Annotated in this window: 46 protein-coding genes and 2 pseudogenes (2 of these 48 only partly in view); 27 read left to right on the forward strand and 21 right to left on the reverse strand. The window is 74.7% G+C overall.

The window, feature by feature from the left end:
* Positions 1-269, reverse strand: the 5' portion of a protein-coding gene (locus ACIRVF_RS32360; RefSeq protein WP_402825794.1) for a nuclear transport factor 2 family protein. Its footprint begins 181 nt before the window's first position; only the first 269 of its 450 coding nucleotides appear in the window; its start codon is at positions 267-269; its stop codon lies beyond the left edge, outside the window.
* 26 nt (positions 270-295) lie between these two features.
* Entirely contained in the window at positions 296-1,336 is a 1,041-nt protein-coding gene (locus ACIRVF_RS32365; RefSeq protein WP_402825796.1) for a methyltransferase, read from the reverse strand.
* A gap of 242 nt (positions 1,337-1,578) precedes the next feature.
* Here ACIRVF_RS32365 and ACIRVF_RS32370 point away from each other — a divergent pair, with 242 nt between their 5' ends.
* Entirely contained in the window at positions 1,579-2,991 is a 1,413-nt protein-coding gene (locus tag ACIRVF_RS32370) for a multicopper oxidase family protein (protein ID WP_402825799.1), read from the forward strand.
* A 36-nt stretch (positions 2,992-3,027) separates the two neighbouring features.
* Here ACIRVF_RS32370 and ACIRVF_RS32375 read toward each other — a convergent pair whose 3' ends face one another.
* From ACIRVF_RS32375 to ACIRVF_RS32395, 5 genes are all read right to left on the reverse strand, one after another.
* Positions 3,028-3,807 (reverse strand): cyclase family protein, encoded by a 780-nt coding sequence (locus ACIRVF_RS32375; RefSeq protein WP_402825802.1) that lies wholly within the window; start codon positions 3,805-3,807, stop codon positions 3,028-3,030.
* Positions 3,808-3,812: 5 nt separating this feature from the next.
* Positions 3,813-5,066 (reverse strand): FAD-dependent monooxygenase, encoded by a 1,254-nt coding sequence (locus ACIRVF_RS32380; protein WP_402825805.1) that lies wholly within the window; start codon positions 5,064-5,066, stop codon positions 3,813-3,815.
* Positions 5,067-5,108: 42 nt separating this feature from the next.
* Positions 5,109-6,356, reverse strand: coding sequence for a beta-ketoacyl synthase N-terminal-like domain-containing protein (locus ACIRVF_RS32385; protein WP_402825808.1), 1,248 nt, complete (start codon positions 6,354-6,356; stop codon positions 5,109-5,111).
* Entirely contained in the window at positions 6,353-7,618 is a 1,266-nt protein-coding gene (locus ACIRVF_RS32390) for a beta-ketoacyl-[acyl-carrier-protein] synthase family protein (RefSeq protein WP_402825810.1), read from the reverse strand. The genes ACIRVF_RS32385 and ACIRVF_RS32390 overlap by 4 nt, the downstream gene beginning before the upstream one ends.
* Positions 7,619-7,852: 234 nt before the next feature.
* Positions 7,853-8,656, reverse strand: a complete 804-nt coding sequence (locus ACIRVF_RS32395; RefSeq protein WP_402825813.1) for a BTAD domain-containing putative transcriptional regulator — start codon at positions 8,654-8,656, stop codon at positions 7,853-7,855.
* A gap of 425 nt (positions 8,657-9,081) precedes the next feature.
* On the opposite strand from ACIRVF_RS32395, the gene fabG reads away from it, so the two are divergent.
* The 8 genes and pseudogenes from fabG to ACIRVF_RS32435 form a co-directional block, all read left to right on the forward strand.
* A complete protein-coding gene (gene fabG, locus ACIRVF_RS32400) occupies positions 9,082-9,867 on the forward strand; it encodes a 3-oxoacyl-ACP reductase FabG (protein ID WP_402825816.1) in 786 nt (261 codons plus the stop codon).
* An 81-nt stretch (positions 9,868-9,948) separates the two neighbouring features.
* Positions 9,949-10,866, forward strand: a complete 918-nt coding sequence (locus tag ACIRVF_RS32405) for an aromatase/cyclase (RefSeq protein WP_402825818.1) — start codon at positions 9,949-9,951, stop codon at positions 10,864-10,866.
* The gene (locus tag ACIRVF_RS32410; RefSeq protein WP_402825821.1) at positions 10,859-12,769 is read left to right on the forward strand and encodes an AMP-binding protein; all 1,911 of its coding nucleotides are present in this window, start codon (positions 10,859-10,861) and stop codon (positions 12,767-12,769) included. The genes ACIRVF_RS32405 and ACIRVF_RS32410 overlap by 8 nt, the downstream gene beginning before the upstream one ends.
* On the forward strand, positions 12,766-13,533 hold the full coding sequence (locus tag ACIRVF_RS32415) for an SDR family oxidoreductase (protein WP_402825824.1): 768 nt from the start codon (positions 12,766-12,768) through the stop codon (positions 13,531-13,533). Before ACIRVF_RS32410 ends, ACIRVF_RS32415 begins: the two co-directional genes overlap by 4 nt.
* A gap of 41 nt (positions 13,534-13,574) precedes the next feature.
* Positions 13,575-14,609 (forward strand): Gfo/Idh/MocA family protein, encoded by a 1,035-nt coding sequence (locus ACIRVF_RS32420; protein ID WP_402825827.1) that lies wholly within the window; start codon positions 13,575-13,577, stop codon positions 14,607-14,609.
* A gap of 45 nt (positions 14,610-14,654) precedes the next feature.
* Complete coding sequence (locus ACIRVF_RS32425; RefSeq protein WP_402825830.1) at positions 14,655-15,869, forward strand: nucleotide disphospho-sugar-binding domain-containing protein; 1,215 nt, start codon at positions 14,655-14,657, stop codon at positions 15,867-15,869.
* Positions 15,862-16,365: a PH domain-containing protein gene (locus tag ACIRVF_RS32430; protein WP_402825833.1), complete on the forward strand. Its 504-nt coding sequence runs from the start codon at positions 15,862-15,864 to the stop codon at positions 16,363-16,365. The genes ACIRVF_RS32425 and ACIRVF_RS32430 overlap by 8 nt, the downstream gene beginning before the upstream one ends.
* 53 nt (positions 16,366-16,418) lie before the next feature.
* Positions 16,419-17,708 (forward strand): annotated as a pseudogene (locus ACIRVF_RS32435) (PH domain-containing protein); the annotation flags it as partial.
* Between the two features lie 26 nt (positions 17,709-17,734).
* Here ACIRVF_RS32435 and ACIRVF_RS32440 read toward each other — a convergent pair.
* On the reverse strand, positions 17,735-19,024 hold the full coding sequence (locus ACIRVF_RS32440; RefSeq protein ID WP_402825836.1) for a nucleotide disphospho-sugar-binding domain-containing protein: 1,290 nt from the start codon (positions 19,022-19,024) through the stop codon (positions 17,735-17,737).
* A complete protein-coding gene (locus ACIRVF_RS32445) occupies positions 19,021-20,211 on the reverse strand; it encodes a nucleotide disphospho-sugar-binding domain-containing protein (RefSeq protein WP_402825839.1) in 1,191 nt (396 codons plus the stop codon). The genes ACIRVF_RS32440 and ACIRVF_RS32445 overlap by 4 nt, the downstream gene beginning before the upstream one ends.
* 140 nt (positions 20,212-20,351) lie before the next feature.
* Between ACIRVF_RS32445 and ACIRVF_RS32450 the strand changes: the two genes are divergently transcribed.
* Positions 20,352-21,476, forward strand: a complete 1,125-nt coding sequence (locus tag ACIRVF_RS32450) for a polysaccharide pyruvyl transferase family protein (RefSeq protein WP_402825841.1) — start codon at positions 20,352-20,354, stop codon at positions 21,474-21,476.
* Positions 21,477-21,504: 28 nt separating this feature from the next.
* Here the strand turns inward: ACIRVF_RS32450 and ACIRVF_RS32455 are convergent, their stop codons facing one another.
* Genes ACIRVF_RS32455 through ACIRVF_RS32470 form a run of 4 tightly spaced genes read right to left on the reverse strand, consistent with a single transcriptional unit; the run spans position 21,505 to position 26,322 of the window.
* Positions 21,505-22,734, reverse strand: coding sequence for a nucleotide disphospho-sugar-binding domain-containing protein (locus ACIRVF_RS32455; protein ID WP_402825842.1), 1,230 nt, complete (start codon positions 22,732-22,734; stop codon positions 21,505-21,507).
* Positions 22,735-22,786: 52 nt separating this feature from the next.
* Positions 22,787-23,605 carry an ABC transporter permease gene (locus tag ACIRVF_RS32460; RefSeq protein WP_402825844.1) on the reverse strand — a complete coding sequence of 273 codons (819 nt, stop codon included), beginning with the start codon at positions 23,603-23,605 and terminating at the stop codon, positions 22,787-22,789.
* Complete coding sequence (locus ACIRVF_RS32465) at positions 23,602-24,606, reverse strand: ATP-binding cassette domain-containing protein (protein ID WP_402825847.1); 1,005 nt, start codon at positions 24,604-24,606, stop codon at positions 23,602-23,604. The genes ACIRVF_RS32460 and ACIRVF_RS32465 overlap by 4 nt, the downstream gene beginning before the upstream one ends.
* 39 nt (positions 24,607-24,645) lie before the next feature.
* Entirely contained in the window at positions 24,646-26,322 is a 1,677-nt protein-coding gene (locus tag ACIRVF_RS32470; protein WP_402825850.1) for an FAD-dependent oxidoreductase, read from the reverse strand.
* A 116-nt stretch (positions 26,323-26,438) separates the two neighbouring features.
* On the opposite strand from ACIRVF_RS32470, the gene ACIRVF_RS32475 reads away from it, so the two are divergent.
* The 3 genes from ACIRVF_RS32475 to ACIRVF_RS32485 are packed head-to-tail and all read left to right on the forward strand — an operon-like array spanning position 26,439 to position 29,689.
* Positions 26,439-27,470 (forward strand): methyltransferase, encoded by a 1,032-nt coding sequence (locus ACIRVF_RS32475; RefSeq protein WP_402825852.1) that lies wholly within the window; start codon positions 26,439-26,441, stop codon positions 27,468-27,470.
* A 19-nt stretch (positions 27,471-27,489) separates the two neighbouring features.
* Positions 27,490-28,662 carry an acyl-CoA dehydrogenase family protein gene (locus ACIRVF_RS32480; protein WP_402825855.1) on the forward strand — a complete coding sequence of 391 codons (1,173 nt, stop codon included), beginning with the start codon at positions 27,490-27,492 and terminating at the stop codon, positions 28,660-28,662.
* A complete protein-coding gene (locus ACIRVF_RS32485; RefSeq protein ID WP_402825858.1) occupies positions 28,655-29,689 on the forward strand; it encodes a methyltransferase in 1,035 nt (344 codons plus the stop codon). Before ACIRVF_RS32480 ends, ACIRVF_RS32485 begins: the two co-directional genes overlap by 8 nt.
* Before the next feature lie 51 nt (positions 29,690-29,740).
* On the opposite strand, the gene ACIRVF_RS32490 is transcribed toward ACIRVF_RS32485, so the two are convergent.
* Positions 29,741-32,989, reverse strand: coding sequence for a BTAD domain-containing putative transcriptional regulator (locus ACIRVF_RS32490; protein ID WP_402825861.1), 3,249 nt, complete (start codon positions 32,987-32,989; stop codon positions 29,741-29,743).
* A 135-nt stretch (positions 32,990-33,124) separates the two neighbouring features.
* On the opposite strand from ACIRVF_RS32490, the gene ACIRVF_RS32495 reads away from it, so the two are divergent.
* Positions 33,125-34,501, forward strand: a complete 1,377-nt coding sequence (locus ACIRVF_RS32495) for an NDP-hexose 2,3-dehydratase family protein (protein WP_402825864.1) — start codon at positions 33,125-33,127, stop codon at positions 34,499-34,501.
* 70 nt (positions 34,502-34,571) lie between these two features.
* On the opposite strand, the gene ACIRVF_RS32500 is transcribed toward ACIRVF_RS32495, so the two are convergent.
* On the reverse strand, positions 34,572-37,727 hold the full coding sequence (locus tag ACIRVF_RS32500) for an amino acid adenylation domain-containing protein (protein WP_402825867.1): 3,156 nt from the start codon (positions 37,725-37,727) through the stop codon (positions 34,572-34,574).
* Between the two features lie 169 nt (positions 37,728-37,896).
* On the opposite strand from ACIRVF_RS32500, the gene ACIRVF_RS32505 reads away from it, so the two are divergent.
* From ACIRVF_RS32505 to rfbH, 5 genes are read left to right on the forward strand one after another with little or no spacing between them, the layout of a single operon-like run.
* Complete coding sequence (locus ACIRVF_RS32505) at positions 37,897-38,655, forward strand: SDR family NAD(P)-dependent oxidoreductase (RefSeq protein WP_402825870.1); 759 nt, start codon at positions 37,897-37,899, stop codon at positions 38,653-38,655.
* A gap of 8 nt (positions 38,656-38,663) precedes the next feature.
* Positions 38,664-39,737, forward strand: a complete 1,074-nt coding sequence (locus ACIRVF_RS32510; protein ID WP_402825873.1) for a ketoacyl-ACP synthase III family protein — start codon at positions 38,664-38,666, stop codon at positions 39,735-39,737.
* 18 nt (positions 39,738-39,755) lie between these two features.
* Complete coding sequence (locus ACIRVF_RS32515) at positions 39,756-41,006, forward strand: nucleotide disphospho-sugar-binding domain-containing protein (RefSeq protein WP_402825876.1); 1,251 nt, start codon at positions 39,756-39,758, stop codon at positions 41,004-41,006.
* Entirely contained in the window at positions 40,985-42,322 is a 1,338-nt protein-coding gene (locus ACIRVF_RS32520; protein WP_402825879.1) for an NDP-hexose 2,3-dehydratase family protein, read from the forward strand. The genes ACIRVF_RS32515 and ACIRVF_RS32520 overlap by 22 nt, the downstream gene beginning before the upstream one ends.
* 18 nt (positions 42,323-42,340) lie before the next feature.
* Complete coding sequence (rfbH, locus tag ACIRVF_RS32525; protein ID WP_402825882.1) at positions 42,341-43,639, forward strand: lipopolysaccharide biosynthesis protein RfbH; 1,299 nt, start codon at positions 42,341-42,343, stop codon at positions 43,637-43,639.
* An 84-nt stretch (positions 43,640-43,723) separates the two neighbouring features.
* Here the strand turns inward: rfbH and ACIRVF_RS32530 are convergent, their stop codons facing one another.
* Together ACIRVF_RS32530 and ACIRVF_RS32535 are read right to left on the reverse strand one after the other, a co-directional pair.
* Positions 43,724-44,968 (reverse strand): nucleotide disphospho-sugar-binding domain-containing protein, encoded by a 1,245-nt coding sequence (locus ACIRVF_RS32530; RefSeq protein ID WP_402825885.1) that lies wholly within the window; start codon positions 44,966-44,968, stop codon positions 43,724-43,726.
* An 11-nt stretch (positions 44,969-44,979) separates the two neighbouring features.
* Positions 44,980-46,245 carry a nucleotide disphospho-sugar-binding domain-containing protein gene (locus ACIRVF_RS32535; RefSeq protein WP_402825888.1) on the reverse strand — a complete coding sequence of 422 codons (1,266 nt, stop codon included), beginning with the start codon at positions 46,243-46,245 and terminating at the stop codon, positions 44,980-44,982.
* A 196-nt stretch (positions 46,246-46,441) separates the two neighbouring features.
* Here ACIRVF_RS32535 and ACIRVF_RS32540 point away from each other — a divergent pair, with 196 nt between their 5' ends.
* Genes ACIRVF_RS32540 through ACIRVF_RS32560 form a run of 5 tightly spaced genes read left to right on the forward strand, consistent with a single transcriptional unit; the run spans position 46,442 to position 51,613 of the window.
* On the forward strand, positions 46,442-47,101 hold the full coding sequence (locus tag ACIRVF_RS32540) for an SDR family NAD(P)-dependent oxidoreductase (RefSeq protein ID WP_402825891.1): 660 nt from the start codon (positions 46,442-46,444) through the stop codon (positions 47,099-47,101).
* Between the two features lie 21 nt (positions 47,102-47,122).
* Positions 47,123-48,373 carry a nucleotide disphospho-sugar-binding domain-containing protein gene (locus tag ACIRVF_RS32545; protein ID WP_402825894.1) on the forward strand — a complete coding sequence of 417 codons (1,251 nt, stop codon included), beginning with the start codon at positions 47,123-47,125 and terminating at the stop codon, positions 48,371-48,373.
* 43 nt (positions 48,374-48,416) lie between these two features.
* The gene (locus tag ACIRVF_RS32550) at positions 48,417-49,091 is read left to right on the forward strand and encodes a TylF/MycF/NovP-related O-methyltransferase (RefSeq protein WP_402826021.1); all 675 of its coding nucleotides are present in this window, start codon (positions 48,417-48,419) and stop codon (positions 49,089-49,091) included.
* Entirely contained in the window at positions 49,092-49,859 is a 768-nt protein-coding gene (locus tag ACIRVF_RS32555; RefSeq protein WP_402825897.1) for an NAD-dependent epimerase/dehydratase family protein, read from the forward strand. It abuts the gene before it with no gap.
* 20 nt (positions 49,860-49,879) lie between these two features.
* Positions 49,880-51,613, forward strand: a complete 1,734-nt coding sequence (locus ACIRVF_RS32560) for an FAD-dependent monooxygenase (protein ID WP_402825900.1) — start codon at positions 49,880-49,882, stop codon at positions 51,611-51,613.
* Between the two features lie 6 nt (positions 51,614-51,619).
* Here ACIRVF_RS32560 and ACIRVF_RS32565 read toward each other — a convergent pair whose 3' ends face one another.
* Positions 51,620-52,066, reverse strand: a complete 447-nt coding sequence (locus ACIRVF_RS32565) for a tautomerase family protein (RefSeq protein WP_402825903.1) — start codon at positions 52,064-52,066, stop codon at positions 51,620-51,622.
* Positions 52,067-52,243: 177 nt separating this feature from the next.
* Here ACIRVF_RS32565 and ACIRVF_RS32570 point away from each other — a divergent pair, with 177 nt between their 5' ends.
* Positions 52,244-53,341: a chemotaxis protein gene (locus ACIRVF_RS32570; RefSeq protein WP_402825906.1), complete on the forward strand. Its 1,098-nt coding sequence runs from the start codon at positions 52,244-52,246 to the stop codon at positions 53,339-53,341.
* Between the two features lie 59 nt (positions 53,342-53,400).
* Here ACIRVF_RS32570 and ACIRVF_RS32575 read toward each other — a convergent pair.
* Positions 53,401-53,547: pseudogene (locus ACIRVF_RS32575) on the reverse strand (antibiotic acetyltransferase); the annotation flags it as partial.
* A 789-nt stretch (positions 53,548-54,336) separates the two neighbouring features.
* Here ACIRVF_RS32575 and infA point away from each other — a divergent pair.
* Complete coding sequence (gene infA / locus ACIRVF_RS32580) at positions 54,337-54,561, forward strand: translation initiation factor IF-1 (protein ID WP_396538442.1); 225 nt, start codon at positions 54,337-54,339, stop codon at positions 54,559-54,561.
* Between the two features lie 183 nt (positions 54,562-54,744).
* Here the strand turns inward: infA and ACIRVF_RS32585 are convergent, their stop codons facing one another.
* Both ACIRVF_RS32585 and ACIRVF_RS32590 read right to left on the reverse strand, forming a co-directional pair.
* The gene (locus tag ACIRVF_RS32585) at positions 54,745-55,773 is read right to left on the reverse strand and encodes an AraC family transcriptional regulator (RefSeq protein ID WP_402825909.1); all 1,029 of its coding nucleotides are present in this window, start codon (positions 55,771-55,773) and stop codon (positions 54,745-54,747) included.
* Positions 55,774-55,878: 105 nt separating this feature from the next.
* Complete coding sequence (locus ACIRVF_RS32590) at positions 55,879-56,040, reverse strand: hypothetical protein (RefSeq protein ID WP_402825912.1); 162 nt, start codon at positions 56,038-56,040, stop codon at positions 55,879-55,881.
* A 228-nt stretch (positions 56,041-56,268) separates the two neighbouring features.
* Between ACIRVF_RS32590 and ACIRVF_RS32595 the strand changes: the two genes are divergently transcribed.
* Positions 56,269-57,012, forward strand: the 5' portion of a protein-coding gene (locus ACIRVF_RS32595; RefSeq protein ID WP_402825915.1) for an SAM-dependent methyltransferase. 102 nt of this gene lie beyond the right edge of the window; 744 of the gene's 846 nt are visible here — the first part of the coding sequence; its start codon is at positions 56,269-56,271; its stop codon lies off the right edge, out of view.

The following is a 57,012-nucleotide window of genomic DNA, read 5'->3' on the forward strand; positions in this document are numbered from 1 at the left end:
GTCAGCATCCCGAGCCAGTGCCGGTGCACCAGCCCGTCCGCGGCCAGCCGCTCGCCCGCGGCCCGGGCGGCCGCGGCGATCGCCTCCCGGCCCCGGACCGGCGCGGGCAGGCCGTTGGCGGCGAACACCCCGTCCGGGGTGAAGGTGGCGGCCCACTCCTCGCACGCGCGGCGGTCGAGGAGCTGCATCTGGTGGGCGTAGAACTGCTGGACCTCGGCGTGGATCCCGGTGTCGGTGGATGCGGCCTGCACGGCCGGTGAGCCGGTCACGGTTGACCTACCTTTCGATCGGGGGCTCAGGAGAGAACGGCCTCGACGACGTTGTCGTTCGGCAGATAGGGGACCTTGGTCACCCCGGTGACCCGCAGCCCGGCCTCGGCGCACAGCCGGGTGTACTCGGCCAGGGTGCGCTCGCCGTTGCTCGCCGACATCAGCTGCAGGTCGCTGAGCGCGGCGTAGGTGAAGGCCGAGGGGTCGTCGGCCGCTCCCGGCTCGGGCAGCAGGGTGGCGACGATCAGGACCTTCCCGTCCTCGGCCATCGCCTCGCGGCAGTTGCGCAGGATGCGCACGCAGTCGGCGTCGCCCCACTCGTGCAGGACGTTCTTCAGCAGGTAGGCGTCGCCCCCGGCCGGGACGGCGGTCAGGAAGTCGCCGGCCTCACCGGTGCACCGGTCGGCGACACCCGCGCGCCGCGCACAGGCCGCAAGGCCCTCCAGCGCCTCGGCGCTGTCGAAGACCACGCCCTCGGCCTGCGGGGCGGCGCCCAGCAGGACGGTCAGCAGGGAGCCGTCGCCACCGCCGACGTCGACGATCCGGCGGCTCGCGGCCCAGTCGTAGCCCATCTGCAGCAGCGGGGCCATCATGGCGGTGCCCCAGTGCATGCCGCGGTGGTAACTGCGGGCGAAGGAAGGGTCCTTGACGAAGTGGTCGAAGAAGCCCTCGCCGGTCACCTCGGTGAAGGCCGGCGCGCCGGTGCGGATCGAGGCCTCCAGCGCCCCGAAGGTCCGCCACATCAGCGGCTCGCCGAAGAAGGCCACCAGGCCCCGGGCCCCGGACTCGTCGCTCTCGCGCAGCTCGGCGCCGGCCGCGGTGAGGGCGAAGCGCCCGTCCTCGGTGTAGCGCAGCACGTCCAGCGCGACCAGGGCGCGCAGCAGGCGGTGCAGGTTGGTCTCGTCGGCGTCGAGCGCGGCCGCGAGCTCGGCGGCGGTGCGGGGCTCGTCGCCCACGGCGTCCGGCACGCCCAGACGCACCGCGGTGGTGTACGCCTGGAACGTGAGAACCCCGAAGATGAGCGGTGCGAACGCGATCGCCGCCCCGCCTGAGGGGGATTCGGGCATGCTTCCTCCGAAGGTCTGCGGGCTGGACGGGCCGGCCCTCACGCCGTTGCTGCCCGGCCCGCGCAGCGACCACCCTGGACGGCCCGCTTCGCACGACGCTCAAGGACGGATCGGGGCCCGCGGCCCGGCCCGTCCGGCGTTCGAGCCAAAGACCAACGCCGCCCCGGACACTGACGGGCCCGAACCGAACCGCCGGGGCCCGCGCGGAGCGCCGGCGCCCGGCCGCAACGCGAGGAGTGCCCATGCTGTCCCGGCGAGTCCTGCTGAAGGCGGGTGCGGCCGCAGGCGTGGCGGGCGCACTGTCCGCCGCCCCACCGGTGCGCGCCGCCGCCCCCGCGCCCGACCCCTTCGTGGTCCGGCTGCCGGTCCCGCCGGTGATCGAGCCGGTGCTGCGCACGGACGGCTTCGACCTCTACCGGATGACGCTGCGGGAGGCGGACACCCGGATCCTGCCGGGGGTCACGACCAGGGTGCGGACCTTCGACGGGCACTTCCCCGGCCCCACCGTGCGCGCCGTGCGCGGCCGGCCCGTCCTGATCCAGCAGGTGAACCGGCTCGACCACCCGGTGGCCGTCCACCTGCACGGCGGCCACGTGCCCCAGCCCAGCGACGGGCACCCGATGGACCTGATCGAACCGGGCGCCGCCCGCACGTACTACTACCCCAACGACCAGCCGGGGGCCACGCTCTGGTACCACGACCACGCCCACATGCTGGAGGCGGAGAACCTCTACCGGGGGCTGTCCGGCACCTACCTGCTCACCGACGAGGAGGAGGAGCGCCTGCCGCTGCCCAGGGGCCGCTACGACATCCCGCTGATGTTCCGCGACGCGGCCCTGGCGGCCGACGGCTCACTGGTCTACGACGTCCACGCGATGGCCGCGCGCGCAACCCTGATGGTCAACGGGGTGGCCAGGCCGTACCTGCCGGTCGCGGCGCGCAGGTACCGCCTGCGGCTGGTGAACTCCTCGAACGACCGGGTGCTCGCGCTGCGGCTGGCGGACGGCGCCGAGTTCACCCAGATCGCCTCCGACGGAGGGCTGCTGCCCGCCCCCGTGCGGACCACGGCGGTGGCGCTGTGGCCGGCGGAACGGGCCGAGATCGTGGTGGACTTCGGGACGCGCCGGCCCGGGCAGCAGGTCGTGCTGGAGAACCTGGCCCCGTACCCGGGCGAGAGCGCGGAGGTCATGCGGTTCGACGTGACGCACCGGGCAGCCGACCCCAGCCGGGTCCCCGAGCGCCTGCGGCCGCTGCCCGAGCCGGGCCGCCCGCAGGTGGAGCGCACCTTCACGATGACCTCGGACCTGCTCCACGACCGGTACCTGATCAACGGCAAGGAGTTCGACATGGACCGGATCGACATCACCCCCCGGCTCGGGGTGGAGGAGGTCTGGACCGTGACGGTCCCCGCGGACGCCTACGCGATGGCCCACACCTTCCACACCCACCTGGCGCAGTTCCGGGTGCTGGACCGCAACGGGCAGCCGCCGGCGCCCGAGGAGGCGGGCCTGAAGGACACCGTCGGGATGATGCCGGGGGACACGGTGCGCCTCCAGGTCCGCTTCACCGACTACCCCGGGCGCTACGTCTACCACTGCCACATGATGGGGCACTCCTCGCTGGGCATGATGGGCCAGATGGAGATCAGCCGGTAGGCCGGACCGGGCCGGGCGTGCGGCGCCGGGCCGGGGTCAATCGTCGAGCAGGGCGACGGCCCTGGCCCAGCCGGCACCCGAGCGGGCCAGTTTGACGGGCAGGCAGGACAGCCGGAAGCCGTGCGCCGCGGGCAGGGCGTCGAGGTTGTGCAGCCGCTCGATCTGGCAGTACTCGCGCCGGCGCCCGGCGAAGTGGGCGGGCCACAGCACGCCGGGGTCGGCGCTCTCCTGGTAGCGGCGGATCATGTCCCCGAAGGGCGCGTCGAGGCTGAAGGCGTCGGTGCCGATGACCTTCACGCCCAGGTCGAGCAGGAAGTCCACGGCCTCCCCGGTCAGTCCGGTGAAGTCGGTGAAGTAGCGCTGGGTGCCGGCGTGGCGCCAGGCCCCGGTGTGCAGGACCACGATGTCCAGCGGCCGCGGGCGGTGGCCGGCCCGGGCGATCGCCTTCTCCAGGACCGGCACGCCGACGGCCCCGGTGGGCTGGTCCCGCAGGTCGAGGACGACGGCGGGGCGCAGGAACCAGTCCAGGGGCAGTTCGTCGACGGTGCGCGGCTCGCCGTACTCGGTCACGGCCGCCGACCCGTAGTGGGCCGGGGCGTCCACGTGGGTGCCGGTGTGGCTGGTCAGGGTGAAGGTGTCCAGGGACAGCAGCTCGCCGCCCGGCAGCGCGGCCGGGTCGAAGTCGACGCCGAAGTGCTTCCTCATCTCGTCGGCCATGTGCCGGGCGCCCTCGGCGGGGGTGAGGATCCGGTGGACGACCGGGTCGGGCTCCCAGGCCTGCGCGTCGACAGGGCAGGAGAGATCGATGATGCGCATCGTGGTCAGGTCCCCGTTCTGGTGGGCTGGGCGTGGGTGAAGAGCTCGGTGCGCACCCGCACCGGGGTGCGGCCGTGGGCGATCCGCCGGGTGAGGAACCCGCCCAGCGGCGTGCGGGAGACCAGCCGGGCGAGCACCGGGCGCACGGTGTCCGCCACCGGGTTCGGCCGGCCGAGCATGGCCTTGGACTGGGCGACCTGGAAGCGGAACACCGCTCCGACGTCGGCGGAGCGCAGCTCGGTGAAGCGGTCGAGCGCGCGGTCGTCCGGGACGGGGTCGCTCAGCGCGTCGAGCAGGACCGGGTGCAGCACGGCGGCGTCCTGCAGGGCCAGGTTGATGCCCTGGGCGCCGAGCGGGCTGTGGGTGTGCGCGGCGTCGCCGAGGAGGACCAGCCCCTCGCGCACCCAGCTGGTGGCGCGGCCGGCGAAGACGTCCAGCAGCGACAGGTCGGACAGCGCGGTGAGCTGCTCCTCGACGAGGTCGGCGAACCGGGGCAGGGCGCGGGCCAGTTCGCGCTTGACCGGCTCGATGCCGCGGGCGGTGACGGCCTTCCAGCCGCCGTGCGGCACGGTCCAGCCGATCTGCACCTGGTCGGGGTGGGAGCCGTACGACAGGAGGGCCTGCCCGTGGTGGCGGTGGACCCGCACCCGGTCGACGGCCACGCCCGGTGCCCGCAGCCTGAACCAGGCCACGTCCTGGTCGAAGACGTCCATCCGGCCGCCGTCGATGCCGGCGAGCCGTCTGGTCTTGGAGTACCGCCCGTCGGCGCCGACCACGACCCTGGCCCGTACGGTGCGGCGCCCGCCGGTGCCGTCGACCCCGGTCACGCCGGCGAACCGGCCGTCCTCGCGCAGGAGTTCGGTGACCCGGTGGCCCCCGAAGTACTCGAAGGACGGCAGGCTGCGGCAGGCGGCCAGCAGTTCCTCCAGGACGTGCGGCTGGGGGATCGCGAGCAGGTGGTCGAACGGCGGGTCCAGCCGGCGGTAGTCGATGTCCAGCAGGGTGCGGGTGCCGTCCAGGAGCTGGAAGCCGTCGTGGGGGCGGCAGCCGCGCGCGCGGGCCCCGGACAGCACGCCCAGCGCGTCGAGCACCGCCATGCCGCCGGGCTGCAGGATCTCGCCGCGGTACTCGCGGTGCAGTGCGGAGGAGCGTTCGAACAGGGCGACCCGCAGGCCGGAGCGCAGCAGCATCAGCGACAGCGCGAGGCCGGCCGGGCCCGCGCCGACCACGCACACGTCGGCAAGGCGGTGTTCCGTCATGGCGGCTCCAGAGGAGGGAGGGGCGGCGGGCGAGGGCGGCGCTCAGCCGGCGGAACTCACCACGCAGGCGGAGTGGAAGCCGCCGCGGCCGCGGGCGAGGACCAGGACGTGGCGCAGCGCGGCCGGCCTGGGCGCGCCGACCACCAGGTCGAGGGTGTGCTCGGGCGCCGCCGTGGTGTGCACCGTGGGCGGCACCAGCTGGTCGCGCAGGGCCAGCAGGGCGCCCGCCAGGTCCAGGGCGCCGCTGCCGGCGGCGAGCCGGCCGGTCATGGTCTTGGGGGCGGTCACCGGGACGCCGTGGGGCCCGAACAGCTGCCGCAGGGCGGTGGCCTCCGCGCGGTCGGCCCCGGGCAGGGCGGCGGCGTCCGCGAAGACCGCGCCCACCTGCTCGGGGCCGATCCCCGCGTCGGCCAGGGCGTTCCCGGCGGCGCGCCGCAGCGCGTCCGCGCCGCCGGCCGGGTCGAAGGCGGCCGCGCAGCCGGTCACCGCACCGTAGACGCGCGCGCCGCGGGCCCGGGCCGCCCGGGCGTCCTCCAGGACCAGCAGGGCTCCGCCCTCGCCGGCCACCTGCCCGCCGGGCCGCGCGGCGAACGGCCGGTAGGCGGCGTCGGGGCGGTCGTCGGCGCTCAGGTCGCCGCCGGCCAGCTGGGCCGTCCACCCCCACGGGCACAGGGCGGAGTCGACGCCGCCGCTGACCATCAGCCGGGTGCCCTTGCGCACGTGCCGGCGGGCCTGGGCGACCGCGTCCAGGCCGCCGGCGTCGCCGCTGACGACCACGCCGCTGGGGCCGCGGAACTGGTGGCGGATGGAGATCTGGCCGCTGTTCACGGCGTAGAACCAGGCGAAGGACTGGTAGACGCTGACGTGGCTGCTGCCCTTGCTCCACAGCGCCTGCAACTCGCGCTGCCCGAACTCGAACCCGCCCGCCGAGCTGGCGGTGACGACGCCGGCCGCGTAGTCGGGCAGGGAGGCGGCGTCGATCCGGGCGTCGGCGAGCGCCTCGGCCGCCGCGAACAGGGCCAGCCTGGTCATCCGGTCGGTCTGCGGGAGCAGCCGGCTGGGCACGTTCGCCTCGTCGTCGAAGCCGGTCACCTCGCCGGCCAGCCGGGCGGGGTAGCCGCTCGCGTCGAAGCGGGTGATCGGGCCGATGCCGTTCTCGCCGCGCCGTACGGCCTGCCACCAGGCCTCGGTGCCCAGGCCGTTGGGGGCGACGACCCCGATCCCGGTGACCACGGGGGCGGTGGTCGCGGTCGGGGCGGTGGCCGACTCGGGGGCGGTGCGGGCGCTCATCCGAGGGCCTTGCCGGGGGCGGCGAGCACCATCGCGCTCTGGAAGCCGCCGAACCCGCTGCCGACCGTGAGCACGGTGTCGACCCGCGCGCCGCGCGCCACCAGGGGGGTGTAGTCGAGGTCGCACTCGGGGTCGGGTTCGTGGAGGTTGGCGGTCGGGGGGATGAGGTTGTTCTCGATGGCGAGCGCGCAGGCGGCGATCTCCAGCGAGCCGATCGCGCCGAGCGAGTGGCCGATCATCGACTTGATGGAGCTCACCGGGGCGCGGTAGGCGTGCTCGCCCAGGGCGAGTTTGAAGGCGGCGGTCTCGTGGCGGTCGTTCTGCTTGGTGCCGGAGCCGTGCGCGTTGACGTAGTCGACGTCGCCCGGCTCGGCCCCGGCCTCGCGCATGGCCGTGCGGATCGCCTCGGCCATCTCCCTGCCGTCCGGCCGCAGGCCGGTCATGTGGAAGGCGTTGGCGCGGCTGGCGAAGCCGGTGATCTCCGCGTGGACGTGGGCGCCGCGCCGCAGGGCGTGGTCGAGTTCCTCCAGGACGAGGACGGCGGCGCCCTCGCCGAGGACGAAGCCGTTGCGGGTGCGGTCGAAGGGGCGCGAGGCGGTCGCGGCCTCGTCGTTGCGCGGCGAGGTGGCGCGGATCGCGTCGAAGCAGGCGACCGTGATGGGGGAGATCGGCGCCTCGGTCGCGCCGGTGACCATGACGTCCGCCGAGCCCTCGCGGATCAGTTCCACGGCGTGGCCCACCGCGTCGAGCCCCGAGGTGCACCCGGTGGAGATCAGCGACACCGGGCCCCGGGCCCCGACCCGCCGGGCCAGCGTCGCGGCCATCGAGCTGGGCACGAAGTAGTCGTGCAGCCACGGCACCGCCTTGGTGTGGTCGACCTCCCAGCGGCTGCCCCGCCCGCTGACCTCGGCGTACTCGCGGTCCAGGCCGGTGGTGCAGCCGACGGCGCTGCCGAGCGACACCCCCGTGCGCAGGGGGTCGAGCTCGGGGTCGAGCCCGCTGGCGCCGAGCGCCTCCTCGGCGGCGACCAGCGCGAACTGGGCGGCGCGGTCCAGCTGTCGGGCCTCCTCGGCGGTGAACCCGTGGGCCGCGGGGTCGAAGTCGCACTCGGCCGCGATGCGGGTGCGGAAGGCGGAGGCGTCGAACAGCGAGATGGGGCGGGTGGCGGTGCGTCCGTCGCTGAGCAGCGACCAGAACTCCTTGACGCCGATCCCCCCGGGCGCGATGACCCCCAGCCCGGTGATGACGACCCGCCGGCTCATGATGTGGTCTCCAAACTGATCTCTCCTGTGTTCGGGTCGCGCGGCCCGCTCTCCCGGCGGTGGGGGGCTGGGGGCCTTCGCCGGGAGGGCGCGCGGCGCCGCCCGCCCGGCGGGGGCCGGGCGGGGGGCGGGCGAGGGCGGCGACTTCCGTATGCCTGACGCCATCGTGGGCGTCACCGGTCGAGCGCCGTTCGAACGCCCGTACCGGCGGGCTACCGGCGGGCTACCGGCGGGCTACCGGCGGGTCCCCAGGGACAGGACCTCGTGCTGCAGCTGCTGCAGCTCGGGGGAGGGGGCCAACCCGAGCTCCTGGTCCAGGATGTGACGTACCGTCTGGTACGCCTGCAGCGACTCGCTGCGCCGGCCGGAACGGCTCAGCGCCAGGATGAGCTTGCCGTGGAACCACTCGTTGAGCGGGTACTGCGCGACCAGCGACCGCAGTTCGGCGATGAGTTCGCGGTGGCTCCCCAACTGCAGGTCCGCCTCGATCCGCAGCTGGATCGCGTGGACGCGCTCCTCCTCCAGGTGGGCGACGCTGCCCTCCAGGAGCCGCCCCGGCGAGACATTCGCGAGAGCCGGGCCGCGCCACAGCTGGAGCGCCGACTGCAATGCCTGCGCGGCCTCGGCGGGCCGGTTCTCGCAGAGCAGCTGCCGGCCTTTCCTGGTGAGACGGACGAAGTCGTCCAGGTCGGTTTGGCCGGGCCGGATCTGCAGGGCGTAGCCGGGCGGGCGGGTGATGAAGAGTTCGTCCGCGTGCCGGCCGATCTCGCGATTGAAGAGGCGGCGCAGATGATAGATGTACGTCTGCGCGGTGGTGATGGCGCTGCGCGGGGGGTGTTCTCCCCAGAGTTCCTCGATGATGGAAGTCGTGTCGACCACGTGGTTCGCGCGCATAATCAGGAGCGCGAGGACGCTGCGCACCTTCGGCGCACTCGGGGTGCAGCTGGAGTCGTGGTGGCTGACCTCCAGGGGGCCGAGCACTCTGAACTTGAGGTCATGCAGTGGGTGGACGGCGTTCGCGGACTCTTTCAGAAGCATGCTCTTCCCCCGGGAAATCATTCTCTGAGTCTCTCGATCCAACTGGTGACGGACAGCTGGAAAGTTCGCGAAAACTACTCCTTTGATAGTTCTTTACTTGTGGTTGAGATGCCCTTTGAATCGACGGGCCCGGGCATCCTGCGCGGTGGGGCGCGCGGTCGAGCCGGCCACTCCGAACTCGATCCCTCCCGCCCAGTACGGGAGTTGACTCATGTACTTCAACAGTACACGAGTTCCAGTAGAAGTCAGCAGGAACGCTAACGATCCTATAGCGGCTCTCGAACGGCGATACGTTCCGCCAAAAAAACGGAGCAGCGGTTTCAGTCCGGCATTGGCGGGGGAAAGGGATTCCTTTCGCCGGGGCGTCCAGCCGCACTCGGCCGCGCATCGATCCTTGCTCGAAGCCCGATTGCCAGGCTCCCGGCATGACTAATGAACAGCGCCGGGTGGCCCTGGTCACCGGGGCGACCCGCGGCATCGGCCTGGCCGTGACCCGCGCACTGGCCGGCGCCGGTGCCCGGGTCTTCATCTGCGCCCGCGACGGTGGCGCCGTGGCCGAGACGGTGGACCAACTGGCCTCTGAGGGGCTGGAGGTGGACGGCGCCGCCTGCGACGTGCGCTCGCGCGAGGAGGTGGCGGCCCTGGTCCGCTCCGCCGTCGAGCGGTTCGGCCCCGTCGACATCCTCGTCAACAACGCCGGCCGCAACGGCGGCGGCGTCACCGCCGACCTGACGGACGAGGTCTGGTACGACGTCATCGAGACCAACCTCAACAGCGTCTTCCTGGTCACCCGGGAGGTGCTGAACGCGGGCGGGCTGCGGGACAGGTCCTGGGGCCGGATCATCAACATCGCCTCCACCGGCGGCAAGCAGGGTGTGGTCCTGGGCGCCCCCTACTCGGCATCCAAGCACGGCGTCATCGGCTTCACCAAGGCGCTCGGCAACGAGCTGGCCAAGACCGGCATCACCGTCAACGCCGTGTGCCCGGGCTACGTCGAGACCCCGATGGCGCAGCGGGTGCGGGCCGGCTACGCGGACCACTGGGGGGTCACCGAGGACGAGGTGCTCAGCCGCTTCGAGGCGAAGATCCCCCTCGGCCGCTACAGCACCCCCGAGGAAGTCGCGGCCCTGGTCGCCTACCTGACCGCGGAGACCGCCGCGCCGATCACCGCACAGGCGCTCAACGTCTGCGGCGGGCTGGGCAACTACTGACCGGACGAGCCCTGGGTCCGGCGAACACGAGGGAAAAGAGGAACGGTGTCACAGCCGAAGACGCACTTCGCGGAACACACGGTGTCGGTCGCAGCGCCGGCCGACGTCACGTACGACCTGCTCGCCGATGTCACGGGCTGGCCACGGCTGTTCGGGCCCACCGTGCACGCCGAGCGCGAACCGGCCGGCGAGGACCGGGAGCGGATCCGGCTCTGGGCGCTGGCCAACGGCGAGGTGAGGACCTGGACCTCGCGCCGCGAACTCGACCGGGCGCAGCGCCGGATCGCCTTCCGCCAGGAGGTCTCCCAGCCCCCGGTGGCCACGATGGGCGGCACCTGGCAGGTCACCCCCGGCCCCGACGGAACCTGCACCGTGGTCCTCACCCACGACTTCGCGGCCGTGGACGACGACCCGGACGGGCTGGACTGGATCGAGACGGCCGTCGACCGCAACAGCCTCGCGGAACTCGCCGCCCTGAAGGCCGCCGCCGAGGCGCACCGCGAGGCGGGCGAACTGCTCCTCACCTTCGAGGACGCCGTCACCGTCGACGGCCCCGCCGACGAGGTCTACTCCTTCATCGCGCGCTGCGACCTGTGGCCCGAACGGCTGCCGCACGTCTCCCGGCTGGGCCTGACCGAGACCGTGCCGGGCCTGCAGCTGATGTCCATGGACACCCGCGCCCCGGACGGCACCGTGCACACCACGGAATCGGTGCGGGTCTGCTTCGAGCCCGGTCGCATCGTCTACAAGCAGACCAGGGTGCCGCCCATCATGACGGCCCACACCGGCGAGTGGACCTTCCACCGCACCGAGGACGGGCTGGTGCGCGCCACCTCCCGGCACACGGTGGCCATCAACCCCCGCACCGTGCCGGACCTGCTGGGCCCCCGGGCGAGCGTCGCGGACGCGCGCGCGGCCGTGCGCAAGGCGCTGGGGACCAACAGCCTGGCCACCCTCAACCTCGCCAAGGCCCACGTCGAGGGGGGCACCCGTGCCTGAGCCGGGCGCGGCCCGCGCCACGGCGCCCGGCGGGCCGCCGCACCGCCTGGACGGTCTGCTCACCCGAGCCGCCCGCCGCCACGGGGACCGCACGGCCGTGCGCGGCGACCACACGGAACTCACCTTCCGCGAACTCGACGAGGCCGCCACCCGCTGCGCGGCCGCCGTGCGCTCCGCGCTGGGCGCGGCGGGCGCCCCGGTCGCCCTGGCCTCGCCGCTGGACCCGGCCTTCGCCGTCGCCTTCCACGGGATCGTGCGCAGCGGCAACGTCGTCGTCCCGCTGAACCCGCTGCTGCGCGCGGGCGAACTGCGGCACCTGCTGGGCGTCTCCCGGGCCCGGCTGGCCGTCGTCACCCCGGCGATCCTCGCCGAGCTGGAGTCGGTGCGCGACGAACTGCCCGACCTGGTCGCCACCCTCGTGGTGGGCGACGAGTGGCCGGACGCACCGGGGACCGAGGCAGAGGGGACCGAGGCAGAGGGGAGCGACGGGCAGGGGCCGGACGGGGAACCCGGCGAGCCGGCGCCACCGGGCGACGTCGCCTGCCTGCAGTTCACCAGCGGCACCACCGGCCCGCCGAAGGCCGCCGTCCTCACCCACCGCAACCTGCTGGTGAACGCCGCCCAGGTCGCCGAGGCCCACCACCTGGACGCCGACTCGGTGGTGCTCAACCACCTGCCCAAGTACCACCTGATGCACCTGAACTCCGCCCTGCACGCCGGCGCCACCCAGGTGCTGTGCACGGACGGCGACCCCGCCGAGGCCGTCCGGGCCGCCAACCGCCACCGGGCCACGCACTACTACAGCATCCCGATGCGCCTGATCCGCCTGGCGGCCGACCCCCGGCTGCCCGAACTGCGCCTCACCACCACCCGGATGATCGCCTCCGGCGGAGCGGCGCTGCCCGCCGACGCCGCCGAGGTCCTGCGCCGCCACTTCGGCGTCCCCGTCTTCCAGGGGTACGGGCTCGCCGAGACCTCGCCGCTGACCCACTCCGACGGCCCGCTGCACCCGCGGCCCGGATCGGTGGGACCGGTCGTCCGCGGCACCGAGTGCCGGATCGTCACCCCCGGCACCGCCACCGCCCTGCCGCCCGGGCAGCGCGGCGAGGTCCAGGTCCGCGGCCCCCAGGTGATGCGCGGCTACCTGCGCGGGCAGTCCCCGCTGGACCCCGAGGGCTGGCTGTCCACCGGGGACGTCGGCCACCTCGACCAGGACGGCTACCTCTTCCTGGTCGACCGGATCAAGGACGTCTTCAAGTGCGACAACTACCTGGTGTCGCCCTCGGAGGTGGAGAAGGAACTGCGCGCCCACCCGGACGTCGCGGACTGCGCCGTCTTCGACGTCCCCGACCCGGTCAGCGGCGCCGTCGCCGCGGCCCTGGTGGTGCTGCGCGACCCGGCCGCCGGCACCGACGCCGTCCTGGCCGCCGTCAACGCCCGGCTCCCGTACTACCAGCACGTGCGCGCCGCCCAGGCGGTGGAATCCGTCCCCCGCTCGGCCAACGGCAAGATCCAGCGCAGGGACCTGCGCGAGCGCTTCACCCACCGCCGGGACGCCGTCCCGCCCCACCACGGAGGTACCCCAGTGACCGGATCGGACCGCACCGCCGTCGCCGTCACCAAGTTCACCGTCAAGGCCGACCCCGCCGAGTTCGAGCAGGCCTTCAAGGAGCACGCCGAGTTCATGCGCCGCCAACCCGGCTTCCAGCGCGCCCAGATGATCCGCTCCGCACGCACCCCCGAGGTGTACCTCAACATCGGCTGGTGGCAGGACACCGCCGCCTACCTCGCCGTGCTCCAGTCCGACGAGTTCCGCGGACACCTGGGCCGCTTCGCTCAACTGGCCGACGTCGAACCGCAGATGGGCCAGGTGCTGCTCGCCCTCGAACCGGGGCAGGCGTGAGCGGGCCCGGCGGCGGCAGCACACTGGGCCTGGAGGGCCGGGTCGCCCTGGTCACCGGCGCCACCCGGGGCCTCGGACTCGCCATCGCCCGCAAACTGTGCGCCTGCGGCTGCGACGTGGTGCTCAACTACCGGCACGACGACACCCGGGCCGCGCAGGCCCTCGACTCCCTGGCCGGGCTCAAGGGCACGGCCACCGCCGTCCGGGCCGACCTGCGCGAGCGCACGGCCGTACCCGACCTGCTGGAAGCGGTGCGCCGCGAACACGGCCGGCTCGACCTCCTGGTGCACAACGCCGCCAGCTGGACACCCATGAGCACGGCCGCCGCCGACTTCGACGCCCTGCGCGACGACCTGGCCGTGGCCCTCGAACCCCTGCTCACCGCCGCCCCGCTGCTGCCCGCCCTGATGGGCGAGCACGGCCGCGTGATCGCCGTGTCCAGCTCGGGCGCCCACCGGGTGGTCCCCCGGTACGTCAGCCTGGGCACGGCCAAGGCCGCCCTGGAAGCCCTGGTGCGCTACCTGGCCGTCGAACTCGGCCCGCACGGCATCGCCGTCAACGCGGTCTCCACCGCCAAGCTGGACAAGGGACCGGGCACCACCGACACCGAGGCGGCCGCCGCACTCGCCAGGAGGACCCCGGCCGGCCGGCTCACCGTCCCCGCCGACATCGCCGACATCGTGGCCCTGCTGTGCACCGACGAGGCCCACTGGCTGCGCGGCCAGATCGTCACGGCGGACGGCGGCTTCGGACTCGGAACCTAGACACGCCCACCCCGGGACAACGACAGGAAGGCGAAAGGGAGATGGACGGAAAGCGGACCGGAACGCCCCCGCACGAGAACCGGGACCGCGCACCCGCCAGAAGGCTCGGCCTCGGCGTCATCGGCTGCGCGAGCATCGCCTGGCGGCGCACCCTGCCCGCCGCCGTCGCCGAACCACTGGTGCGCCTGGTCGCGGTGGCCAGCCGGGAACCGGACAAGGCCCACCGCTTCGCCGAACACTTCGGCTGCCGCGCCGTGCACGGCTACGAGCACCTGCTCGCCGACGACGCCATCGACGCCGTGTACATCCCGCTGCCCGCCGCCCTGCACGCCCACTGGATCGAGGCCGCCCTGCGCGCGGGCAAACACGTCCTCGCCGAGAAACCGCTCGCCACGGACGCCGACACCGCCGAGCGGCTGGTCGCCCTGGCCCGCTCGCGGGGACTGCTCCTGGTGGAGAACTACATGTTCACCCACCACGGCCAGCACGAGCAGGTCCGCAAACTGCTCGCCGACGGCGCCATCGGCGAACTGCGCGCGTTCTCCGCCGCCTTCACCATCCCCCGCCTGCCGCCCGAGGACATCCGCAACCGGAGCGAACTCGGCGGCGGAGCCCTCCTCGACGTGGCCGGCTACCCGATCCGGGCCGCCGAACTCTTCCTCGGCGACGACCTCCACGTCACCGGCGCCGTACTGCGCCACGACCCGGGCACGACGCTCGACACCACCGGCGCGGCCCTGCTGCGCACCCCCGACGGCCGCACCGCCCAACTCACCTTCGGCATCGACAACGCCTACCGCTGCTCGTACGAACTCTGGGGCAGCAGCGGCCGGATCACCCTCGACCGGGCCTTCACCCCACCCCCCGACCACCGGCCGGTGGCCCGCCTCGAACTGCCGGACCGCGTCGAGGAACACCCGCTCGCCGCGGACGACCAGTTCGCCCGGGTGGTGGGCGCCTTCGCCCGCGCCGCCCTGGACGGCGCCGACGACCTGCCGCCCGGCAACGGCCACCGCATGGACGACATCGTGCCGCACGCCCGGCTCGTCGACGCCGTCCGACGCCTCGGCTCCTGACCGCCCGGCCCGGCCCGCCCCACCCCCCGACCCTGGAGAACCCGCATGCGCGTCCTGTTCACCGCCTACGCCGCCCGACCGCACTTCTACCCGATGGTGCCGCTCGCCTGGGCATGCCTGAACGCCGGGCACGAGGTGCGCTTCGCCAGCACCCCCTCGCTGATGGACACCGTCCACGAGTCGGGCCTGCCGGGCGTCTCGGTCGGCCGGGACATCGACGCCGACTCCTGGTACCGGGCCGGGACCTTCGTCCCCAAGCCCGCCGCCGAGGACGAACCGGACAACGCCGTCTGGATGCGGGTCACCGACCAACTGGCCGCCAAGCAGTTCAGCGTGTGCGAGCACATGGTCGACGGACTCGTCGACTACGCCCGCACCTGGCGCCCCGACCTCATCGTGCACGACCCCGTGACCTTCGCCGGCCCGGTCGCCGCACAGGTCCTCGGCATCCCCACCGTCAGCCACCTGTACGGCCTGGCCCGCCTGCTCAGGCTCGACATCAAGGACTGGGTCGGCACCCAGCACCGCACCGGCTACCTGGACCTGTTCACCCGCTGGGGAGTCGAACCACTGCTGGACCCCGAGGCCTGGATCGACCCCTGCCCCGCCACCCTGCGCTGGCCCGGCCAACGGGAGATCAACCGCCTACCGATGCGCTACATCCCCTACAACGGCCCCGGCACCGAACCCGACTGGCTGCGCGCCCGGCCCGACCGCCCCCGGGTCCTGGTCTCCTGGGGCACCTCCCAGCAGAAGAAACTCGGAACCGGCATCATCGAACTCTTCGGCGACATCGCCCGCAGCGTCGCCTCCCTCGACGCCGAGGTGATCCTCACCGTCGGCGCCATGGAACCCGCACACCGCCGCCACCTAGGCCACCTGCCCGACAACGTGACGACGGTGGACTGGGTGCCGCTGAGCACCCTGATCCAGAGCTGCTCGGCCATCGTGCACACCGGCGGCACCGGCATGATGATGACCGCCGCCGCCCACGGCGTCCCCCAACTGGGCATCACCAAGATCCCGGAGGGCCGCTTCAACGTCGAGCGCCTGGTCGCCGTGGACGCCGGACGGCACCTGCCGCAGGACGCGGTCGACCACCAGGCCGTACGCGACCACGTGGCCGCACTCCTCACCGACGCCACCTACCGCGAGGGCACCCGCCAACTGCGCCAGGACATCGAGCAACAACCGCTGCCCGCCGCCGTCGTACCCCTCCTGGAGGACATCGCGGCCAAGGCCGGGACGGCCCATGGGTGAGCAGAGCACCCCGCGGCTGCGCCCGCCCGAGCACCGCGTCGACCCCCGCGCCGTCGCCTACTGGACCGTCCGCGCCGCCACCGGCTGGCTGGCCGTACTCGCGGCCGAAGCCCTCTGGCTCGTCCTCGACGACGCCACCCGGGCCACCGCACACCTGTGGGCCCTCGCCGCCACCACCCTCGCCGCAGCGCTCCACAGCACCGTCATGCCCCGGTGGCGCTACCGGGTCCACCGCTGGGAGAGCGCACCGCACGCCCTCTACACCCAGACCGGATGGGCCGTGCAGGACCGCCGGATCGCCCCCCTGTCACGGATCCAGACCATCGACAGCACCCGCGGCCCGCTGGAACAGCTCTTCCGCCTCACCAACGTCACCGTCACCACCGCCTCCGCGGCGGGACCGCTGACCATCCAAGGACTCGGCGAGGAGACCGCCCGGCGGATCGTCGTGGAACTGACCGAACGCGTCCGCACCACGAAGGACGATGCCACGTGAGCGCCGACCGGCCCCGCGAACCCCTCTCCTCCTGGCACCGGCTGCACCCCAGGATGCTGCTGGTCCACCCCCTGCACGAACTCCTGCGCGCCCTGCCGCTGCTGGTGGCGACCCTGGTGATCGGAGCCACCACCGGCAGCGGCCAGAAATGGTCGCTGCTCGCCACCGCCGGCGCCGTCCTGCTCGGCCCCGCCCGCTGGTACACCACCGAGTTCCGCATCGCCGACGGCCAGGTACAGCTGCGCCGCGGCCTGCTGCAGCGCCGGCTCACCAGGGTCCCCCTGGACCGGATCCGCACCGTCGACGTCACCGCGCACCCGCTGCACCGCCTCCTGGGCCTCGCCCGGGTCGAGATCGGCACCGGCAGCCGCGAACCCAAGCGCGAGGACCGGCTCGAACTGGACGCCCTGAGCACGGCCCAGGCCGCCCGGCTGCGCGCACAGCTGTTCCCCGTCGCGGCCCGGCCCACCGACCACGCCGAACTCGTCCGGGCCCACACCGAGTGGATGCGCTACGCACCGCTGAACGTCGGCGGCCCGGTCCTGCTCGGCCTGTGCGCCGCCATCCTGCACGAGGCCCGCCTCGACCGCTGGCTCACCGGCCCCGCCCACGCCCTCGCCCACCGCCTCAGCGGCCCCCACCCCTGGACCGGCCTGCTGGAGGCCACCGCGGCCGCCCTGCTGGCCACCACCGCGGCCTCCACCGCCTTCTACGTCGTGATGTTCGGCGACTTCCGGCTGCTCCGCCTGCCCGACGCCACCCTGCAGACCACCCACGGCCTGCTCACCGCACGGACCGTCACCCTCAAGGAACGCCAGATCCGCGGCGTGGAGATCGCCCAGACACTGCCGGTGCGCGCCGTCGGCGGAGCCCGCTGCCTCGCCCTCACCAGCGGCCTGCGCGGCCGGCGGAGCGGAGCCCTGCTCGTCCCGTCCGCACCCGCGGCCGTGGTGCGCCGGGTCGCCGCCGACGTGCTGCGCACCCCGGCCCCGGTGGACTGCCCCCTCACACCCCACCCGCGCCGGGCACGGCGCCGGCGCACGGTCCGGGCCGCGGCCGCGAGCACGGCCGCCGCCGCGCTGTTCACCGCGGCCGCCGCCACCCACCTGGCCCCGACCTGGCCGTGGCCACTGGTGCTCGCGCTGTTCCCGCTCGCGGCCCTGACGGCCGCCGACGGGTACCGCGGCCTCGGCCACGCGGTGTCCGGGCGTTACCTGGTCGGCCGCTCGGGGGTGCTGGTCCGGCGGCGCTGGGCACTGTCGCGGGAGGGGATCGTGGGCGTGCGGCTGCGCTCCTCGCCGTTCCAGCGGCGGGCCCGCCTGGTCACCCTGACCGCCACCACCGCCGCCGGCCGCGGCCGCTGCCGGCTCTACGACCTCGGCGCCCAGGACGCCGTGGCCCTGGTGCGGGAGGTGCTGCCGGGACTGCTCGAACCGTTCCTGGAACCGCCGGCGACCCCCTCCAGCACCGACACCAGCTCCGCGGGCGCGGGCTGAGCCGCCACCTCCCCGGCGAGCAGGAGCGCCCGGGCTCGGTGCTCCGGCCCCTCCAGCAGCAGCCCGGCCTCGGCCCGCAGGGCCTGCGGATCGGTCGCCGCCGCGCCCTCCAGGACCCGGCCCACCCCGCCGCGCTCAAGGCCCCGGGCGCAGTCGAGCAGCGCGGGGTGCTCCGGCGGCAGCAGCAGCTGGGGCACCCCCCGGGCGCAGGCGGTCATCGCCGTCCCGGTGCCGCCGTGGTGCACCACGAGGTCACAGCGGGCGAACAGGGCGTCCAGCGGGGCCCGTTCGACCACCCGGATCCACTCGGGCAGCGGCCCGAGCGCGTCCCGCACCCGCTGCGGCACGGCCATCACCACCTCGTGGCCCGACCACGGCCGCAACGCCTCGCCGATCGCCCCCAGCCGCGCCAGCAGGTCCCCACCGGTGACGAAGTCGGCGCCCGCCACGGCGGCCCGGCTGCCGAACACCCCGAAGCCGACGACGATCCGGCGTGCGGAGCCCGGCGCGTGCACCCAGTCCGGCACCGGCTGCGGCCCGTTGTAGGGCACGAAACGCATCGGCCGCACCACCGTGGCCGGGTCGAGCCGCAGGCTCGGCGGGCAGGGGTCCAGGACGGCCGCCGGCGCCGGGATCCCCCCGGCCAGGCCGAGCCCGGCCGCCAACTCCCCGAGGATGCCGCGGGCCCGGGTGATCGCCTCGGCACTCATCGAGTCCGGGCCGCCCCACCGGTGGACGACCACCGGGACGCCCAGCACCGCCCCGGTGAGCAGCCCGGCGAACTCGATCGGGTCGCACAGCACCACGTCCGGCCGCCAGGCGCGGGCGGCCGCCAGGTAGCCGTCGATCACCCGGGCGACCCGCACCTGCCAGGGGTGCCCCCCGGAGGCCCAGCGGTGCCCGGCGAAGCCCCGCAGCTGCTCCTTCGCCAGCACCTCGGCCATCCGCGGCAGCGCCGGCTCCTCGACGGCCCGCCCCCGGGAGGGCGGGGCCACCTCCAGCTCGTCGACCTCGGCCGCGCACAGCCCGGCCCGTTCGGCGGCCCGGACCACCTCGGCGCGCCCGGCGACCAGCACCTCGTGCCCGGCCGCCCGGGCGGCCCACGCCAGCGGCACCATGCACAGCAGGTGGCTCGGGGCCAGGGCGGTGACCAGAATCCTCATCGCGCCGCCCGGCCTTCCTGGAACCGCTCCAACTCGGCTGCCAGCGCCGCGGGTTCGGGCAGCGCGGCCATCTCCTCGGCCAGCTTGCGCGCGGTCGCCGCGTAGGAGGGGTCCTCCAGCAGCTCGCGCACCGCCTCCCGCACCGCCGCCGGGTCGTCCTGGGCGTCCGGGTCGGTGAGTTCCCTGGCCAGCCCGTGGTCCCGCAGCCGGGCGGCCCACAGCGACTCGTTGCCGATCTGCGGCAGGACCAGCTGGGGCAGCCCGAACGCGCACGCGGTGAGCGAGGTGCCGGTGCCGCCGTGGTGCACGATGGCCGCGGCGGAGTCCAGGAACAGGTTGAGCGGGACCGGCTCGACCACCTTCGTCGCCCCTCCCACCGGCCCCAGGTCGCCGTGGTAGGCCGCCGGCAGCGTCACCACCGGGCTGACCCCGGGCAGCGCCTCCAGGGCGTCGACCACCGAGCGGAACAGCGGGACACCGTTGAGGGCCGCGGTCAGCCCGCCCAGGCTCACCACCACCCGGCGCTGCCCGGCCGGCTCCGCGACCCACCGCGGCAGGGTCCCCGCCCCGTTGTACGGGACGTACCGCAGCGAGCGCACCGGGGCCCGCCCGCCGGCCGGTTCGGGGCCGCGCAACGAGGGCGGGCAGGAGTCCAGCACCAGGTCCGGGCCGGGCAGTTCACCGCTCAGACCGTGCCGGGCGAACCGGGCGCCGAGCATCTGCCGCGCCATCTCCAGCGGCTGCTCGCCCAACGGGTCGATGTCCCAGCGGTGGTGCACCACGGGGACCCCGAGCACCCCGCCGACCAGCAGGGCGCTGAACTCCATCGGGTCGCTGACGACCAGGTCCGGCCGCCACCGCGAGGCGAACTCCAGGTACTGCTTCATCAGGTAGCGGGCGTGCATGATCCACGGCATGACGAGCGTGAACGGGGACGCGTCCGTGGTCTGCGCGCGCCCGGCCTGGTTGGGCCGCTTCCCGGCGGGCAGCCGGGCGGTGAGCGCCTCGACGGCGTCGAAGCGGTCACCGACCTCGACCGCGGTCAGCCCGGCGGCGAGCGCGGCCTCGACGACGTCCGGCTGCCCCAGGACCAGCACCTCGTGACCGCGGCTGCGCAGTGCCCACGCCAGCGGGACCATCGGGGTGAAGTGACTGGATACCGGTGTGGCCATGAACAGCACCCGCATGGGGCCTCCTCGTCGGTCCGGACGGGCGGCCCCCGGGCCGCCCGTTTCGGCGACCAGTGTCGGGGCGCCCGTTCGACGCGCGTTCAAGGGCGGACCTCCCCTCGACGGGGGTTCGAATGCCCTGTGGCGGGATGGGCCCCATGGTGAACGCAGACAGCGCCGGCTACTACCTCGTCAGCCCGGCAGGAATCCCCAACTACGGCGACGAGTTGATCGCCGCCACCTGGCTCAGGCACCTCGCGCGCATCGCCCCGGACGTGGACGTGGTCCTCGACTGCATCGGCCCCCAGGCCGCCGAGGAGCGGCTGCGCGCCCTCCACCCCCGGGCGCGTTTCCACAACGTGCTGTGGCAGCTGTGCGTGACCCACTGGTCGCCCGAGCCGGCCAGGACCGCGGCCGCCGTGGCCGCCGCGGTCGGCGCCGGCGGCGCCGGAGGAGGGCTCGACGCGCTGCGCCGGGCCCGGGTGGTGCACCTGCTCGGCGGCGGGTTCATCAACGACATCTGGGCGCCGTTCGCCGGCCTGCTGGCCGGGATCACCACGGCCGTGCGGCACTCCGGGGGCCTCGCCGCCATGACGGGCCAGGGCCTGTACCCGCCGGCCGGCGGCGACGCCGCCCTGATCCGCTCCCTGACGGACGGCTTCGCCGTCGTCGACGTCCGGGACGAGGCCTCCGCCGGGCTCCTCGGCACCGGGCCCGGGACGTGCACCGCCGACGACGTCTTCCTCGGCTTCGGCCCGCACCTGCTCGACACCCGTGACGACGTCCCCGAGGTGATGGTCAGTCTGCAGTCGCTGCTCTCCGACACCGGCCCGGAGGAGCTGGCCGCGTTCGCGGCCAAGACCGTGCGCGAGTGGGGCGCGCAGCGGGTCGGCCTGCTGGAGTGCGCCCCGGACCAGGACGGCGAGGTGCTCCGGGCCGCCAGGGCGGCGCTGCCCGGCGCGCGCCTCTACACCCTGGCCGAGGTGATGGCCCACGGGCTGCCGGCCCGCCCCGGCCAGGCGTGGCTGACCACCCGCTTCCACCCGCACCTGGTCGCCGCGGCGGCGGGGGCCTGCGGGGCGGCGGTCAGCATCAAGCGCGACTACTACGGGACCAAGCACCGCTCGCTGACGGCCGTCGGCTCCAACTGGGAGCTGCTGGAGGCCCTGGAGGTCCCGGCCCGCCCCGGCGCCGGCGGCTACCGGCCCGAGGCGCTGGCGCGGCTGACGGCCGCCAAGCGGGCCGTCGCGGACCGGATCTACCCCGGCCCGGCGGCCCGCTGACGCCCCCGCAGGGGAGCGGTCCCGGCGCTCAGCACAGCCGGGCCAGCGACTCCAGGTCGGCGACCAGGGCGCTGGGCGCCGGGGCCTGCCGGATCTCGGCCCGCAGGGCCAGCGCCGCCCCCGCGTACCCGGGGTCCTCCAGCAGGACGGTGACCGCCTCCCGGACCTGGTCCCCGGTGGCGGTCAGGCCCTCCAGCGGGATCACCGACCCGGTGCGCGCCAGCCGGCGGCTGAACACGATCTGGTCCGAGGCGAGCGCCAGCGCCAGCTGCGGCACGCCCGCCACCGCCCCGTTCATCAGGCTGTTGTCGCTGCCGTGGTGGATCAGCGCGTCGCTGGCGGCCAGCAGCAGGTCCAGCGGGAAGTCCTGCAGGACCCGCACTCCCTCCGGCAACCCGCCCAGGGCGCCCACCTGTTGCGGCGAGGCGGTGAGCACCACCTCGGCGCCGGCGTCGACCGCCGCCCGCACCGCCTCGCGCAGCGCCGGCACCTCCGGCCCGTAGATCCCGGTCGCCGACCGGCCCCACACCACGCACACCCGCGGGCGCCCGCGCGGCTCGTGGGCCCAGCCGGGCAGCTCGCCCGGCCCGTTGTACGGCACGAACCGCACCGGCAGCCGGGCGGCGGCCCCCAGCGGGGGAACGGCCGACTCGGGCGAAGGGTCGATCACATGGGTGATGTCCTCCCGGGCCCAGCCCTCGACGCCGGGCCGCGCCAGGTTGTTCACCATGTCCAGCAGCGCCAGGTCCAGGCCGAGCTCCTCGTCCGCCGTGCCGAACAGCCCCGGGGCGCAGTACACGCTCGGCACCCCCGCCTCCCGCGCCACCAGCGCGCCCTCCTCGGCGAGGACGTCGTGGCACACCAGGTGCGGGCGCCAGGCCCGGGCGAACTCCGCCGTCCGCTCGTACGCGGCCAGCACCGTCCGCGCGTACTCCTCCGAGAACCGCTTCTGCGCGGTGACCACGTCGAACTCGGCCAGGTCCGAGACGCGGTGGCCGGTGACCGGGTGCAGCGGCAGCCCGGGCAGGCGGGTGCGCCCCTCGGCGACCTGCGCGTACAGGTTGAGCCGGGACATGTACATCATGTCGGGGCTGTCGATCACCGGCACCGGGACCAGACCGGCCCGCGCGATCGTGCCGGCCTGCTCCCGGGAGCACACCACCCGCACGTCGTGCCCGGCCGCCTGCAGGGCCCATCCCAGGGGGACCATGCAGAAGTAGTGGCCGGCCCAGTTCGACGTCGTGAACAGAATCCGCATCGTCGTCTCCCTAACCGTTCGGTAGTCGTGAGGGGCCGCTCCGGCGCGGCGGTCAGCGGCGCTTGGCGATGCCCCGCAGCGCGATCGGGGCGAACAGCAGGCCCACCGCCAGGGAGGAGAGCAGGGTGTAGAGCACGGGACGGCCGACCTCGCCGCCCAGGAGGATGCCGCGCTCCGCGGTGCCCAGCCAGGTCACCGGGTTGAGCTTGACGAACGCCTCCAGCCAGCCCGGCATGGTCTTGGGGTCCGCGAACGCGCCGCTGATGAAGGCCATCGGGATGGTGCACAGGAAGGAGAGCATCTGCACCGTCTCCACCGAGCGCACGGACAGGCCGATGGCCATCGCCAGCCAGGCCAGGCCGAAGGAGAACGCGGCCAGCAGCAGCACGGCGTAGCCGAGGTTCCACCAGTGCGTCTCGATCCGGAAGCCCAGCGCGAACCCGACGGCGAGCACCAGGACCAGCGACCACATCTGCAGCAGCAGGTCCCCGCAGTAACGGGCGATCAGCGGCGCCATGCGGGCGATCGGCATGGACCGGAAGCGGTCGAACACGCCGCGGCCGACGTCCCCGAAGAGCGCGGGAGCCCCGGCCATGGTCGCGAAGACCGCGTTGTAGCCCATGATCCCGGGCACCTCGTACTGCAGGTAGGCGTGGCTGGAGCCGGCCATCTGCCCGCCGTAGATGTAGGTGGACAGCAGCAGGAACAGGATCGGCTGGATGCCGAGCAGGAACAGCGGCTCGGGGTTGTGGCGGACCTGGGTGATGATGCGCCAGGTGAGCGCCGAGGTGTGGCGGAAGAGCCGGATCGGGCCCATCCTCCGCACCTGCAGGTCGAGGCCGGTGGCGGGGCCGGACAGGGTCGCGCTCATGCGGCGGGCTCCTTGCTGTTCGTCGCGGCGGCCAGGTCGGCGGCCGTCCGCTCGTCGGCGTCGTCGGTCGCTTCCTCGGCGGGGCCACCGAGGATGCTGAGGAAGGCCTCGTCCAGGCTGGGCCGGCGCAGACCGGCCTCGTCCACCTCCAGGCCCGCGTCCGCGAGGCGGTTGAGCACCGCCGACAGGAGCGCGCCGTCGGCGGAGCGGATCACCAGGGTGCCGTCCTCCTCGACCACCCCGGGCGCCACCGGCCGGGCCGCGGCGGCGGCGGCGGCCAGCTCCTCCGGCCGGCTCGGCCGCACCACCAGGGTGCGGTCGCCGACCTGGTCCTTGAGCGCCTCGGCGGTGCCCCGCGCCGCCTCCCGCCCCTTGTTGATCACCAGGAGCTCGTCGGCCAGCTGGTCCGCCTCCTCCAGGTACTGGGTGGTGAGCAGCACCGCGGTGCCCTCGGAGGCCAGCCGGCGCACGGCCTGCCACAGTTCGAAGCGGCTCTTGGGGTCGAGGCCGGTGGTGGGCTCGTCGAGGAACAGCACCCGGGGACGGCCCACCAGGCTCGCCGCCAGGTCGAGCCGGCGGCGCATGCCGCCCGAGTACGTGCGGGCCGTGCGCCTGGCCGCCTCGGTCAGCCCGAAGGTCTCCAGCAGCTCCGCCGCCCGCCGCTTGGACTCGGCCCGGCCCATCTCCAGCAGCCGCGCGATCAGCACCAGGTTCTCGGTGCCGGTCAGGTTCTCGTCGACCGCCGCGTACTGGCCGGTCAGCGCGATCAGCTGACGCACCCGCGCGGCGTCCTTGACCACGTCGTAGCCGTGGATGAGCGCCCGGCCGCCGTCCGGCCTGGCCAGGGTGGCGAGGATGCGCACCGCGGTGGTCTTGCCCGAGCCGTTGGGCCCCAGCAGGCCCAGGATCTGGCCCGACCTGAGCTGCATGTCGATGCCCGCGAGGGCGGTGACCTCGCCGAAGCGCTTCGCGAGCCCCTCGGCGAGCAGTGCCTCCGTCATGACTGTCCCTTCTCCGGTGGTGGTGTACGGCCCCACGCTCTACCGCGCGCCTGACAGGCCGCTGATACCGCGCTGATACGGCAGGGCGGGCCCGTCGGGCAGGCCCAGGACCCGGGCGAGCACGGTGTTCAGCGTCCGGTGCGGCGAGGTGACCAGATCGTCCGGGGCGCGCCAGCAGACGAAGCCGTCCGGCCGCACCAGGACCGCGCCGCTGTCCGTGATCCCGTGCGCGGCGGCGAAGCCGCCCGGCCCGTCCAGCAGCTCCTCGCCGATCCGGTGCACCCGCACGCCCAGCCGCGGCGCCAGCCGCCGCCCCGCGGCGGCCCACCGCCCGCCCTCCACCCCGCACAGCAGCACGAAGGCGTCCCGGTAGAGGTCGAGCGTGGACAGCTCCACGCCCCCGCGCACCAGCGGGTGGTGCGGGGCGCGGCTGCCCGGCTCCCCGGTGAGGTCCAGCGACGGCGCCGGGGGCTCGCCCGCGTGCTCCTCGGCGACGACCGCCGCCGAGCGGTAGCGGTGGCCCAGCACCGCCGCGAGCGGCTGCAGCGCGGGCCCGGACGAACGCACCGGCTCGCCCGAACGCCGGCTCAACTGCTGGCGCACGGACAGCTCGCAGGCCGCCAGCGCAACCGGGCGCCGCTCCTGCTCGTACGTGTCCAGGAGCCGCTCGTCGGCGGCGCCGCGCAGCACGGCCGCCAGCTTCCAGGCGAGGTTGTGCGCGTCCTGGATGCCGGTGTTCCCGCCCAGCCCGCCGGCCGGCGCCATCACGTGGGCGGCGTCGCCGGTCAGCAGCACCCGCCCCGCCCGGTAGCGGTCGGCCGTCCGGGAGCAGAGCTCCCAGGTCTGCACCGGCGCCGGGCAACCGGCGCCGGCGGACGCGGCGAGCCCGAGCAGCTCCGGGTCGAGGTCCGCCACCCCCGTGGCCGCGCGGATCAGCTCCACGCAGCGCTCCACGCCGAAGTCCTCGGCCCGCTCGCCGGCCCCCGGCCGGTAGGGCACCATCAGGACCCAGCGCTGCGGATGGTCCAGCCGCGTCAGCATGGTGTTGGGCCGCGGCCGGTCGAGGTAGCACACCGCCAGCCGCCGGCCCCGCAGCGGCCCCGAGAGGTCCGCCAGGAACGGGATGTTCACGTAGTGGGCGATGCTGCCCACCCCGCTCGTGCCGATGCCCAGCGCGTCCCGGATCCCCGAACGGTGGCCGTCGGCGGCCACCAGGTAGTCCGCCCGCACCGTGCGCCACGTGCCGCGCGCCAGGTCACGCAGCCGCACCTCGACACCCGCGCCGTCCTGCTCGAACGACTCCAGCCGGGTGGAGAACCGCAGCTCGGCCCCCAGCCGCCGCGCCTGCTCCCGCAGCACCGGCTCCACCGCGTTCTGGTCGATCATCAGCGGCACCGTCGGACTGAGCCGGCCCACGGACTCGGGCGCCGTGCGCACCGCGTGGAAGGACTGCGGGCCCGAGAGGTCCTCGGCCCGCGCGATCTCCGGCAGGTCGCGCAGGACCGACGGCGGCGCCGCCCGCAGCGCCGCCTCCACCCCGGCCGCGCGCAGCACCTCCATGCTCCGCAGGTTCAGCCCGCGCCCGCGCAACTGGGGCGACGGACCGTCGTGCTTCTCCACCAGCAGGGCCCGCACACCCTGCCCGGCCAGGAACAGCGCCGTGGACAGGCCCACCAGCCCGCCACCGGCGATCACCACCGAGACTTCGCCATCCATTGCTGAATCCCATTGCTCCAGAGGTCATTGGGCACAGCGTGACCGGCGCTGTTCGAACGTCCCTCGAAGTCCCGCCACGACCATGGGCAGACCGCGACCAGTCACGGAAGGTAGCCATGACCAACACCGAAGCGCCCCGGGTCGACACACGCCAGCTGCACGACATCGCCCGCGGCTACGTGAAGACCGCGCTGCTGCGCACCGCCTTCGAGCTCAGGCTCTTCGACCCGCTCGCCGACGGGCCGCTGACCGCGGACCAGCTCGCCGCCCACACCCGGGTCGACCGGCGCGGCCTGCGCATCGTGCTCGACGCGCTGGCCGCGATCGGCCTGCTGCACGCCCGGGACGGCCGCTACGCCCTCCCGCAGGGCGAGTCCGAACTCCTGCTCAGCACCAGCCCCCGGTTCTTCGGCGGCGCGCTGAAGCTCGGCGCGAGCGACTGGGAGTGGGACGCCCAGAAGCACCTGATCGACGCGGTCCGCCACGGCGGCACCGTCGCCCCCACGCACGCGCTCACCCCGGAGTTCGACTACTGGACCGAGTTCGCCACCAGCACGACCTGGTTCAACAACGGCGCCGCCGAGCTGATGACCGAACAGCTCCTGCCCTGGGCCGCGCAGCGCGAGAGCGTCGACGTGCTGGACATCGCCTGCAGCCACGGCAGCTACGGCTTCACCTTCGCCCAGCGCGAGCCGCGCGCCACCATCACCGGCCTGGACTGGCCCAACGTCCTGGAGATCACCCGCCGCCACGCCGAACGCCTCGGCCTGGCCGACCGGTTCAGGACCATCGCCGGGGACATGTTCAAGACCCCGCTCGGCGGCCCGTACGACATCGTGATGCTCACCAACGTGCTGCACCACTTCTCCCCGGAGGAGTCCACCGAACTGCTGCGGCGCGTGGCACCCGCCGTCAAGCCGGGCGGCCGGATCGCCGTCGTCGGCCACACCACCGACGCCCACGACACCCCGCACACCAACCCGCTGCCGTACATGTTCTCGGTGATCATGCTGGTGCAGACGCACCGCGGCGAGACCCACTCCGTCGACACCTACCGGCGGATGCTCACCGACGCCGGCTTCGCCAACGTCACCGACCACTCCAGCGAGGCCGCCATGCACCGGCTCTTCCTCGCCGACCGGATCTGAACCGGAGGGAGAGCCCCCCTTGAAGCCGGACACCGGCCCATCCAGCACCCTCGCGGCGGCCGCCTCCGTCGCGCGGACCGTCGTCGCACCACTCGCCCAACAGGCCGACCGCGAGCGCCGACTGGATCCCAAGGCGGTCCACGCCCTCACCAGCGCCGGATTCCCCCGGCACTTCGTGCCGCGCCGCTTCGGCGGCGCGGCCGGCACCTTCACCGACCTCCTCGGCGCGGTCACCGAGCTCTCCAAGGGGTGCGCCGCCGCCGGCTGGTGCGCCTCCCTGTTCGCCGGCCACGCCCGGCTCGCGGCCTACCTGCCGGCCCGGGGACAGCAGGAGGTGTGGCGGGACGGGCCCGACGCCCGGATCTCCGCCGGATTCGTGCCCAGCGGCACCGTCCGCCGCACCGGGGACACCTGGATCCTGAGCGGCGCGTGGAACTTCATCAGCGGAGCGGACTTCGCCGACTGGGTGCTGCTGTCGGCCTGGGAACCCGGCGGCGAGGGCAAGCGGCTGCGCTTCTTCGCGGTGCCGCGCGCCGACTGCGCCCTGGAGGACACCTGGTTCTCCGTCGGGCTGCGCGGCACGGGCAGCCGCAGCCTCGTCCTGGACGGGGTCGAGGTGCCGCAGCACCGCACCCTCGCCCAGTCCGTCCTGCTGGCCGGAACCGCCCCCGACACGGAGCCGGCCGGCTGCCACGCCGTGCCCTTCCGGCTCGTCAACGGCCTGACCATGGTCACCCCGGCGCTCGGCGCCGGCCTCGGCGCACTGGAGTCCTGGACGCAGTGGATCGCCGGCAAGACCGAGGTGCTGATGGGCCGCACGGTCCGGGCGGGGGAGAAGGCGTCGGTGCGCTCCGCACTGGCCCGCGCCTCCTTCGAACTCGACACGGCCGCCCTGGTGCTCGGCCGCATCGCGGCCCAGGCCGACGCCGGCGCCGCAGCGGAGGCCGTCCCCCGCAACCACCGCGACTTCGCCCTCGTGGCCGCAACGCTGACCAAGGCCGTCGACCGGCTCCAGCGCGAGAGCGGCGCCCGCGGCCAACTGGAGGGCGGCCCCACCGAACGCGCCTGGCGCGACGTCCACGCCGCCGCCGCCCACGCCGCCCTGCAGTTCGAGAGCAACGCCGACGTGTACGCCCGCCACGCCTTCGCCGCGTACCGGCCCACCACCACGGAGGGGACGTCCCATGGCTGAACCCCAGCCCGCCACGGCACCGTTGCGACTGCACGCCCTGGCCTACAGCCTCGGCGTCACCGCCGCCGTCACCGCCGCCGCCCGGCTGGAACTGGCCGACGCACTCGGCGAGGAGCCGATGACCGTCGCCGACCTCGCCACGGCCGTCGGCGCCAAGCAGGAGCCGCTCGGCCAGCTCCTGCGCGCACTCGCCTGCCACGGCGTGTTCCAGGAGACGGCACCGGGCCGCTACACCCACACCGAACTCTCCCGGCTGCTGCGCGCCGACGCGCCGGGCGGGCGCCGCGCGATGGCCCTGCTCGCCGGGGCGCCCTTCGCCTGGCGCATCTGGGAACGGCTGGACACCGCCGTGCGCACCGGCCGCAGCGTCTTCCCGGACCTGTACGGCACCACCCTGTTCACCCACCTCCACGAGGAGGAACCCGAGCTGGGCGCCCTCTTCGACCAGGCGATGGCCAAGTCCGGCGTGGCCACCGCGGCGGCCGTGGCCGAGGTGCTCGACCTGACCGGCACCCACACCGTCGCCGACATCGGCGGCGGCCGCGGCACCCTGCTCAAGGTCCTGCTGGAGCGCCGGCCCGGGCTGAACGGGGTGCTGTTCGAACTGGAGCCGGTGGCGGCCGGCGCGGACCCGGCCCTGCGCGACGGCGGGGAACTGGCCGCGCGCTGCAAGGTGGTGGCGGGCGACTGCCACGTCGACGTCCCGGTCAAGGCCGACACCTACCTGCTCAAGGGCGTGGTGCACATGTGGGACGACGAGACCGCCGTCGCCGCGCTGCGCACGCTCGCCCGCAACGCCCCGGCGGGCGCCCGGGTGGTCCTGATCGAACAGGTGCTGGACGCCACCGAGACACCGGAGATCGCCACGGTGATGAACCTGCTCATGCTGGTCAGCCAGGGCGGCCGGGAACGCACCGGCGGCGAGTTCCGCGAGCTGTTCGAACGCGCCGGGCTGCGCTTCCACGGCATCACCGCCACCGGCAGCGTGGTGCACCTGGTCGAGGGGTCCGTCCCCGCCGCCCCCTGACCGGGCGCGGCGGCCCGCCCGCACCGGCCGCAGGCCCCTCCCAGGTGCCCTCTAGGTGAGCTCGTCGAAGACGCCCGCCAGGCCGGTGAGGGCGGCCCCGGCCGCGTGCTCGGCCCCCGACTGGTAGGCCGAGGCGAGCTCCTCCCCGTCGAGGACCGCCGCGCACAGCCCCTCGATCCGCACCGCGTCCGGGTGGCTCACCGGCGCGCTGCCGGACACCCCGTCGCCGATGCCGAGCAGCCGCACCGCCCGGGCGGCCCGGCCCTGGGCGGCCGCGATGTCGGCCGCCAGCAGCGCCGCCCGGCCGGCGACCCGGGCGTCCCCCAGCAGCACGGCGTGGGCCAGGGCCTCCTCGTGCAGGCTCGCGGCCCGGCCCAGCCGCCGCCGGGCGACCTCGACGTGGCCCAGGCCGCACAGCATCAGCGCGAGCTGGCCCACGTCCGGCCGCGGCGCGGTGCGCAGCGCGGTGACCCCCGGCTCCAGGACGGCCGCGGCGTGGGCCAGGTCGCCCTGCCAGCGGGCGATCTCGGCCAGCACCCCGCGGATGTGGGGCTGCGCGCGGGTGATCCCGGCCTGCCGGGCGGTGCGCAGCGTGCTCTCCAGCAGCCCCCGCGCCCCGTCGAGGTCCCCGGCGCGGGCGAGTTCGCTGCCCAGGCGGGCGCGCAGGATGATCTGGTCCTCCAGCCCGCCCAGTTCGGTCGCCAGCCGCAGCGCCTCCTCCAGCAGCTCGATGGCCTCCCCGGGCCCGGCGGTGGCGCCGGAGATCCCGGCCAGGGCGCTGAGCGCCTGGATCTGCCCCCAGCGCTCGCCGATCTGCCGGGACTCCCGCAGGGCGGCCCGGAAGTGCTCGGTGGCGCGCCGCACGTCCCGTCGCGCCGAGTGGAGGTGGCCGCAGTTGACGTGGCCGCAGGAGCGGACCCAGGCGTGCCTGGCCCGGGTGAGCTGCTCCATCGCTTCCAGAGCGCCAGCCGGGTCCTCGTCGAGGATGCTCAACGTCCCCCGGAACGCGGTGAGTTCGGGCGGCTCCTCGGTGCCGGGCGGGCGGCTGCGCTCGGCGCGCTCCAGCCACTGCCGCACCCGCGCGAGGCCGGCGGCCATGCCCTCGGGCGAGGCGGAGGGCGCCAGCGCGGACATGATCGTCACCAGGGCGCGGGCGTCGTCCGGGGCGTCCCCGGGGACGGCCAGCGCCCGGTCCGCCCAGTCCGCGGCCTCGATCTGCTGGCCGCGCAGGGACCAGTACCAGCCCAGCGCGGCCACCATGCGGACCGACAGCGCGCTGTCGCCGGCGGCGATCGACCAGCGCAGCGCCGCCTGGAGGTTGTCGTGGTCGGCGGTCAGCCGGGCCAGCCACAGGGCCTGGTCGGCGCCGATGAGCCGCTCGCGGGCCGACTCCGCCAGGCCCACGAAGTACCGGGCGTGAGCGGCCCGTACGGCCTGTTCCTCGCCCTCCTCCAGCTGCCCGGCCAGGTACTCGCGGATGGTCGACAGCACCCGGTAGCGGATCTCCCGGCCGCTCTCGTCGAGTTGGACCAGGGACTTGTCCACCAGCGCCGTCAGCAGGTCGACGACGTTGCGGGGCACCACCCCGACCCGGGCGTCGGTGCAGATCTCCTCCACCGCGTTCAGCGTCGCCCCGCCCTCGTACACCGAGAGCCGCTTGGCCAGGGTGCGTTCCTCCAGCCGCAGCAGCCCCCAGCTCCAGCCGACCACGGCGTGGAGCGTGCGGTGGCGCTCGGGGCGGCTGCGCAGGCCGCCGGAGAGGATCCGGAAGTGGTCGTCCAGCCGCTCGGCGACGTCCGCCGGCGACAGCGCCCGCAGCCGGGCCGCCGCCAGTTCCAGCGCCAGCGGCAGGCCGTCGACCCGGCCGCACAGCCGCACCACGTCCGCCGCGTTGTCCTCGTTCACCTCGAAGCCCGAGCGCACCGCCCGGGTGCGCTCGGCCAGCAGCTGGACGGCCGGGCTCGCCAGCACCTCGGGCAGGGCGGCGCCGGCCGGGGGAAGGGGCAGCGGGCCCAGGGTCAGCAGCCGCTCGCCGGCCGCGGCGAGCCGCTCCCGGCTGGTGGCCAGGGCCCGCGTCCCCGGGCAGTCCCGGAACAGCCGCTCGACCAGCTCCGCCACCGCGTCCACCACGTGCTCGCAGTTGTCGAGCACGAGCAGGACGCCGCGGTCGCCGACCACCTCGACCAGCCGCGGGTACGGCGCCGGCTTGGCGGTCTCCGGGCTGCCCAGCACCGTGGTGCCGGTCGAGGTCAGGGCGTTGAGCACGGCCTCGGGGACCTGCGCGGGATCCTTGACCGCGGCCAGGTCCACCCACCAGGCCCCCTCCCCGAGGCGGTCGGCGAGGGTCTGCGCCGCCTCGACGGCCAGCCGGGTCTTGCCGACCCCGCCCGGCCCGATCAGGGTGACCAGCCGCGCCTCGCCCAGCAGCCGCTCCAGCTCGGCGAGTTCCGCCCCCCGGCCGAGGATGCCGCTGACCCGCATCGGCACGCCCCGGCGGGCGCAGGCCGGCGCCCCGGCGTCCGCTCCGGGGCCGCCGCGGGCCGCGGTCGCGGCCGGCTCGGCGCGCAGCACGGCCAGATGGGCGCGCTCCAGGTCGGGGGAGGGGTCCAGGCCCAGTTCGTCGGCGAGCCGGCGGCGGATCCGGTCGTACGCCTCCAGGGCCTCCGCCTGGCGTCCCGCCGCCTGCAGGGCCCGCATCAGCCGGGCGTGCCACAGTTCGTCGACCGGGTCGGCGGCGGCGAGCTGCTCCAGTTCGGGCAGGACGTCCACGGCCCGCCCCAGCGCGATGTCCGCGTCGATCCGGGTGCCGAGGACGGTGCGCCGCAGCTCGCGGGCCCGGGCCGCCGGGGCCTGGGCGAACAGCGCCCCGGCCGCCTCCGTGAACTCCTCGCCCCGCCACAGCGCCAGCGCCCCGCGCAGCGTGGCGGCCGCGAGGTCGGGGCGCTGCGCGAGCTCGGCGCGGCCGCGGGCGGCCAGCTGCTCGAACCGCCACAGGTCGACCGCCTCGGCCGGCACGCCCAGGGCGTACCCGCCCGGGCCGGAGGTGACGGGCAGTGCGGGCGCCAGCCGCCGCAGCCGCGACACCAGGGCCTGCACGGCGTTGTGCGGGTTCGCCGGAGGGGAGTCCTCCCACAGGTCCTCGATCAGGCGCTCGGCGCCGACCGGACGGCCGTGGGCCAGCACCAGCCGGATGACCAGCGAGCCGATCCGGGTGCCCGTGAGCCTGACCGGCGTGCCGTCCGGGTCGCAGACCACCAGCGGCCCCAGGACCGCCACCCGGATCCCCGGTGCCGTGCTCATCAGGCCCCTTCCCCTCTCGCCGCCAGCGAAGGCTACATGATCGCACGGGGCGCTCCTCAGCCTGCGTTCGAACGGTTCTCGGACCAGGCTCGTTAGGTTCCTCGGGCCAGCCGATCCGAGGAGAAGGTTCGTCATATGTCCACTCCTGCAACGGAATCCGTCGCGCCTGCGGTCGCGGCGCAGCAGGCCCGCCGAGTCGCCGAGTCCGCCCGGACCCCCGACAGCCGGGTGACCCCGAACGCGTGGTTCGACTCCTGGTTCGCCGCCCACCAGCGGCGCAGCGGGTTCCAGGTGACGCGCATCCCCTTCTCCCGGCTGTCCAACTGGGGCTTCGACCCGGACACGGGGACGCTGGCCCACGACAGCGGCCGGTTCTTCTCCGTGGAGGGACTGCGGGTCGAGGCGGACGAGCAGATCGGTGTCTGGGAGCAGCCGATCCTGGTCCAGCGGGAGATCGGGATCCTCGGGATCCTCGCCAAGGAGTTCGACGGGGTCCTGCACTTCCTGATGCAGGCCAAGCTGGAGCCGGGGAACACCGGCGCCGTCCGGCTGTCGCCGACGGTCCAGGCCACCCGGAGCAACTACACAGGGGTCCACCGGGGGCGGGCCATCCCGTACATCGAGCGGTTCGTCGCGCCGCGCACCGGGCGGCCGCTGGTGGACACCCTGCAGTCCGAGCGCAGCACCTGGTTCCTGCGCAAGCGCAACCGGCACATGGTGGTGGAGGCGGCCGGCGACGTCCCGGAGCACCAGGACTTCTGCTGGCTGACCCTGGGCCAGCTGCGGCGGCTGATGATGCGCGACAACACCCTGAGCATGGAGGCCTGTTCGGTGCTCGCCTGCCTGCCGGGCGCCCGGTCGCTGGATGCCGGGCCGGCGCGGCACAGCCTCGGCGAGGTGATCAGCGCGCTGTGCGAGGTCAAGGCCCGCCACGAGGTGGGGCAGCACCGCATCCCGCTCAAGGAGGTGACCTCCTGGCGGCGCCTGGACGACGAGATCTCCCGGGCCGACGGGAAGTACTTCAAGGTGATCGCCGCCGAGGTCCACGCCGACAGCCGCGAGATCCTGCACTGGACCCAGCCCCTGCTGGCGCCGGCCGCCGGAGGCGTCGCCGCGCTGCTGACCCGCCGCTTCGGCGCGGTGCGGCACGTCCTGCTGCACGCCAGGGTGGAGGCCGGGGCCAGGGACGTCGCCGAGTTCGGGCCGACCGTCCAGTGCACGCCGGGCAACTACGGCGACGTGCCGGCCCACCACCGCCCGCGATTCCTGGACCAGGTGCTGTCCGCACCCCCGCAACGGGTCCTCTACGACACGGTGCAGTCGGAGGAGGGCGCCCGCTTCCACCACGCCGAGAGCCGCTACCGCATCGTCGAGGTCGGCGACGAACTCGACGACGTCCCGCCGGAGTTCGTCTGGGTCACGGCCGGCCAGGCGGCCCGGCTGCTGCGGCACAGCTACTACCTGAACATGCAGGTGCGCACCCTGATCGCGGCGCTGCACGCGCTGGGCTGACCGCCGCCCCAGGAGGCGGGCGGCGGCCGGCCGGCGCGTGCCGAGCCGCGAGCCCGGCGCGGCCGCGAACTCAGAGCAGCCGCGAACTCAGCGCGGCCACCTCGGCGGGCACCCGGGCGGCCAGCCGCTCGGCGTCGGCCGCCGACAGCACGTCCGTGCGGTAGCGGACCAGCCCCCCGAGATCGGGGTGCGGCCGCAGCTCCAGGTGGACCTCGGGGACCCAGGTCCGCGGCGCGACCCGGATCTGCTCGCCGTGCAGCGCCGCCGTGACCTCCACCCGCGCCGGCGGCACCTCCTCCAGCAGGAAGTACGCCTGGAGCAGCGGATCGCGCCCGGCGGCGGGCAGCGGCCGCCCCCGCTGCAGGGCGATCGACAGCAGCGGCGCCTCCATCGCCTCGCGCAGCTGCTCGGCGGCCCGGCGCACCAGCTCGCGCGCGCCGTCGCCGGGCGCCAGCCGCAGCGCGACCATGCTGGCGTAGCAGCCGACCGAGTCCGCCGAGGCCGGCAGGAAGCGCCCCGAGACCGGGGTGCACACCGCCAGGTCCGCCGCGCCGGTGAACTCGCCCAGCACCCGCGCCCAGGCCGCCAGGAACACCGCGCTGACCGTGCCGCGCACGGTGTTGGCGGCGCGTGCGGCGGTGGCCATCAGCTCCTCGGTCAGGGCCAGTTCCACCTCGGCGGCCGGCCCGTAGCGCGGTATCGGGCCCGCCTCGGCGAACGGCACGGGCGCCACCCCCGCCACCCGCTCGCGCCAGGCGCGGACCGCGGCGGGCCGCTGCGCCTGCCGGGCCTCCAGCTGCTCCCGGTAGGTCGTGAAGAAGGACGGCGCGGGCGCGTCGAAGGCCGGCCGGCCCTGCTCCAGCGCCCGGTAGGCGTCGAAGAGGTCGCGCCAGAAGACCTGGGTCGACCACGCGTCGAAGGCGATGTGGTGCCCGACGACGGCCAGCAGCCACCGGCCCCCCTCGACCGGGATCAGCCGGGCCTTCAGCGGCGGCTGGTCCCGCAGCGGGTAGGGCGCGGTCAGCCAGCGCCGCGCCTCCCGTTCGGCGCTCTCGCGGGGCAGCGGCGCGCCCGTGTCCCGGCGCAGGATCCCGGTGGTGTCGGCGGGTGCCAGCACGTCGGCGGCCAGGCCGCGCCCGGCACGGCGGAAGCGGGCCCGCAGCGCGTCGTGACGGGCCACCACGGCGTCGACGGCGGCGCCGAGCAGGTCGGCGTCGAGGGTGCCGTGCAGCAGGAACAGCATCGGCATGATGCTCTCGTGGAGGTCGGGCTCGTGCTCCGCCATGTGCCAGAACTTCTCCAGCGAGAACAGCGGGTCGACCCCGGCCGCCTCCGCGGGGTCCGCCGGCCGCGGGGCGGGGGCGGGTCCGTCGGGCCGGCCGGGGTCGGCGAGCAGGCCGAACAGCGCGGTGATCGAGCGGGCCCGGAGCACGTCCGACTCGGTGACCTGGCGTCCCAGCGCCCGGGACAGCCGGGTGGCCAGGCGGATCGCGGTCATCGACGTCGCCCCCTGGTCGAACAGGTCGTCGTCGGGGCCGACGTCGTAGCGCAGGATCGCGGAGGCGATCGCCACGGCGGCCGCCAGGTCGCCGCCGCCGGCCCCGGGCGGGGCGGCGGGGCCCGGCGCGGCGCCGTCGGGCCGGCGGGTGCCGGGCCCGGGGCGTCCGGCGTCGGCCAGCAGGGCGGCCAGTGCGTGGTGGTCGACCTTGTCGTTCGGCAGCTTCGGCAGCCGCTCCACGACCGCGACCCGCCGGGGCACGAACGCCTCGGGGAAGGCGCCCGCCACGGTCTTGGTGATCAGGTCCGCGGACGGCAGCGGGCCGCCCTCGCTGCTGGCGACCGCGGCCAGTCCGGTGGCGCGCCCGCTGTCGTCGTACTGGGCCACCACGGCGGCCCGGCTCACCCCGGGCACCTGCTCGATGACCGCCTCGACCTCGCTCGGCTCGATCCGCACCCCGCGGATCTTGACCTGCCGGTCCCGGCGGCCCACGAAGACCAGCCGGCCGCCCGGGTCACGGCGGGCCAGGTCGCCGGTCAGGTAGACCCGGTGCTCCCGCCCGTCCAACTCCAGTACGGGGAAGCGCTGCCGGGTGAGCTCCGGATCGCCGAGGTAGCCCAGGGCGAGGCCCTCGCCGCCGATCACGATCTCGCCGGTCCCGCCGTCGGGGACCGGGCGGCGCTGCTCGTCGAGCAGCCACACCTCGGTGCCGGTCACCGGCAGGCCGATGGGGACCTCCGCCTCGTCGGCCTCGGTGACCGGGTGCATGGTCGTGTACGTCGAGCTCTCCGCGGGCCCGTAGCCCTGCTGGAGGCGGATGCCCGGGTGGCGGCGCCGGCAGCGCGCCAGGTGGGGGGCGGAGTGCCGCTCGCCGCCGGTGACGAGCAGTTCCAGGCCGGTGAAGCAGTCGATGTCGTCGTCGACCAGCGCGTTGAACAGCACGGTGTTGAGGATCATCGCGTTGACGCCCCGGGCGATCGCCTCCCGCACCCGCGGGCCGGTCGGCTTGGTGCCGCCGGACAGCACGCAGGTGCCGCCGAGGACCAGCGGGGTCCACAGCTCCCAGGCGAAGGCGTCCCAGGCGGTGGAGGCGGTCTGGTAGGTCACCATCCGGCCGGGGACGACGCACAGCTCGTCGTCGGCCAGCCGCAGGATCCCGCGGTGCGGGGCGACCACGCCCTTGGGGGAGCCCGTGCTGCCCGAGGTGAAGAACACGCACAGCGGGTCCTCGCCGCTCACCCCCGCCCCCGCCGGCTCCTCGCCCGCCGCGCCGCCGTCCGCCGCCGCGGCGCGGCCGAGCGCCTCCTCGACGGTGAGCGTGGGCAGCCCCGGGACGGACGGCAGGTCACGGTCCACCACGCACAGCCGGATGCCCTCCAGGCCGGCGATCCGCTCGAACCGGCCCGGCGGCCAGTCGGGCGGCACGATCGCGTACGCCGCGCCGCACCGGACGATCCCGAGCAGGACCTTCACCGTGTCCGGCACGCAGTCCGCGCGCACCGCGACCACGTCGCCCCGCCGCACCCCCCGGCGGGCCAGGAAGTCGGCGCTGCGGCGGGCGTCCGCGGCCAGTTCGCGGTAGGACGTGTCGCGCCCGGCCCAGTGCAGCGCGACGGCGTCCGGACTGCGCTCGGCACGGGCCGCGATCCTCTCGTGCACCAGCTCGCCGTCGCACGCGCGCTCCCGCGCGTCCGGCCGTCCCGATGCGGGCGCTTCCTGCCTCACCACGCTGACCTCCAGGGCAATCGGTACACCTGTCCGGGCAGCCTGGCCGAACGGGTTCGAGCACCCGTCGAATCGAGGCCGCCTGGACCGGCGCTCGAACACCGGTGAGCAGGCTCTTCGGACCGTGGGCAGTGGATACGGACCACCGCCCGCCCCGCCTTTGGAGGTTGACGTGGACTTGGGACTGGCCGACCGGGTCGTCCTGCTGACCGGGGCCACCCGGGGCATCGGCCTGGCGACCGCCCGCGCCTTCGCGGCGGAGGGCGCCAGAGTGGTCCTGACCTACTGCCACGCGAAGGCCGAGGCCGATGCCCTGGTCGCCGAACTCGGCGGCCCCGCAAGGGCGTCGGCGGTGCGCTACGCCCTGGACGAGCCCGGGTCGCCGGAGGCCGCCGTGGCCGAGGCGACCGCCCGCTGGGGCGCCGTGGACGTGCTGGTGGCCAACGCCCACCGGCGCGGGCCCCGGCGGGCCCCGGGCGTGCGGTTCGAGCAGGTACCGGAGCAGGAGTGGCGCGCCACCCTGACCGACAACCTGGCCGGCACCGTCAGGACCGCGCAGCTGGTCCTGCCCGGCATGCGAAAGCGCGGGTGGGGCCGGGTGCTGCTGCTCTCCTCCCACGTCGCGACGCACGGCCGCGGCGGCCAGGAGGTCTACGGCGCGGCCAAGGCGGCGCTGCACGGGCTGGCCCGCAGCCTGGCCTGGGAGGCCGGCCCGGACGGAGTCCTGGTCAACGTCGTCGCCCCCGGACTCACGCTCACCGAAGGGGTGCTGGAGAAGCTGCCGGCCGCCCTGCGCGAGGAGGAGCGGGGGCGCACGCCCACCGCGCGGCTCTCCGACCCCGCCGACGTGGCCAGGGCGGTCGTCTTCCTCGGCTCCGACGCGAACTCGAACATCAACGGTCAGGTGCTGCACGTCGACGGCGGGCGCTGAGCACCCGTGTGGCACGACTCATCGACCCGGAGAAGGCCTTGAAGGTTCAGGACATCTACATCGACTCCGTCGGCGTCTACGTGCCGGAGGTCGTCCGCTCGGCGGACGCCGTGGCACAGGGCCTCTACGACGCGCAGATGCACGAGGAAGCCGAACTCGACGGCGTCGCGGTCTCCCCGGGGATCTCGGGCCCGGACATGGCCGTGCTCGCCGCGCGCCAGGCCTTCGACCGGGCCACACTGACCCGCCCGGACGTCGACGTGGTGTTCCACTCCTCCTGCTTCCACGAGGGGCCGGACGCCTGGTGCGCCCAGAACTACGTGCAGCTGAAGGCGGTCGGCGAGGCCACCGGCCGCGGCGTGCCCGCCTTCGAGGTGCGCCAGGGCTGCAACGGGATGTTCGCCGCGTTCGAGCTGGCCGTGTGCTACCTGCGCGCGGCCGGGGAGCGCCGGAGCGCGCTGGTCACCATCGGCGACAACATGGAGTCGCCGCTGATGGACCGCTGGCGCTCGGTGCCGTTCCAGCTCATCGGCGACGCCGGCGCCGCGGCCGTACTGACCAAGCGCGGCGGCTTCGCCCGGCTGCGCGCGGTCGACTCGCTGCTGGTCCAGGAGCTGGAGGGGCTGCACCGCGGCGCCGAACCGCTGTTCCCGCCGCCCGCGACGACGCGGGTCCCGGTCGACCTGGCCGCCCGCTCGGCGGCCTTCTTCGCCGGCCAGGAGTTCGGGGAGTTCAACCGGCTCAACCTCCAGGGCCTGCACGGCCTGGTCGACCGGCTCACCGAGGACGCCGGCGTCAAGCTCCAGGACATCGCCCGGGTCTCGTACATGAGCGTCTCCCGGGACTTCACCGAGCAGCGGCTGATGGTGCCGCTGGGCCTGCCGATGGAGAAGTCCTGCTGGGAGTACGCCAAGGGCGTGGGCCACCTCGGCTCCTCCGACCACCTGGCCGCGTTCGACCACCTCCTGGGCACCGGCGCGCTGGTCCCCGGCGACCTGATGCTGATGATCGGCCTGGCGCCCGGCCTGTCGGTGAGCGGGGCCGTGGTCGAGATCGTCGACACCCCGCCGTGGCTGGCCTGAGCCGGAGGGAGAACGAGCATGCGTGTCCTCTTCGCCACCTGGGCCGCCCCCGGCCACTTCTTCCCGATGGTCCCGCTCGCCTGGGCCTGCCGCGCCGCGGGCCTGGAGGCCGTCGTCGCCGTGCCCCCCGGCTGCCGCGCGGCGGTGGAGGGCGCCGGGCTGACGGCCGTCGAGGTGGGCCCGGCCGAGGGGCCGCCCGACAAGGGACCGGTCGGCAACGTCAGGTCCTGGGGCAGCGACCGGCCCTGGGCGCCCGGCTGGACGGCGCGCCCCGAACTGCTGGACGACTGGCAGACCACCGTCCTCGACTACACCGCGGGCAAGCAGGTCACCGCCGCCGAAAGGACGGTCGACGACCTCGTGCGCTTCGCCCGCTGGTGGCGGCCGGACCTGGTGGTCGGCGACTCGCTGTGCTTCGCGGCCCCGGTGGCCGCGGCCGCGGTCGGCGTGCCCAACGTCGCCACCGGCTGGGAGGTGGCCACCGTGCTGGGGGCCGAACGGGCCGGGCGCCGGGGCGACTGGCTGCCCGGCTACGCCGAGCTGTTCGAGCGCTTCGGCGCCGAGCCGCGGGCCTGCGCGCACACGGTGGTGGAGACCAGCCCGCCCGCCCTGCGCATCCCTGAGTCGTTCCCGGTGCGGCGCGTCCCGATGCGGTACGTGCCCTTCAACGGGGCCGGGACGGCGCCGTCCTGGCTCGGCGACCGGCCCCGCCGCCCGCGGGTGTGCGTGACGGCCGGCGTGGCGCTGGGCGAGTACGACGCCACCACGGCGGTCGAGGTGACCCGGCGGCTGGCCGAGTCCGTCAGCGGCCTGGGCCTGGACCTGGTCATCGCCGCCGGCCGCCGGGCCGCCGAACAGCTCACCGGCCTGCCGGAGGGCACCCGCTTCGCCGAGGGCGTCCCGTTCCACCTGCTGCTGCCCACCTGCGCCGCGGTCATCCACCACGGCGGCGCGGGGACGGCCCTGACGGCGGTCGACGCCGGCATCCCGCAGCTGATCCTGCCGCAGTCGCCGATGTACGCCGAGATCGGCCACCGGATCCAGCGGGCCGGCGTCGGCGCGGTGGCCGCCGCCGACAGCACGCCCGAACACGTCGGCGCCGCACTGGCCGAACTGCTCGACGACCAGCGGTACACCGAGGGCCTGGCCGGGGTGCGGGCCGAGATGTCCGCGATGCCGGCGCCCTCCGAGGTGGTGCACGAGCTGAAGGCCCTGGCCGGCGCCAGCCGCTCCCAGGAAGGAGAACCATGCCGCACGGCAACGCGCTAGAGGGACTCGACAGTTTCCACCGTTGGTTCGGCGAACGCGCCCGGGCCAGCGACTACTTGGTGAAGGAGGCGCCGCTGGAGCGGCTCGACGGCTGGCGGGTGGACCCGGACACCGGGAACCTGGTGCACCGCACCGGGCGCTTCTACACGGTCGAGGGGCTGGAGGTGACCACCGGCGGGGCCGGCGCCGAGCGCAGCTGGGCGCAGCCGATCATCCGCCAGCCCGAGATCGGCATCCTCGGCATCCTCGTCAAGGAGTTCGACGGGGTGCCGCACCTGCTGATGCAGGCGAAGATGGAGCCCGGCAACATCAACACGCTGCAGCTGTCGCCCACCGTCCAGGCCACCCACTCCAACTACACCCGGGTGCACCGGGGCAAGGCCGTCCCGTACCTGGAGTACTTCACCGTCCCCGGGCGGGGCAGGCCGCTGGCCGACGCCCTCCAGTCGGAGCAGGGCTCCTGGTTCCTGGGCAAGCGCAACCGCAACCTGATCATCGGGACCGACGACGACGTGCCCGTCCTGGACGGCTTCCGCTGGGTCCCGCGCACCGAGCTGGACGCGCTGCTGCGGCTGGACAACGTGGTGAACATGGACTCCCGCTCCGTCCTCGCCGCCTACCCGGTGCCGGTGGACGCCCGGCTCGCGCGGGAGGACTCCTACCGCGGGGCACTGGCCCGTTCGGCGGCCGCGCCGGCGGACGCCACCGAGCTGCTGAGCCGGTTCACCGCCGCCAAGGCCACCCGCTCGCTGACCCGCAGGCGGGTCCCGCTCGCCTCCGTACCGGGCTGGCACAACGACGGGACGCGCGTCGCCCGCGAGGACGGCCGCTACTTCTCCGTGCTCGGGGTCGACGTCGAGGCCGGGGACCGGGAGGTCGCACGCTGGTCCCAGCCGCTGATCGCCCCGGCCGGCCGCGGCGTCATCGCCCTCGTCACCCGCCGCACCGACGGCCTGCTGCGGCTCCTGCTGAGCGTGCGCACCCAGGCGGGCACCTTCGACGTGGCCGAACTCGGCGCCACCGTCCAGTGCGATCCGGCCAACCACCCGGACGCCCCGCCCCCGTTCCTGGACCACGTGCTGTCGGCCCCCCAGGACCGGATCCGGTTCGACGCCGTCCACTCGGAGGAGGGCGGCCGGTTCCACCACGCCGAGAACCGGTACCTCGTCGTCGAGGCGGGGGACGACCTCCCGCTCGAAGCCCCTGACGGTTACCTGTGGGCCACCCTCCGGGACACGGCCGAACTGGTGCGGCACAGCCACTACCTCAACGTCGAGGCTCGCTGCCTGCTCGCCTGCCTCAACACACTGCGGTGACCGATCAAGGGACAGGACATGAGTGAGGGAAAGACACAGATCCTCGAACTGGTGCGCAAGTACCACCGGGACAGCGCCCCGCAGGAGTTCGTCCCGGGAGTCACCCGGATCCTGCCCTCCGGCGCGACCCTGGACGAGGACGACCGGGTCGCGCTCGTCGAGGCGGCCCTGGAGATGCGGATCGCGGCCGGCGTGAGCTCCCGGCGCTTCGAGCGCGAGTTCGCCCGGGTGCTCGGGCTGCGCAAGGCCCACATGACCAACTCCGGCTCCTCCGCCAACCTGCTGGCCCTGTCGGCCCTGATGTCGCCCCAGCTGGGCGACCGCAGGCTGCGGCGCGGCGACGAGGTGATCACCGTGGCCGCGGGCTTCCCGACCACGGTCAACCCGATCATCCAGAACGGGCTCGTCCCGGTCTTCGTCGACGTGGAGCTCGGCACCTACAACACCACCCCCGAGCGGATCGCCGCCGCCATCACGCCCAAGACCGGGGCGATCATGATCGCGCACGCGCTCGGCAATCCCTTCGCCGCCGAGGAGGTGGCCCAACTCGCCCGGGAACACGGCCTCTACCTCATCGAGGACAACTGCGACGCGGTCGGCTCGCTCTACCGCTCCCGGCCCACCGGCTCCTTCGGCGACCTGGCCACCGCCAGCTTCTACCCGGCCCACCACATCACCACCGGCGAGGGCGGCTGCGTCGCCACCCGCAACCTGACCCTGGCCAGGCTGGTCGAGCAACTGCGCGACTGGGGACGGGACTGCTGGTGCGAGCCGGGCGAGGACAACACCTGTTTCAAGCGCTTCGACTACCAGCTGGGCGATCTGCCGCACGGCTATGACCACAAGTACATCTTCTCCCAAGTGGGTTACAACCTGAAGTCCACCGACCTCCAGGCCGCCCTCGGGGTCAGCCAGCTGGCCAAACTGGACCAGTTCACCCAGGCGCGCAAACGCAACTGGCGGCGGATGCGCGAGGGCCTGGCGGACGTGCCCGGCCTGCTGCTGCCCAGCGCGACCGCCGACAGCGACCCCAGCTGGTTCGGATTCGTCATCACCGTACGGCCCGACGCCCCCTTCACCCGGCGCCAGTTGGGCGACTACCTGGAGGCCCGCAAGATCGGCACCCGGCGCTTCTTCGGCGGCAACCTCACCCGGCACCCGGCCTACCTCGACCAGGAGTACCGGATCGCCGGCGACCTGACGAACTCCGACATCGTCACCGAGCACACCTTCTGGCTCGGCGTCTACCCCTCCCTCACCAACGAGATGATCGACTACGTGACCGCCTCCATCAGGGAGTTCGCGGCGGCGGCCTGACCGGCCGCCCCGCAGGGAACACGCCAGGAGGGCCCGGTGCCGGCACCGGGCCCTCCTGGCGTGCTCCCTCCCGCCCGGCCCCGCTCAGGGCCGCCGGACGAGGGCCGGCGCCGTCAACGCGCCGGTGCGCACCAGCCGTTCGAGCGGCTCCACCAGCTCCGCCGGGGACGGCTGGGCCGCGATCACCGCGCGCAGCCGCCCGGCCGCCTCCCGGTGACCCGCCCCGGACACCACCTCGACGGCGGCCCGCCGCACCACCCCCGGATCCTCCCGCAGCGCGGACAACGCGACCCCCGCCCCGGTGGCCTCGATCCGGCGGCTCACCGTCAGCTGCTCGTCCGTGAACGCCAGCGCCAGCTGCGGCGTCCCCGCCGCCGCCGCGGTCATCAGCGCGTTGACGCTGCCGTGGTGCACGACCGCGTCGCTGACCTCCAGCAGCAGCCGCAGCGGGAAGCCGTGCAGGACCCGCACCTCCTCGGGCAGCGGCCCCAGGGCGGCGGCCTGCGCCGCGGTGGTGGTCAGCACCACCTCACCGCCCTCGCGCAGCAGCGCCGCGATCGCGGCACGCAGCAGCGGGATGTCCGAGGCCTCCCCGGCCGCCGACTCGCCCACGATCACGGCCGTCCGCGGCCGCTGCCGAGCGCGCAGCAGCCACCCCGGCAGCACCCCCGGCCCGTTGTACGGCACGTAACGCACCGGCAGCCGCAGCGCCGAGCCCATCGGGGGCACCGCGCTGTCCGGCGACGGGTCGATCACGTAGTCGACGTGCCCGGTGTGCCACCGCGGCCGGCCGTACCGGGGGAAGGAACCGGACGGGTCGCCGTCACCGAGATCGACCCCGGGCTCCGTCTCGGCGATGCCGTGCAGACCGGGCGGGTGGTACACCGAGGGGCAGCCGACCAGCTGGGCGGCCAGCGCCCCCTCCGGCGCCGTCAGATCGTGCACCACCAGGTCCGGGCGCCACTGGCGGGCGAAGGCCACCGCCCCGTCGTAACTGCGCCGCAGCGCCTCGTGCGCCCGCTCCTGGAACGCGGGCGCCTCGGCGGCCACGTCGAACTCCGCCAGCGAGCGCACCGGCCGCCCGGTGTAGGGGTGCAGCGGCATCCCCGGCCGGGTGCCCGCGACGCTCTCCAGGTAGCGGAACATCCGGGCCATCGTCGTCATGTCGACGGACTCCAGCACCGGCACGGCCACCAGGCCCGCCCGCCCCACCGCCCGCGTCTGGGTGGGCGGACAGGCGACCCGCACGTCATGGCCGGCCGCCTGCAGCGCCCAGCCCAGCGGAACCATGCAGAAGTAGTGGCCGCGCCAGTCGGACGCGGTCAGCATGACCCGCATCGTCACCGCCCCGCCCCCGCGACCGCGGCCGCGTCCCACCGGCCGGTACGGGCCAGCCGCTCCAGCCCGGGCACCAGGGCCGCGGGGGAGGGCCGCCCGGCGAGCCCGGCGGCGATCCGCCGCGCCGCCGCGCGGTAGCGCCCGTCCTCCAGCACGGCCGTCAGCCCGGCCCGGATCTCCCCGGGCGTCGAGGTCAGCGCCGACAGCGCCAGCGCGGCGCCCCCGCCCATCACCCGCTCCCGGTACACCGGCCGGTCGATGCTCAGCGTCAGGCACAGCTGCGGCGTCCCCGCCGCGAACGCATTCATGGCCGTCCCGGCCCCGCCGTGGTGGACCACCGCGTCACAGGCCGCCAGCAGCAGATGGACCGGGAAGCCGGTCAGCACCCGGACCCGGTCGGGCAGCGCACCGAGCACGGCCGCCTGCTCCGCACCCACCGCCAGCACCACCTCGGCCCCCGTACCGGCCGCCGCCTCCACCGCATGGCGCAGCGCGGGCACGTGCGGCCCGTACATCGCCGTCGCCGAATAGCCCCACAGCACGCAGATCCGCCGGCCCGCCGGCCGCTCCCGCAGCCAGTCCGGCACGGCGGCCGGACCGTTGTACGCCACCGGCCGTACCGGGATGCGCAGCGCCGAGCCGTGCGGCGGCAGCGCCGGATCCGGCGAGGGGTCGATGACGTGCCCGATCTGGGTACGGTCCCACGGCCGCGCGCCGTGCCGGGCGAACGAGCCGGTCGGGTCCTCCAGACCGGTCTCCAGCACCGGCTCCGTCTCCGCGGCGCCGAACAGCCCCGCCGAATGGTAGACCGACGGCACCCCCGCGAGCCGCGCCACCAGCGCGCCCTCCGGGGCCATCAGGTCGTGCAGGACGAGGTCCGGAGCCCACAGCCGGCCGAAGCCGACCGCCGCGTCGTAGCTGCGCTCGATGCGCCGCCCGGCGTCCTGCCAGAACGCGGCCGTCGCGGCCGCCACGTCGAAGTCGCCCAGGTCGTCCACCGGCCGCCCGGACACCGGGTGCAGCGGCGGCCCCGGCAGCACACCGGTGCCGTCCACCGCCTCCTGGTAGCGGATCAACCGCGTGCAGTACGTCATGTCCGGCCCGTCCAGCACCGGCACGGGCACCAGCCCGGCGTGGCTGACCGCCGTGGCCTGCGGCGGCGGACAGGCCACCCGCACCTCGTGGCCCGCCGCCTGCAGCGCCCAGCCCAGCGGCACCATGCAGTAGTAGTGCCCGGCCCAGTCGGACACGGTGAAGAGGACTCTCATCCAGGGCTCCCGGCTCTCGGCTGTCGGGCCGCCAGCTTCGCCGCGGGCCCTAGACCAGAACTAGAAGAGTCGTCGAGCTACCCGCCCCCCCGGGGGCCCGTCCCCGAACTCCCGCCCGCGGGGCGGCCCCGGGCACCGACCGCGCTTGCCGGAACCTATAACGCGGCTCTAGGCACCGCCTCTAGGTTCAGCCGCCATGACGCAGTTCTCGTTGGATGACAAGGTCGTGGTCGTCACCGGCGCGGAGACGGACACCGGAGCGGCCGTCGCGGCCGAACTCGCCCGCAGGGGCGCCGCCGTGGCCGTCCAGTACGCCACCTCCTTCGCGCGCGCCAAACAAGTCGTACGGGACATCGAGCAGGCCGGCGGCCAGGCCGTCGCCATCAAGGCCGACCTGCAGGACCCCGCCCAGACCGAGCTGCTGTGCAAGAAGGCCTGGGGCGCGTTCGGCGACGTCGACGTCGTGGTGACGACCGAACCCGACCACCCCGAACCGCAGCCCGCCGCGGACCCCGCCACCCGCCTCGCCGAGACGGTACGGCTGCGCCTGACCGCCGCCCTCGGCCCGATGTACGCCGCCCTGCCCGCCATGACGCTGCGCGGCACCGGCGCCCTGGTGCACCTCGGCGCCCCGCGGCGCGAGCAGCTGCAGGAGGGCGAGGCGGAGGCGGCCCGGGCCGTCGCCGCCGCCGCGATGCGCGAGGCGATGGACCGGCTCGCCCGGGAGGCCGCCCCCCGCGGCCTCACCGCGCACCTGCTCCCCGCCGACCCGCCCGGAGGAGCCGCCCACGCCGTCGCGCTCCTGCTCGCCGCCCCGGCCACCGCCGCCCCGGCCACCGCCGGCACGGGCGCCTGAGCCGGGGGAGGGACGGCCACGATGAGGGTGCTGTTCACCGCGACGAACTGGAAGGGCATCTACTTCTGCATGGTGCCGCTCGGCTGGGCCCTGCAAGCGGCCGGCCACGAGGTACGGGTGGCCTGCTCCCGGGACCAGGCCGACACCATCGCCCGGGCCGGCCTGGTCCCGGCCCCGGTGCTCCACGGCTTCGAACTGATGCAGGTCGAACGCATGTCGCGCTACGCCGCGGCCGTGCGCGACCCGGACGGCTTCGCCGCCGCACCACCGGTGCACCCCGTCACCGGACAGCCGGTGGCGCACTACGGCGAGTACGACGTCGACGCGCACCGGGAGGAGTTCTCCCGCCGCTACGACGAGACCATGGGCCGCAACTGCGACGCCGCGGTGGCCCTCGCCCGGGCCTGGCACCCCGACCTGGTGGTCCACGACCTCATGACCCCCGAAGGCGTCCTGGCCGCCGAGACCACCGGAATCCCGTACGTCTACCACTCACCCGGCCTGTTCGGCAGCATGGAAGCAGGCCTGCACGACCCCACCGGAGCCTTCCCCCGTCACGGCGTCCACGGCTGGGACCGCTCCCGCATCGCCTACGCGATCGACCCGTCACCGGACCTCATGGCACCCGACCTGGGCAGCGCCCTGCGCCTGCCGGTGCGCTACGTCCCCTACAACGGCCCCGGGGCGATGGAGCCGTGGCTGCTGGAACGCCCCGCGCGCCCCCGGGTCTGCCTGCTGTGGGGCAACTCGGCCTCCGGCATCTTCGGCACCGACCTGCCGGCGCTGCGCCACGCGGTCGACGCGGTCGTCGGGGCCGGCGCCGAACTCGTGCTCACCGCGGCGCCGGACCAGGTCGCCGCGCTCGGCGAACTGCCCGACGGAGTACGGCTGCTGAGCGACCAGCCGCTGCACCTCCTGCTGGAACACTGCGACGCGGTCATCCACCAGGGCAGCGTCAACCCGATGATGACGGCGCTGTCGCTGCCCCAACTGGTCCTCGCGCTCACCGACGACCAGATCGAGATCGGCCGGCGCTTCGCCGCCGGCGGCTCGGCGATCCTGCTGCCCGGCCTCACCGCCACCGCGCGGGACGTGCGCACCGCCGTCGCCCGGCTGCTCACCGACGGCTCGCTGAAGGAGGCGGCCGCGGTCGTCAAGGCCGACGCGGACGCCCACCCGAGCGTCGCCGAGACGGTGCCCGCGCTGGAACGGCTCGCCCGCACCGGCGAACTGTCCGCCGCCGACCTGCCCGCGCGCGCCCTCCAGCCGTAGCCGACCCACCACCCATGACCGCGAGGAGGAAGGACCAGTGACGATGATCGAGTACGGGGCCGGGGCGGACGTCCTGGACGAACTGCACCGCTGGCTGCTCACGGAGCACGGCGAGACCGTGGACCCGGACCGCCTGCGGCACGTGCGCGCCGAAGTGGAACGCGTCGTCGCGCAGGGCGTGCCCGGCGCGGTGGTCGAACTCGGCTGCTTCCGCGGCGCGATGACGCTGTGGATCCGCTCGGTGCTCGACGCCCTCGGCGACGACCGCCCGGTGCACGTCTTCGACTCCTTCGAGGGCCTGCCCGACACCACCGAGGAGGACGAGATCGTGATGCCGCTGGGGGCGATGTCCGCCAGTCAGGCCGAGGTCCTGAAGACCTTCGAGGCCTGGCACAGGACGCCCCCCGTGATGCACCCCGGCTGGTTCGAGGACACCCTGCACGACGGCCTGCCCGGGCAGATCGCCTTCGGCTACCTCGACGGCGACCTCTACAGCTCCACCGTCGTCTCGCTGGCCGAGTGCGTCCCGCGGCTGGCCCCCGGCGGCGCCCTGATCCTCGACGACTACGCGGACCCCGAGGCCAACCCGCGTACCGTGGTCAAGTTCCCGGGGGTGAAGACCGCCTGCGACGAGTACTTCGGCCGGCCCACACCGGTGGAGGTGCTGATCGGCGAGGGCGATCTCGCCTACGGGCGCTATGTGAGGCCGTCGTCCTGAATGGACATCATCGGCAACGGGTTTCTGGCCAAGCACCTGGCGGCCCTCGCGGCGCACCACCGTGGGGTGGTGGTGGCCGCGGCCGGGGTCTCCGCGGCCCAGCACACCGCGCCCGAGGCCTTCCAGCGGGAGACCGACCTGGTCCGGGCCCTGGTCGACCGGTGCCTGCGCAGCGGCGAGCGGCTGGTGTTCTTCTCCACGGCCTCCAGCGGCATCTACTCACAGCCCGGGCAGCCGGGCACCGAGGACGCGCAGGTGGTGCCCGGCACCGCCTACGGGCGCCACAAGCACACCCTGGAACAGGAGTTGGCCGCATCCCCGGTGGAGCACCTGATCCTGCGGCTGGGCCACGTGGTCGGCCGGGACCAGCCCTCCCACCAGCTGCTGCCCGCGCTGGCCGCACAGGTGAGCTCGGGCCTGGTGCGGATCTTCCCCGGGGCCCGCCGGGACCTGATCGACGTCGCCGACGTGGTCACCGTCATCGACGCGCTGCTGAGCGCGGGCGTCAGCCGCACGACCGTGAACGTGGCCTCGGGCCACGCCGTGCCGATCGAGCGGATCATCCGGCACCTCCAGCTCAGGCTCGGGACGACGGCGCGGTGGAGCTACAGCGCACCCGTCGTCACCCAGGAGATCTCGATCAGGAAGCTGCGCTCCCTGGTCCCGGCCGTGGACGCGATGGGATTCGGCCCGGACTACTACCGCGACGTCCTCGACAAGTACCTCCCGCTCGGCCGACCCGGCGGACTGGCCGCGGCACCCAAGTAACCGCCTGTCAGGAGAACCAGATGGTTGATGTCATTGTCGTCGGCGGCGGACCGGTGGGCATGCTGCTCGCCGCCGAACTGCGGCTGCACGACGTCGAGGTGGTGGTGCTGGAGAAGCAGGCGCGGCCCAGCCCGCACTCACGGGCCTTCCGCCTCCAGCCGCGGACGATGGAGATGCTCGACTACCGCGGCCTGGCCCAGCGGTTCCGGGACGGGCACAAGGACTGGCCGATGGCCCACTTCGCCGGTCTCCAGCCGCTGCTGCGGCTGGACGGGCTGGAGAGCGAGCACGCCTACTCGCTGCTGATCCCGCAGGCCGAGACCGAGCGGCTGCTGGCCGAGCGGGCCGCCGAGCTCGGGGTGACCGTACGGCGCGGCCACGCGCTGACGGGGCTGTCGCAGGACGAGCAGGCCGTGCGGGCCGAGGTGGTGGGACCGGACGGGCCGTACACCCTGCGGGCGGACTACCTGGTGGGCTGCGACGGCGGCGCCGGCACGGTCCGCAAGGCGGCCGGCTTCGCGTTCCCCGGCACCTCGGCGCAGGTGAGCGCCCTGCTCGGGGACGTCGTCCTGGAGGACCCGGCCCAGCTGCCCACCGGCATCCCCGGCACCGCGCGCACGCCCCGCGGCCTGCTCATGGCGGTCGCCCTGGAGCCGCCGGTCACCCGGGTGCTGACCACCGAGTTCCGCGCGCCGCAGGCCGCCGGCGCAGCCCCGGTCACCGTCGAGGAACTGCGCGCGGCCATCGAGCGGGTGACGGGCGAACAGGTCGCGATCCGCGAGGCGCGCTGGCTGTCGCGCTTCGGCGACGCCACGCGGCTGGTCGAGGAGTACCGGCGCGGGCGCGTCCTGCTGGCCGGGGACGCCGCGCACATCCACTTCCCGATCGGGGCGCAGGGCCTGAACCTGGGCCTGCAGGAGGCCATGAACCTCGGCTGGAAGCTGGCGGCCGAGGTGCGCGGCGAGGCGCCCGAGGGGCTGCTCGACAGCTACCACCGCGAGCGCCACCCGGTGGCCGTGCGGGTGCTGCGCGAGACCAGGGCCCAGCTCGCGCTGATGAACCCCGACGAGCGCACCGACCCGCTGCGCGAACTGGTCGCCGAGCTGCTGGCGATCCCGCAGGTCAACCGGCACCTGGCCGGACTGGTGGCCGGCACCGACACCTGCTACGCCGACCAGGGCCAGGACCACCCGTGGGTCGGGCGGCCCGCTCCCCGGCTGGAGCTGAAGGCCGAGGACGGCCGGGAGGTCCGCATCGCCGAACTGCTCAACCCCGGCCGCGCCGTACTGCTGGCACTCGCGGCCCCGCCCGCCGTGCCGCTGCCCCGCGGCGTCGACCTGGTCACCGCCACCGCCGCGACGCCCCCGGACGCGCAGGCCCTGCTCATCCGCCCCGACGGCCACGTGGCGTGGGCGGGCGCGGCGGACGACCCGGCGCTGACCCGCGCGCTGGAGACCTGGTGCGGCCGGAGCGGCCGCCGAGAGAAGGGAAACCCCATGGAGAAGTTCACCCTCGACGACGTCCGCCGCGTGATCCGGTCCTGCGCGGGCGAGAACGACACCGTCGACCTCGACGGCGACATCGCCGACGTCCCGTTCGCCGAACTCGGCTACGACTCGCTGGCCCTGCTCGAAACGGCGGCCGTCATCGAGCGGGAGTACGAGGTGGAGCTGCCCGAGGGCGGGCTGTACGAGCTCGAAACCCCCGGCCGGGTCGTCGACTTCGTGAACGGGGCCCTGGCCGTCAGGTCGTGAGAGCCGTCAGGTCGTGAGGGCGGGGCCCTGGCCCGGCGCGCCCGGGCCGCCCGGTACGCCCTCCCCGGGCGGGGGAGCGTACTGGGCGAGCCCGTGGCCCAGCGACCAGTCGGCCGGCGCGTTCTCCGTCAGGACGACGAACACGTTGCGCGGCTCGGTGCCCGCGTACGCCTGGGCGAGCTCGGCGATCCGCGCGTACAGGGCCCGCTTCTGCGCGTCCGTGCGCCCGGCGCGCAGCGTGACGGACACGTACACGATGCCCTCGTCCCGCCGCACCCCGAGGTAACCGCCGTAGCGCAGCGTGCCGCTGGTGCCGTCGTGCCCGACCAGCACCTGGAAGTGGTCGTCCGGCGGGATCCCGATCGTCTCCACCAGCGCCTCGTGCACGGCGCGCCCGAGGGCGTCGAGCCGCTCGGGGCCCGCCCCCAACGCGTCGATGCGGACGAACGGCATGCCGTCTCCCTCCCCGGAACCATTTGTCCGTACCAGTAGGTACAGCCCCGGGCGGCCCCGGGGCAAGGGCTGACCCGGCGACCCGGTGCGCAAATCGTTACATTGAGGACATTTGCAGCTGTGCCAGGCACCGTGCGTCCACGCAAAGAAGGCCGACCGCCTTCGGAAAGGGTCCCCATGCGCCCCGCCCTCAGCCCCGCCGTCCTCGCCGAACTGCGCCGGCCCCGGCCCTACCCGGCGGTGTCCGTCCTGATGCCCACCCACCGCCGGGAACCGGACAGCACCCAGGACCCGGTCCGGCTGCGCAACCTGCTGGCCGAGGCCAAGGAGCGGGTCCAGGCCGACCCGAAGGTCTCCCGGGCCGACCGCATCGACGTCCTCGAACAGCTCGACCGGGCGCTCGCCGAGGTCGACCTCGTCCACGCCGAGGACGGCCTGGCCGTCCTCGCCGCGCCCGGCGAGCACCAGGTGTGGTCGTTCGCCCGCACCGCCCCCGCCCGGGTGGTCCTGTCCGACACCTTCCTCACCCGCAACCTGGTCGCCGCCCAGGCCGCCGAGCGCCCCTACTGGGTGCTCGCCGTCGCCGCCGACCGGGCCGTGCTGTGGGGCGGCGACCAGGAGCGGGTCACCGAGGAGAGCGGCAACGGCTTCCCGCTGGTCCGCACCTTCCCCAACCCCGACCCCGAACGCCAGGAGCGCATCGGTGACACCCCCAGCACCTTCCGCGACGAGGAGACCAAGACCTTCCTGCGCCAGGCCGACACCGCGATCGGCAAGGTCCTGGCCGCCGACCCCCGCCCGCTGTACGTCGTCGGCGACGCCCCCGCCCTCGCGCTGCTGGACGCCGCCGGCACCATCGTCAAGGAGGCCGCCGCCCAGATCCCGCACGGCGGCCTCGCCCAGGCCGACACCGCGGCCGTGCGGCGGGTGGTCGCCCCCGCCGTCCGCGCCCACGCCGAGCGCGAGATCGGCGACACCCTCGCCCAGCTCGACAAGGCCCGCGGCCGCCAGGAGTTCGCCGCCGGCCTCGACGAGGTCTGGCGGGCCGCCGGCGAGGCCCGCATCGCCCTGCTGGTGGTCGAGGAGAACTACCGCGCCACCGTCCGCGACGACGGCGACCACCTCGTCCCCGCCGAGGCCGACGAGGCCGGCGCCCGCGAGGACATCGTCGACGAGGTCATCGAGCGCGCCCTCGACACCGGCGCCCGGATCACCTTCGTCCCCGACGACACCCTCGCCGACAGCCGGCGCATCGCCGCCGTCCTGCGCCACTGACCCCGGCCCCGCCGCGCCCCGCCTCACCGCCCGGGCGCGGCGGCCTCCAGCCCCTCGACGCTGCCGGACATCACGAACCGCACCCCCTCGGCGAACGCGCAGAACCGCCCGATCACCAAGCGCTCCGGGCCGTAGTGGTACAGCACGTTGCGGGTCTCGAACGCCGTCGGGTCCTGCGGGTCGTCGTAGTACGAGTACTCACCCACCTCGGTCCACCTCTTCCACACCGACGGAACCGACCCCCACATGATCCACTGCGCCGCCCGTAAATCGCTTGGGCCGGTGCCCCGTTGACTGCTACCGTCGGCGCAGCCGTGAGAAGGACGCGAGGAGGTGAGACCCATGAAGGCGGTATCCGTGTGGGTGCTCCCCCTTGTCGTCACGGTGGGCGATTGACGTTGGTGTCGCCCGGGAGCGCCTGGGACCAGGTACTTCCGACCGCGCACCGCGAGCACGGCTACCGGGTGCCCACCGACCCTCGGGTCACCGGACTCGGCCCGGCGCGGCCCCCGGCGGGCGTCACGATCGTGCCCGACGGCCTGGCCGAGGAGGCCCCGCCGCACGCCCCGCCGCACGCCCGCCACGACGAGATCGAGGCCGGCGCCGGCCGGCACTCCGTACCGGCCCAGATCCTGCCCCGCCCGGCGGGCACCCTGGTGGCCGGCCCCGCCCGGTACGCGGTGGCGCGCCGGCACGACCGGTACGTGGGGCTGATCCGGGGCTCACCGCCGCGCCGCCCGCGCATCGGGCCGCTCGCCGCCCGTGCCGAGCTGCACCGCCGCGGCATCGCCCGGGCCCTGCCGGCCCACGCACCGGAATCCCTGCACCGTGAAGGCACCACCGAAGCCCGGGCCCGAGGCGGCGCAGTCCGACACGGCCGCCACCGCACTCCTCAAGGGCGTCGGCGCCCACCGCACGAGCAGCACCCTGGAACTCGTCCCCCACTGACGCGTCCCCAGGCCACCACACGTCACGAATCGAAGAGATGAAGGACCATGACCAAGACAACGAACGGCATCGAAGTCGAAGGCACCGTCGTCGAGTGCCTGCGCAACGCCAACTTCAAGGTGGAACTCCCCAACGGGCACATCGTGCTGGCCCACATCAGCGGGAAGGTCCGGAAGAACCACATCAAGATCCTCCCGCACGACCGGGTGCTCGTGGAGCTCAGCCCCTACGACCTCACCCGCGGCCGGATCCGCTTCCGCTACCGCAACTAGCAGCCGGCAGCAGACAGCCCCGGCGGCCCGGCACGCTCCCCCGTGGCGTGCCGGGCCACCACCGGCGGTTCTGCCGTGCCCGGGCCGGGCGGCCCGGGCACGTACCGCGGTGTTCCCCGTGGAGGATGCCAGGCCGCCGCCGCGCCGTGTTGGCACTGCGTCGCCACTTCCTTGGCAACGCGTCTACGCGCCCGCGCCCCCGGCCGGCTCCCGCTGCCGGTGCTCGCGCGGCGAGAGCCCGTACGCGGCCCGGAAGGCGCGGCTGAAGTCCGAGGCCCGCGGGAAGCCCCAGCGCGCGGCGACGGCGTGGACCGGCAGCGTCCGCAGCGCCGGGTCGGCCAGGTCGCGGCGCGCCCGCTCCAGCCGCTGGCCGCGGATCCACGCGGCCAGCGTCACGCCGTCCCCCGACTGCCCGGAGAACACCCGGTGCAGATGACTCACCGAGACGTGGTGGGCGGCCGCGATCACGGACGGCGACAGCTCCGGGTCGTGCAGATGGCGCCGGACGAAGGCCCGCACGCTCTGCACCAGCGCCCGCCGCCGCGCGTCGTCCGGCAGCGCCGCCTCCGCCTCCAGCTCCCGGGCCGCCCAGGCGGCCACCAGGTCCACCGCGACCGTCCCCAGCCGCGCCGCCTCGCCCGGCCCCAGGACGGCGGCCTGCCGGTCCAGCCCGACCAGGAACTCCGACAGCAGCGCACACGTCCCCTCCCGCGCCGAGAACCCCCGGCCCAGCAGCTCGCGCAGCCGGTCCGGCGGCAGCGGCAGCAGCGCGACGGGGAAGTCGATGCCCACGGCCTCGGTCCGGTGCTCCCGGCGGCCGTCGGCGCGCACCCCGACGGCCCGCACGTCGTACGGCGTCGAGCTGTCGACCAGGTACAGGTCGCCCGGCCCGAACGCGCGGGTCCCCTCCCGGACGCCCTCCCGGGCGCCGCGGGTCAGCGACAGCCCGCCGCCGAGCGGCATCGTCAGGTGGTACACGCCCGGGTCCGAGCGGCGCACCATCGCGGCGGTGCGCCGGAACCGGGTGGGCGGGAACGAGGACCGCAGCAGCGTCACCGGCCCCAGCTCCAGGCGCCGCATCTCGGCCCGGAAGTCGTCGGCGTGAACACTGGTCATCTCGCTGGCCCGGGTGCGCCCGATCAGCTCCCGCCAGCAGTCGAACCGCTCCTTCGCGGACACGTCCTCACCCCGGAACACACTCCCCGCGGCCACCCCGCGCCCCTTCCTCTTCCTCCCGGCCGCCTGCCGGACACGGACGGCCGACCGTAGCCGATCCCGCCCCGCCCCGGCAGGCCCCATCCCGGCCGGCAGACCCCCCTACGGCCGCTCGCCGACGCCCTCGACGCCGGCCAGGGCCACGAGCCACAGCACGATGACGACCAGTGAGTGGCGCGCGCACCACTCACCCAGGCGGTGCAGCGCCGACCGTCTGCCGGGAGCCGCGGCGGTGGTCGGGGCGCGGCGGGCGGACGACGGCATGAACGGCTCCCGGGGTCTCCTGCGCGCCGGTACGCCGCATCGGCGCAGTGTCCCCGCCCGTAGCGGGCCCGCCCACCGGTACCGGCGGGTAGTCGCCCCTACGGCCCCCGGCACCCGTTGCCGTCCGGGAGCCGGGACCCACCGCCCCCGCCCTACCGGCCAGTTGGCTAGACTGCCCCGGCCCGATGTGATCACGAAGGGACAGGGATGAGCATGGGGGAGACCTGGATGACCGCGACCGATCCCGACCCGGCGGAGCCGGCCGGGCCGCAGATACGCCAGGACATCCCGCACAGCGCCCGGATGTACGACTACTTCCTCGGCGGCAAGGACAACTTCGCCGTCGACCGCGAAGCCGCCGAACGCGTCCTGACCGCCTTCCCCACCATGCGCACCGCCGTCCGCGCCAACCGCACCTTCATGCACCGCGCCACCCGCGCCCTGGCCCGGCGCGGCCTGAGCCAGTGGCTGGACATCGGCACCGGCATCCCCACCTCGCCCAACCTCCACGAGGTCGCCCAGGCCGTCGAACCGCGCGCCCGCGTCGTCTACGCCGACAACGACCCCGTCGTCCTGGCCCACTCCCGCGCCCTGATGACCAGCACCCCCCAGGGCCGCACCGCCTACGTCCACGGCGACGTCCGCGACCCCGCCTCGATCCTGACCACCCCCCAGGTCGCCCAGACCCTCGACCTGACCCGGCCCGTGGTCCTGTCGATGGTCGCCCTGCTCCACTTCGTCCCCGAACTCGACGACGCCCGCGCCATCGTCGAGCACCTCCTGGACCCCCTGCCGTCCGGCTCCGCCCTGGTCCTCTCCCACGCCACCGCCGAACTCGACCCGCCCGGCGCCTCCAAGGTCGAGGAGATCTACAACCAGGCCGGCACCTCCCTGCGGCTGCGCCCCCGGGCCGAGTTCGCCACCTTCTTCGAAGGCCTGGACCTCCTCGACCCGGGCATCGTCCCGGCCCAC

The sequence above is a fragment of the Kitasatospora sp. NPDC101157 genome, assembly GCF_044768255.1.
Lineage (GTDB): Bacteria > Actinomycetota > Actinomycetes > Streptomycetales > Streptomycetaceae > Kitasatospora.

Coding starts and splice junctions, on each gene's coding strand:
- ACIRVF_RS32390 (WP_402825810.1), bottom strand. CDS start 7,618: ATGAGCCGGCGGGTCGTCATCACCGGGCTGGGGGTCATCGCGCCCGGG.
- rfbH (WP_402825882.1), top strand. CDS start 42,341: ATGAGTGAGGGAAAGACACAGATCCTCGAACTGGTGCGCAAGTACCAC.
- ACIRVF_RS32540 (WP_402825891.1), top strand. CDS start 46,442: ATGACGCAGTTCTCGTTGGATGACAAGGTCGTGGTCGTCACCGGCGCG.
- ACIRVF_RS32535 (WP_402825888.1), bottom strand. CDS start 46,245: ATGAGAGTCCTCTTCACCGTGTCCGACTGGGCCGGGCACTACTACTGC.
- ACIRVF_RS32550 (WP_402826021.1), top strand. CDS start 48,417: ATGATCGAGTACGGGGCCGGGGCGGACGTCCTGGACGAACTGCACCGC.
- ACIRVF_RS32590 (WP_402825912.1), bottom strand. CDS start 56,040: ATGCCGTCGTCCGCCCGCCGCGCCCCGACCACCGCCGCGGCTCCCGGC.
- ACIRVF_RS32460 (WP_402825844.1), bottom strand. CDS start 23,605: ATGAGCGCGACCCTGTCCGGCCCCGCCACCGGCCTCGACCTGCAGGTG.
- ACIRVF_RS32450 (WP_402825841.1), top strand. CDS start 20,352: ATGGTGAACGCAGACAGCGCCGGCTACTACCTCGTCAGCCCGGCAGGA.
- ACIRVF_RS32490 (WP_402825861.1), bottom strand. CDS start 32,989: ATGAGCACGGCACCGGGGATCCGGGTGGCGGTCCTGGGGCCGCTGGTG.
- ACIRVF_RS32420 (WP_402825827.1), top strand. CDS start 13,575: ATGGACGGAAAGCGGACCGGAACGCCCCCGCACGAGAACCGGGACCGC.
- fabG (WP_402825816.1), top strand. CDS start 9,082: ATGACTAATGAACAGCGCCGGGTGGCCCTGGTCACCGGGGCGACCCGC.
- ACIRVF_RS32520 (WP_402825879.1), top strand. CDS start 40,985: ATGCCGCACGGCAACGCGCTAGAGGGACTCGACAGTTTCCACCGTTGG.
- ACIRVF_RS32570 (WP_402825906.1), top strand. CDS start 52,244: ATGCGCCCCGCCCTCAGCCCCGCCGTCCTCGCCGAACTGCGCCGGCCC.
- ACIRVF_RS32485 (WP_402825858.1), top strand. CDS start 28,655: ATGGCTGAACCCCAGCCCGCCACGGCACCGTTGCGACTGCACGCCCTG.
- ACIRVF_RS32375 (WP_402825802.1), bottom strand. CDS start 3,807: ATGCGCATCATCGATCTCTCCTGCCCTGTCGACGCGCAGGCCTGGGAG.
- ACIRVF_RS32515 (WP_402825876.1), top strand. CDS start 39,756: ATGCGTGTCCTCTTCGCCACCTGGGCCGCCCCCGGCCACTTCTTCCCG.
- ACIRVF_RS32370 (WP_402825799.1), top strand. CDS start 1,579: ATGCTGTCCCGGCGAGTCCTGCTGAAGGCGGGTGCGGCCGCAGGCGTG.
- ACIRVF_RS32440 (WP_402825836.1), bottom strand. CDS start 19,024: ATGAGGATTCTGGTCACCGCCCTGGCCCCGAGCCACCTGCTGTGCATG.
- ACIRVF_RS32495 (WP_402825864.1), top strand. CDS start 33,125: ATGTCCACTCCTGCAACGGAATCCGTCGCGCCTGCGGTCGCGGCGCAG.
- ACIRVF_RS32465 (WP_402825847.1), bottom strand. CDS start 24,606: ATGACGGAGGCACTGCTCGCCGAGGGGCTCGCGAAGCGCTTCGGCGAG.
- ACIRVF_RS32555 (WP_402825897.1), top strand. CDS start 49,092: ATGGACATCATCGGCAACGGGTTTCTGGCCAAGCACCTGGCGGCCCTC.
- ACIRVF_RS32560 (WP_402825900.1), top strand. CDS start 49,880: ATGGTTGATGTCATTGTCGTCGGCGGCGGACCGGTGGGCATGCTGCTC.
- infA (WP_396538442.1), top strand. CDS start 54,337: ATGACCAAGACAACGAACGGCATCGAAGTCGAAGGCACCGTCGTCGAG.
- ACIRVF_RS32425 (WP_402825830.1), top strand. CDS start 14,655: ATGCGCGTCCTGTTCACCGCCTACGCCGCCCGACCGCACTTCTACCCG.
- ACIRVF_RS32545 (WP_402825894.1), top strand. CDS start 47,123: ATGAGGGTGCTGTTCACCGCGACGAACTGGAAGGGCATCTACTTCTGC.
- ACIRVF_RS32530 (WP_402825885.1), bottom strand. CDS start 44,968: ATGCTGACCGCGTCCGACTGGCGCGGCCACTACTTCTGCATGGTTCCG.
- ACIRVF_RS32455 (WP_402825842.1), bottom strand. CDS start 22,734: ATGCGGATTCTGTTCACGACGTCGAACTGGGCCGGCCACTACTTCTGC.
- ACIRVF_RS32385 (WP_402825808.1), bottom strand. CDS start 6,356: ATGAGCGCCCGCACCGCCCCCGAGTCGGCCACCGCCCCGACCGCGACC.
- ACIRVF_RS32395 (WP_402825813.1), bottom strand. CDS start 8,656: ATGCTTCTGAAAGAGTCCGCGAACGCCGTCCACCCACTGCATGACCTC.
- ACIRVF_RS32445 (WP_402825839.1), bottom strand. CDS start 20,211: ATGCGGGTGCTGTTCATGGCCACACCGGTATCCAGTCACTTCACCCCG.
- ACIRVF_RS32365 (WP_402825796.1), bottom strand. CDS start 1,336: ATGCCCGAATCCCCCTCAGGCGGGGCGGCGATCGCGTTCGCACCGCTC.
- ACIRVF_RS32470 (WP_402825850.1), bottom strand. CDS start 26,322: ATGGATGGCGAAGTCTCGGTGGTGATCGCCGGTGGCGGGCTGGTGGGC.
- ACIRVF_RS32475 (WP_402825852.1), top strand. CDS start 26,439: ATGACCAACACCGAAGCGCCCCGGGTCGACACACGCCAGCTGCACGAC.
- ACIRVF_RS32430 (WP_402825833.1), top strand. CDS start 15,862: ATGGGTGAGCAGAGCACCCCGCGGCTGCGCCCGCCCGAGCACCGCGTC.
- ACIRVF_RS32565 (WP_402825903.1), bottom strand. CDS start 52,066: ATGCCGTTCGTCCGCATCGACGCGTTGGGGGCGGGCCCCGAGCGGCTC.
- ACIRVF_RS32380 (WP_402825805.1), bottom strand. CDS start 5,066: ATGACGGAACACCGCCTTGCCGACGTGTGCGTGGTCGGCGCGGGCCCG.